The following is a 56163-nucleotide window of genomic DNA, read 5'->3' on the forward strand; positions in this document are numbered from 1 at the left end:
GGGCTGGTGGCGGGTCCACCGCCACCAGCCCGGCCGCCACGACCATGAGCTCCGCCCACCAGACGAACGGAACCTCGCCCGGGTCCCACTCCCCCACGACCAGCCGCCGCAGCCTTCCTGATCACCGGATGCGGATCGGGAGCGTGCGCGGGCCGCGGACCTGGCCCGTGGCCCAGGTGACCCGCGCCGGGTCGTCGAGGCCGAAGGCCGGGATGCGCTCCAGCCACACCTCAAGGGCCACCCGCAGCTCCATGCGGGCCAGGTGCGAGCCCACGCAGCGGTGGATGCCCAGGCCGAAGGCGGCGTGCCGGTTGACCTCGCGGTCGATGACGACCTCGCCGGCCCGGTCGAACAGCTCCGGGTCGCGGTTGGCCGCCGGGAACGACAGCAGTACCCAGTCGTCGGCCTTCATGTCGACGCCGTTCCAGCGCATGTCCTCCTTGACCAGCCGCGCCATGGTGACCGGCGCGTAGGCCCGCAGGAGTTCCTCCATCGCGGTCGGCAGCAGCTCGGGCTCGGCCACCAGCCGCTCGCGGTCGCGCGGCGTCTTGGCCAGATGCCACAGCGAGGCCCCGATCGCGCTCCACGTGGTGTCGATCCCGGCGATCAGCAGCAGCGCCATCGTCCCCGCCACGTGCGAGGACTCAAGCTTGCGCCCGTACAGCTCGGCGTTGACGAGGTAGGTCGTCAGGTCGTCGCGCGGGTGGTCCACGTGGTCGCGGATCTGGACGAGCAGGTAGTCGAACAGCTGCTCCATCCGCTCCATGCGCTCCTCCGGCGGCCGGTTCACGCCTTCGAGCACATTCTCGATGAACTCGCGGAAGCGGGGCCCGTCCTCGGGCGGGAGGCCGAGCATGTCGGCGATGACCCGCATCGGGATGTGCTGGGCGTAGTCGCGGGCCGCGTCCACGACGTCCTGGCCGGCTAACCCGTCGATGAGCTCATGGCAGAGCGCCCGCGTCGACGCCTCCCGCCTGGCCACGGCGGTCTTGGTGAACGCCGGCAGCAGCAGCCTGCGCGCGTCGTGGTGGAACGGCGGGTCGGAGGAGATCGGCGGCGAGCCGCCGATCGGCGCGGCCTCGCGGGGCGGCCGGAAGTTGCTCATGATGATCGAGCGCGAGGAGAAGCGCTCGGTGTCGTACGCGATGGCCGCCACGTCCTCGTGCCGCGTCGGCAGCCAGCCGCCGCCGAAGCGGTCGGTGTGCGCGATCGGGCACCGCTGCCGCAGCTCGTCCTGGATCGGGTACGGGTCCGCGGCCCACTCGGGCTCCAGGTGGGAGAAGTCGGTCGCCCAGTCGGACACCGGGCCGGTGACGATCTCGCTGCGCGTGCCGAGGGGCCGGTCGTCTCCCGTGTCCCGGAAGTCCTGGCTGAAACGGTCGTCAACGGTCATCTCACGCCTCCTCCACGAGGTCGATCGCCCGCTCGGGGCAGTTGGCCAGGGCCAGGCGCGCCGCCGGCTCCTCGCCCGGCGGCACTACGCCGTCGCCGACGACCTGCCCGTAGCCCTCGCCGTCCTCGCCGAACAGGCCCGGGGCCAGGTCGTAGCAGCGGCCGTGTCCCTGGCAGCGCCCGGGATCGATCTGTACTTTCACTGCGGGTTCTCCGCTCTGTCCGGTGGGGCGACGGCGGCCACGACGCGGGTCAGCAGCGCCGACCACTCGGCGTCGTCGACGGCGTGCAGGTCCGGCGTGATGAGCGCGCTGCCCATCGCCAGCAGCAGGCAGAAGTGGGCCAGCGCGTCCGGCGACAACCCGGGGTCGAGCTCCCCGTCACCCTGGCCCGCGCGTACCAGCTCGGCGATCCAGCCGGCCCGCTCGCCCACGTAGTCGCGCATCGGCCGGGCGACGTCCTCGTCCCGCCTGGCCGCGACCAGCGCCTCGACGACGAGGTAACCGGCCGCCTCGCGGGGGCGCGGCAGCCGCCGTCCCAGAACCAGGAGCAGCTCCGCGGCCGACCTGTGGGGGTCGGCGGCGAACAGGTTGGCCAGGATCCGCCGCCCGTGGGCGCGCAGCGCGGCGACGAGCAGGTCCGCCTTGGAGCCGAAGTGCGCGTACAGCGCGCCGTTGCTCACCCCGGCGGCGGCGGCGATGTCGGCCACGCGCGTGCCGTCGTAACCGCGTGCGGCGAACACCTCGGCGGCCGCCTTCAGCAACCGCTCACGCGTCTCGGCGGCCGTGACGCCCGCGATGCGACCCATGAGTGAATTTAAAGATTGTTCATTTCATCCGTCAAGCACGTAGAGACGTGCAGGGCGATTGTCTGGCGGCCTTGAAGACGACAGTCCGTCACGGCAACTGGAATCGGACATGGAAGCGCGCAATCGAAGTTGGCAGTAGCGGCGTGTACGGCAGGAGGGTTCGGCTCTGGAGATGGCGGCGGTCTGGCCCCGTCGGCTGGCGTTGGTGGTGGCACCGGCGACCGGTGAGTCGTTCACGTCGTGGGTTGATCGGATGACCCTGCGGAACGGATGTGCGCCGTGGGCGATGGTCGAGGCGTTAGTGAGGTCCGTTCACTGGCGTACGGCATCGTCATGACGCCGGAGATGTTCAGGGCGATCGAGGCCGCCACAGGCCTGAGCTCCGAGGTCGTGTGTGGGATGCATGCACCTGGAGATGTTCGACGGCTCGGTCCCGGATCTGGCAGGCGTCCGCGTGGGCGACAAGGAGTCAGTCCGCCGTGCAGAGAGCCGTGAGTGGGCGCAGTTCTTCGGCAGCCGCGTATGCCCGAAGTGCCGGGCGGCTTTGATCGGCGAGCTGGACTGGTGACGCCGCCACCCCGACCTGGCTCCCGACCCCGGGGTGTCACCGGCCGACTTCCGCAGGGACTTCTCGGCGACCGGGTGCCGCCGACCGCGAGGGCGTCGCCGTCGATCTCGAGGCAGGCGGCTCAGAAGTGTTACTGGTCGGCCCGTGACCGTCCCTCGCCCCCGGCGTGGGCACCGCGCCATGATGCTGCCGGCGTCGCGGCGGACCAGATCCCCAGCGGAAGCGGAGATCACCACGCACCGTGTGGGCAGCGTCGGCTCGGGCGGCGCCCAGCCGGGTTAGAGCGCCTGGATCTGGGTTACGACCATGCCGATGGCGAAGAAGCCGTAGAAGGCGACCGCGATGATCAGGCCGATGAGCCGGATGCCACGGACACGGATGGCGGCGGGCAGATCCTTGGTGTTGAGTCGGATGAGCAGAATCGTGTACAGGAGGGTGACCACCGAGGCGGCGCAGGTGGAGACGATCAGCAGGGTGATCGGCTGGTCGAAGCCGGCCATCAGGATGATCGAGCCCAGGATGATCTCGCCCCACACGACGGTGAGGTAGAGACGGGATTCGGTCCAGCGGGTGGAATCGGTCAGATAGTTACGCTTGACGAAGTCGGCGGCGACCCGGCCGATGACGTCGAGCAGGCCCATGGCAGCGGCCCACAGGGAGACGGCGGCGATCGCGAAGAACAGCAGCTTGAGCCAGGGGCCGACTTCGCTGGCCAGGATATCGCCCTCAACCTTCAAGAAGGTGGGGTTGGACTTCAGGTCCGTGCGGCCGAACAAGGTCTCGTAGGCGAGCAGGCTCATGATGGTGATCGTCGCCAGGCAGACCAGGAAAAAGGAGAAGAAGTGCTCGATGTTGGCGCGTTTCCACCACATCTTCCAGCGGGTCAGGTTCTCCTCGTTCTGGGGGAAGCTGAAGCGGTCACCGCCGGAGGCCTCTTCCTGGCCGGTGATCGGGGAGATCAGACGCGGGATGTGTGCTCCCATGCCGTACCGCTTGTCACGGATCCAGTTGCTGAGGACGAGGTTGTGCACGCCGCCGGCGCCAGCCGCGCCGATGGCGCTGAGCAGCATGGTGAAGGTGACGCCGTCAGGGATCTGGCCGAACCCGAGGACGCTCTGCTTGGCGCCTTCGCCCCAGGTGGCCAGCGAGATGACGAAGACCACGGCGACGAGGAGGAAGAAGAGGGTGAGGGCCACCTTCACCACCTCGACGCGTTCCACGGTCTTGTAGATGACCTTGGACAGCGACAGGAGGACACCGATGGCGGCCAGGGCGATGACGGTGATCCAGACCGGATCGCCGGCGCCGATCAGGAAGGTGAAGACGGTCGAGCCGCTGGTGGCCCAGCCGGGCCAGACGTATTGAAAGGCGCCGGCCAGGCAGATGATGATGCCCCAGCCCTTCCACCAGCGTGACAGGCCGGCGACGACGGTCTGGCCGGTGGCCAGCGTGTAGCGTTCGATCTCCATGTTGATGATGATCTGGATGGCCAGGGTGACGATGGCCAGCCACAGCAGGCCGAGGCCGCCAATGGTGGTCAGGTAGGGCCACAGGATGATCTCGCCCGCTGCCAGTCCGATGCCGACGGCGACCACGCCGGGGCCGACCATGCGGCGCAGCGCCATCGGCTCGGGTAGGTCTTTGACGACAACGTCGGCCGGCGCTGATGTCCTGCGGCTGTCGGGGGATGTAGTCATGGGGTTTCTCCCGGGTGGTTCTGTCGGGGGGTGTGACCGGCCGTGGGGGGTGCGGCCAGCAGGTGGGCCACGTGCCGGATGGCCAGCTCGTAGCCGTGGACGCCGGCGCCCACGATGAGGGCGTCGGCTACCGCGGAGACGTAGGAGTGGTGGCGGAACGCCTCTCGCTTGTGCACGTTGGTGATGTGCACTTCGACGGTGGGCAGGCGTACGGCGGCGAGCGCGTCCCGCAGGGCGACCGAGGTGGAGGTGAACCCGGCCGGGTTGATGACGATGGCGCGGCAGTCGGTGCCGGCGGCGTGGATGGCGTCGATGAGGACGCCCTCGTGGTTGCTCTGCACGAAGCGGACGTTCAGTTCGTGCTGGGCCGCCTCTTTGCTGATCATGTCTTCGACGGTGGCGAGGGTGGTGGTGCCGTATTTTTCGGGTTCGCGGGTCCCCAGCAGGTTGAGGTTGGGGCCGTTGACGACTAGGACGGTGGGGGCATCGGGCACAGGAGACCTCCGGGTCAGCTGTTCTGGCTGGAGGTGGGCAGGTCGAGTAGCTGCCGTAGATGGGCGAGCATGCGCTCGGTGTCCGGCTGGCGACCGGTGAACAGCTCGAAGGCCCCTGCGGCCTGGAAGACGCACATGCCGGCCCCGCCGGTGGCCCGCAGGCCGCGCTCACGTGCCGCCGTGACCAGCGCGGTGGGCAGCGGCATGTAGATCACGTCGAAGACCCACAGGCCGGCTCGCAGTAGGTCGGCGGGCAGCGGGAGGCCGGGATGGGCGCGCATGCCCACGGGGCTGGCGTTGACGATGCCGTCGGCGGTCGCCACGGCGTCGGCCAGCCCGTCCGGCGGCGCGTGGGTGATGCGGTCCTGGCCGAATGAGGCAGCCAGGGCCGCGGCCAGGTCGGCTCGCCGCCGTTCGTCGGGCTCGATTATGGTCAGGTGGCCGACCCCGTCGGCTAGCTGGGCGTGGGCGCAGGCGGCTCCGGCTCCGCCGGCGCCGAGCTGCACCACCCGCTCGCGGCATTCGCCGGGCAGATCCCGCCGGAACGCCTCGGCGAAGCCGTACGCGTCGGTGTTATGTCCGATCCTGCGGCCGTCGTGGAACACCACGGTGTTGACCGCGCCGATGGCGCGGGCGTGAGGGGATAGTTCGTCGAGTTCGGCGAGGATGGCCTGCTTGTAGGGGTGGGTGATGTTGAGCCCGACATACCCCTCGTTCTGGGCACTGATCAGCAGGTCGGCCAGGGAGACCTCGGCGGCGATGGTGTCGACGTCGATCAGGGAGTAGGTCACCGCCAGGTTGTGGTGGCGGCCCTCGGCCTGATGCAGTGACGGGGATAGGGACATGGAGATCCCCGCGCCGATGAGCCCGCATCGAACCTCTTGCATTGAGCTGTCTCTCTCCCTCACGCTTGTGCGATGTGTCCCGCTGAACGGAACATTGTCGACTCGGCTGTCGCCCGAGTGTCGGCGGTGCTGAGCGCCTTCGACGCCCATCACCCGGAATTGCGGGTGCTGGAGATCAGCCGCCGGTCCGGGCTGCCGAAGGCGACGACCTCACGGCTGGTCAAGGAGCTGCTGGAGCACGGCTTCCTGGAGCGCGACGGGTCCCGCCTGCATATCGGGACCCGGCTGTTCGAGTTCGGCGAGCTCGCCTCCCGGCACCGCAACCTGCGGTCGGTCGCGCTGCCGTACATGGCCGACCTGCGCGAGGCGACGCGCCAGAGGGTCCACCTGGCGGTCCTGGACGGCCATGACGTCGTCTATGTGGAGATCCTGCGATCCAAGGACGCGCCCCGGATGGCATCGGAGGTGGGCGGGCGGCTGCTCGCCCATGCCTCGGGCGTGGGCAAGGCCCTGCTGGCCTTCGCCGACCCGGTGCTGGTCGAGACGCTCTGCGAGCGACCGCTGAAACCGGTGGGTCCGCGTACGATCACCTCTCCCGAACTCCTGCGCCGGGAGCTGGCACGGGTCAGAAACCTCGGGTTGGCCTTCGACCACGAAGAGTCCGGGCCGGGGGTTGCCTGCGTGGCCAGCCCGATCCTGCGCGCTGACGGCAGCGCCTCGGCCGCGGTGTCGGTCTCCGGCTGGAGCGGGCGTATGAACCTGCGCCGGATGGGCCCGGCCGTCCGCGCCGTCGCCTTGGCTCTGAGCCGTGAGCTGCACAAAAGCGGCTCCGCCGGCGCCGCGCTCTGACCGGACGACCTGCCGCCCGGCGGCTGCTTGTGCACCACGTCTCATAACGCTTCCTTGTTGCTGTGATGTTTGTGCTGCGTTACGTGCGAGGACTTTCCCCCTGCTTCCCGGCGTTCAGCAAGCCAGGCGATCCGCTGAGCGGATCACGCGCCAGAATCTTTACCTAACGGAAGTGATCCGCTCAGCGGATCACTATTGTTGCGATAGTGGGATAGTCGCCGAGAAGCTGCTGGTTGCACGCACGGCGCCGGACAGGAAGGCTCCGGGCAGGAAGGGGAGGCGATGGATGCCGACACGCACGCAGCGCTCACCAAGGAACTGAGACACGCTCAGCTCAGTCGGCAGCCGATCGAGCCGATCAGCGATTCGTATCCGAAACTGAGCGTGGACGACGCGTACGCGATCCAGTTGGCGCAGATCGACCAGCGGGTTGCGGAGGGCGACCCGGTCCAGGGGCATAAGGTGGGGCTCACCTCGGCCGCGATGCAGCGCCAGCTCGGCGTGGATCAGCCGGACTACGGGCATCTGCTGGCCGGCATGTTCCACCTCGAAGCGCTGCCGATCTGCCTGGAGCAGTTCATCAGCCCCCGGGTGGAGCCGGAGATCGCGTTCGTGCTGAAGCGGCCGCTCAAGGGGCCTGGTGTGAACGCCGCGCAGGCGCTGGCGGCCGTCGACTACGTCGTCCCGGCTCTGGAGATCATCGACTCGCGCATCCGCGACTGGAAGATCGGCCTCATCGACACTGTGGCCGACAATGCCTCTTCCGGCGGCGTCGTGCTCGGGTCGCGTCCCGTCAGGGTGGACGCGGTCGATCTGCGGCTGGCCGGGTGCGTACTCACGCACAACGGCACCGTGGCGGGCACCGGCGCCGGTGGCGCGGTGCTGGGCGCGCCGCTGAACGCGCTGGTCTGGCTGGCCAATACCGTGGGCGCGCGGGGCGTGACTTTGGAGGCCGGCCACGTCGTGCTGCCCGGCTCGGTCACCGCGGCCGTGCCGGTCACCGCGGGCGACAGCGTGAGCGCCAGGTTCGGCGGGCTCGGCACGGTGAGCGCCCGATTCACCGGAGGACAGGCATGACGGCCACCGCCGCCATCGTGGGTCCTGGCCACATTGGCACGGACCTGCTGGTCAAGCTGCTGCGCAACACCCACATCGAGCCGATCTACATGGTTGGCGTCGATCCTGCGTCCAGCGGGCTGGCCCGCGCCGAGCGGGAAGGGGTGCAGGCCAGTGCCGGCGGCGTCGACTGGCTGCTGGCCCAGTCCCGGCTGCCGGACTTGGTGTTCGAAGCCACCTCGGCCAAAGCTCACCACGCCAACGCCCCCCGCTACGCCGCGGCCGGCATCACCGCGATCGACCTCACCCCGGCGGCGGTCGGCCCGTACATCTGCCCGGTGGTCAATCTCAGCGCGGACGACGGCGTCCGCAACATCAACATGATCACCTGCGGCGGGCAGGCGACCATCCCCATCATCGCCGCGGTGTCGCGGGTCGTGCCGGTGAACTATGCCGAGATCGTCGCCTCGATCGCCTCCCGCTCGGCCGGTCCCGGGACCCGGGCCAACATTGACGAGTTCACCGAGACGACCGCGCGCGCCATCGAGAGCGTCGGCGGCGCCGTGCGCGGCAAGGCCATCATCATCCTGAACCCGGTCGACCCGCCGATGATCATGAGGGACACCGTGTACTGCTCGATCCCGGCCGACGCCGACCGCGACGCGATCATCGCGTCAGTGCGCCGGATGGTGGCCGACGTCCAGGCGTACGTCCCCGGCTACACGCTGAGGGCCGACCCGCAGTTCGACGACCCTCTGCCGCAATGGGGCGGTCACGCGCGGGTGACGGTGTTCCTGGAGGTACGCGGCAACGGCGACCACCTGCCGCCGTGGGCGGGCAACCTGGATATCATGACGGCCGCCGCCGTACGCGTCGGCGAGCTGCTCACTACGCGGGAAGGGGTGTCCAACTGATGGGCCCCCTGGACAACCACGTGATGGCCCCTGGAGCGGATGCCGTACGCATCACCGACACCACGCTTCGCGACGGCAGCCACGCGGTGGCCCACCAGTTCACCGCCGAGCAGGTGCGGGCCGTGACCCGGGCGCTCGACGACGCGGGCGTCACCGTCATCGAGGTCACCCACGGTGACGGGCTGGCCGGCTCCTCCTTCAACTACGGCTTCTCGGCCACCGATGAGATCGACCTCGTCAAGACAGCGGTGGCCGAGGCGCGCCGGGCCCGCGTCGCCGTCCTGCTGCTACCCGGGGTCGGCACCATCGAAGATCTGCGCCGCGCCCACGATGCCGGGGCGTCCGTCATGCGGGCGGCCACTCACTGCACCGAGGCCGACGTCGCGATCCAGCACTTCGGCGCGGCCCGCGAGCTCGGCATGGAGACGGTCGGCTTCCTGATGCTCGCCCATCGGGTGGACGCTGCCACACTGGCCGCCCAGGCCCGGATCATGGCGGACGCGGGCTGCCAGTGCGTGTACGTCGTCGACTCGGCGGGCTGGATGCTGCCCGACGACGTGACCGCGCGGGTCGAGGCGCTGGTGGCCGAGCTCGGGAGCGACGCCCAAGTCGGCTTTCACGGACATCAGAATCTGTCCGTCGGTGTGGCCAACTCCATCGCCGCCTATCGGGCCGGCGCCCGCCAGATCGACGGCAGCCTGTGCGCGCTCGGCGCGGGCGCGGGCAACTCGCCGACCGAGCTGCTCGCCGTCGTCTTCGACCGGCTCGGCATCCCCACCGGCCTGGACGTCGACGCTGTGCTCACCGCGGCGCACGAGGTGCTCACTCCGCTGGTGCCGCGGCTGCCGGTGGCCGACCGGCCGGCCATCGAGCAGGGCCGCTACGGCGTGTACTCCTCCTTCCTGTTGCACGCCCAGCGGGCGGCGAACCGCTACGGTGTGCCCGCGCACGCCATCCTGCGCAAAGTCGGAGAAGCCGGTTATGTCGGAGGACAAGAAGACATGATCATCGACGTGGCGATCACCCTGGCAGCGGAAAGGGGGCGGGCATGACCGGATGGACCAGCGAGCGAGTGGTGAGTGAGCTGCTCGACCGCGAAACAGAGCGCCGAGCCGGTGGTCGGATCACCGAGCAGTGGCCGGAGCTGGACCTGGCAACCGCCTATCAGGTGCAGGACGAACTGGTGCGCCGCAAGGTCGAGGCGGGCGAGCGGGTCGTCGGCGTCAAGCTGGGCCTCACCTCGCGGGCCAAGCAGCAGCGGATGGGCATCGACTCCCCGCTCACCGCCTGGCTGACCGACGCGATGATTCTGCCCGCCGGTGTGCCGGTTCCGCTGGACGCCCTTATCCGCCCTCGGGCGGAGCCGGAGATCGTCTTCTTCATGGGCGAGCGGCTGGCCGGCCCGGGAGTGTCCGCGGCGAGCGCGCTGGCGGCGGTGGAAAGCGTGCACGCCGGGTTCGAGGTGATCGACAGCCGGTACGAGGATTTCAGCTTCGCGCTGCCCGACGTGGTGGCCGACAACGCCTCCTCCTCGCGGTTCGTCGTGGGTGGCAAGGCCGTGTCGCCCGCCGAGCTTGACCTTGCCCTCGAAGGCTGCCTGCTCGGCATCGACGGCGCGATCGTCGACACCGCGACCGGCGCCGCCGTCCAGGGACACCCGGCCGAGGCGCTGGCCCTGGCCGCCAACGCCCTCGGCCGCCGCGGCCTGGCCATCGAGAAAGGCTGGATCGTCCTGACCGGCGGGCTCACCGACGCCGTGTTCGTCGAACGCGGCCGGACGATCTCCGCCGAGTTCACCCACCTGGGTTCCCTGACACTGATCGGAGCATGACCGTTGCCACTGGTCAACATCAGCATCGTGGCCGGACGCGGTCCGGACAAGATCCGCGCGCTCATCCGAAAGGTGCACACGGCGGTCCAGGAGTCCCTGGACGTTCCGCCCGAGACCATCCGCGTGATCGTCCACGAGGTACCGCCCGAGCACTGGGCGGTCGGCGGCGTCACCAAGGCGGAACAGCCATGAGCGAGCGACCTCACAGCATCGAAGACTTCCGGGCGACGTATCAGGAGATGCTGGGCTTCGTGCCGCCGCGCGTCCAGCAGCGCTTCGCCGCCTCCGCGGAGACCAACCCCGAGGTGCTGCTGGCGCAGGAACGGCTGCGCAACCTGATCATGTATCCCGAGGCGCTGGAGCAGAAGACCGTCCAGCTGGTCCTGTTCGGCATCCTGCACGCCAAGCTCAGCGACGCCGCCAAGCTGCACGGCCTGGCCGCGCTGCGCGCGGGAGCGAGCTGGGACGAACTGCGCGCCGTCGTCGACCTGGCCTTCCTGTTCACCGGCTACTCCGCGGCCAACCGCGGGCCGCAGGTTCTGGCCGAGATCGCAGAGCTGGAGAAGAAGAGTCATGACTGAGCCGCTGTACGAGCTGGCGCACCTGGGTCACGCCGAGTTGCTGACTCCCGTCTACGACCAAAGCCTCGCCTTCCTCATCGAGGTCTACGGGCTCACCCTGGTGACCGAATCCGGCGGCAGCGCCTACCTGCGTGGCTGGGGTGACCACGACCTGACCACGCTCAAACTCACCTCCGCAGACCACGCAGGGCTCGGCCACGTCGGCTGGCGCGCTGTCAGCCCGCAAGCCCTGGAGCGCCGGGTTGCCGCCTTGCAGGAACGCGGCGTGGCCGGCGACTGGATCGACGGCGATGTCGGCCACGGCAAGGCCTACACCTTCCGGGTGCCCAGCGGGCAGCGCATGGAGATCTACTACGAGAGCGAGAAGTACCAGGCGCCCGCCGGACAGCAGTCCTACCTGCCCAACCAGCCGCAGACCTCCGTCGGGCGTGGCGTCGGGGCCGCCCGCATCGACCACATCAACGTGCTGGCCCACGACGTCGTCTCGGTCCGCGGGTTCATGAGCGAAACCTTGGGCTTCAAGCTGCGCGAACATCTCGTCCCGCCGGGTCAGGACGAGGCTGGCGCGTGGATGAGCCTGATGAACAAGGCCCACGACCTGGCCATCACCCGTGAACCCACCACCACTGCTGGTCGCCTGCACCACCTGGCCTACGCCGTCGAGAACCGCGAGGACGTCCTGCGCGCTGCCGACGTCTTCTGCGAACTGGGCGCTTCCATCGAGTTCGGCCCGGCCAAGCACTCCCGCACCCAGGGCTTCTTCCTGTACGTCCTGGAACCCGGCGGCAACCGCATCGAGGTGTTCTCCGGAGGCATCCACATTTTCGCCCCCGACTGGGAACCGGTTCTGTGGACCACCGAAGGCCAGGGCCGCTCCACCGCCTGGGGCCTCGACGTGCCCGTCACCTTCCACTCCCACGCCACCCCGGTCGTGCCATGAACCCGGAACTGACGGCCAGCTTCGTCACGCTGTCCGGCGCCGGTTTCGCGCAACCGGCGCGCGTGCCGTTCGCGGAACGCTGCCGTGCCGCGGCAGCCGCCGGATTCACCGGCATTGGCCTGCACGCACAGGACTACCAGGCGACGCTCGCGCAGGGACATGATGACGCCTCCCTGCGCGCGGTACTGCACGAGCACGGGCTCGCGCTGCGGGAAACAGAGTTCCTCACCGGCTGGGCCATGGCCGACATCGACATCACCGTGTTCGAAGACCTGGCTGGCGCGTTCTCGCCACACCATGTGACCGCGGGTGAGCTCGGCGGCGGCGACCTCGACGTCGCCGCAGCCGGGGCACGCCTGCACGCCATCTGCACGACGCTTGCCCCGTACGGCATCCGAGTCGCGGTCGAGGCGTTCCCCTGGTCGCCGATCAAGGACGTAGCCACCGCCCGCGCGATCGTGGAGGCCTCGGGCTCGCCCAACGCCGGCCTGATGATCGACGTCTGGCACTTCTTCAACACCCGCTCCACCCTCGCCAACTTGGAAGGACTGACTCCCGAGCAGATCGTGGCGGTGCAGCTCAACGACGGCCGCATCGTTGACGACGACTTCCTGGCCGAAGCCCGCCGGGCTCGCCTGCTGCCTGGCGAAGGCGAGCTGAACATTGGGCACCTCCTGCAGGGTTTGTACGAGCTCGGCTTCCGCGGGCCGTATTGCGTGGAGGTCAACTACCCCGCCTTCCGCGAACTGCCCGTCGAGGAGATGGCCACCCGGGCGCACGCAACGGCCACCGAGATCTTGAAGCACCTCAGCTCTGGAGGCTGAAGCCGCTGACTTTGAGCAGCCGCCCCACCGTCATCCGCACCACGGGTTCCTCCAGGGACGACGGGGTCGCCGCGGTTCACCTGGAGACTGGATCCGGCCGCATCAAGCCGCGTCCCGGACGGATCGATCCTGAATGTGAGCTTTGTCGATAAGCGTCGCGCGGCTGAGTGCCTGAGTCACCCCTGCAACGCGCCTGACAGGCAGTGCCCCGGGCGGCAATCGCCGGAGCCGGCGATCGCCGCAGTCAGCGATCGCCGTGCGCGCCGACGAAGGTGGTGCCGATCTCCGCCATGCGCTCGGCCGCGTACCCGGGATCGATCAACGCCTCGGGGGTGTGGAGTCCGGGCGGCACGGGGGCGCCGCGCAGGCCGAGCAGTCGCTCGACGCCGAGGGCGACACCGAGCGCCGTCAGGGGGCGCTGCCCCTCCGGGTGGAAGAGGTGGCGGCTCGTCCTGAGCGGCGCGCCCGCGCGGTCCACGCCTTCGAGGTCGATCCTGACCTCCGCGGACGCGGGCCCGCCGCGCCGCCTGCCCGCCGACTCACCGACCGCGAACGCGAAGCGGACGTTGGGCGCGCCCGTCGCGAGGGCCAGGCTCGGCACGTCGAGGATGGGGACGATCTGGCCGGGCAGCACGGTGCCGTCGACGCCGGTGACCTCCACCTCCGCGTCGGGGCCGCTGACCCAGTGGAAGACGCCGTCGCGGCGGACGTGCCCCGCTGAGGTGGCGGCCAGCAGGCGTTCCATGTCCGCCATGGCCGCGGGCCCGCCGCCGTCCTGTTCGTCCAGCACGCCGCTGATCTCGATGGTGTCGAGCCGGTCGAACTCCCTGGCGAGGCCGAGCACCGCGAGGACGACGAGCCCCGCGTACCAGTGGCTGGCCAGCAGGATCGGCGTGGCGCCGGCTCGCAGGCCGGCGGCGACGACCTCCGGTCCGATGTCGACCAGGCCGCTGGAGATGCTGACGTACGGCAGGCCGCGGTCCTGTGCGAAACGCAGTCCGTTCAGGTGGCTGTCCCACACCGTTGCCACGACCGCCGAGTAGCCCCCGATCTCCTGGAGGCCGAGATCGCCTCGCCGCAGATCGATGGTCGCGGCTGCCGCGCCACCGAGCTCGTCGGCGACCCGCCGGGCGCGGCCGAGATCGCGGCCCGCGATCGTCAGCGGCAGCTCCGGGTACCACCGGCGCAGGAGGGTCGCGGTCCCCGCGCCCGCCTGGCCGGATCCACCCAAGATCAGTACGGAGTGCTCCACGGTGATGTCCTCTCACTAACCTACATTCTGTAACTTACATTTTGTAGCTTAAGCTGAGAGACGACGCAAGGGAGGACGATGGCCACGGGATCGACTCGCCTGTCCAAGCCGGCCAGGCGGGAGCAGTTGCTCGACACCGCCATGGCGATCGTGCGCGCCCACGGCACCGACAGCCTCACGCTGCTCAGCCTGGCGGAGGCCGCCGGAGTGAGCAGGCCAATCGTCTACGACCACTTCGGCACCCGCCCCGGCCTGCTGATCGCGCTCTACCGGCGGCTCGACGAGCGGCACCGGGCCGCCTCGGAGGAGGCCCTGCGTGACGCCCCGGCCGTCCCCCGCGAAATCGCCCGCGTCCTGAGCGCCGCCTACTTCGGCTGCGCCACCGACATGCCGGAGTGGACCGCCATCTCGGCCGCACTCAAGGGGAGCCAGGAGATGGAGGAGATCGAGCGCGAGCTGCTCGACGGCTACACGGACCTGATGGTCACCGCCCTGCGGCCGTACTCCGGGCTCACGCGGGAAGCCCTCCGACTCCGCTGCGTCGGCGTGCTGGGCGCGGCCGAGGCGATCGCCGCGGAGCTGAACCGGGGGCGTACCACCGTCGCCGCGGCCATCGCGGCGCTGACGGACCTGACCGTCGACGGCATTGACACCGGAGCTCAGGACTGACGCCGTCGCGGCCCGTCAGCCCTCGCTCAAGAGGAATCGATCTTCGATTGGATATTGCCAGCTTCGATCACGGGAGCGCCGATATCTCGGCACCCATCGAAGTGACAGCGCCCAGCTCGGGAGCGGGCTCCCCTGCCATCTTCGCTGCCTCCGAACAGCGATCGAGGCTGCCACGTGGGGTGCGGCTCCGATGTGTCACCAGACAGCGACAAAGGGCTTCGATCACCCTTGGTGGCAGCGTGAATACGCAACGATAGGAGCATGTCAAAACGTGCTGTGGCCTGGGTGGGCGGCGCCCTGGCTGTGATCGCCGCGATCGCCATGGGCGTCTACTTCGCCGCGGTCGGGCTGGAGGAGGCCGACAAGCTCGCCAGCTCGATCGGTGCGTTCTTCGGCCTGGCCGGGTTGGTCCTGGCCATCTACGGGACGGTCAACGCCCGACCTTCCGGCCCGCCACCACCGCGGCCCTCTGAGGCAGGGAACACGCCAGGGGCCGTGCACAACGAGATCAGCGGCGGCACCCATTCCGGCGTGTACATCCTCGGCCGTGACGTCACCTTCAGCTCTCCGCCCCCGCCTGTTCCCCCACCGAATGGTCCTGACGCCTCCGGGGTGAGCCGATAACGTGGCCGATCACACCTACAACAAGATCACGGGTGGATCCTTCCCGTTCGCCACGGTGATCATCGGTCGCGACCTCACCATCCAGCTCCCGCCGCAGGTGCAGACCGCGCTGAAGGGACCGCCCAGGCGATCGCGGGCGTTCACCGGCCGCGACCGTGAGCTGGCCGAGTTGACGGCACTGCTCGACCCGGCCGGCCCACAGGGCGAGGTGGCTCAAGTAGCGGTGTTGGCCGGGACGGGTGGGATAGGCAAAACCGAACTGGCGGTGCAGGCCGCCCACGCCGCGTGGGCGAAAGGCTGGTTCCCGGGCGGCGTGCTGTTCGTCGACCTGCTCGGCTACGACCCGCAGCGGAGGCGTGAGCCTTCCGCAGTACTGGATGGCATGCTGCGGGCAGCGGGTGTCCCGGGCGAGCACATCCCCGCGGAAGAGGAAGACCGCTCCCGGCTGTTCGCATCGGTCATGGCCGCCTACGCCGAAGCCGGCCGGCACGTGCTGGTAGTGATCGACAACGCCGCCTCTTCCGCCCAGGCCCGGCCTTTGCTCCCTTGGGTGGGAAAGGCAGTGGTCACCTCCCGCCACACTCTGGCCGACCTGGACGCGCGCATCCTCGAACTCGACGTCCTCACTCCGGCCGCATCGGTCGACCTGCTGGCCAGGCAGATCCGTCTCACCTGCGGCCCCACCGACACACGAGTCACCGACGACCCCGGCAGCGCCCAAGCCATCGCCCGGCTCTGTGCCGGTTTTCCGCTGGCACTGCACATTGTGGCCGCCAACCTCGCCACCCCCCACCGCTCTCTGGCACAGATGGCCGTCAACCTGGAAGGCGAACGCACCCGGCTCGACAGGCTCCGGTATGCGGCAGGGAGTCCGGACGACAACGCCGTACGGGCCGCGTTCAACCTGTCCTACCAGCAGCTGCCCCCGGCGGATGCCCGGCTGTTCCGCCTGCTCACCGTCAATCCGGGCCCCGACATCTCCGCTCAAGCCGCCACCGTCGTCAGCGACATGGACGGGCCGGAAGCCGACACCGCGCTGCACGAACTCGCGCGCGCTCACCTGATCGAACCCGGCCACCTCGACGGCAGATGGCGGATGCACGACCTGGTCCGCCTGTTCGCCACCGACCTCGCCGACACCCATGCCCGCGACGACGACCGGCCCGGCGCGCTGACCGCGCTCTTGGCGTACTACCTGGCCACCGCGCAGGCCGCCGGCGAGCATCTGGACCTGACGGACACCGGCGAAGAGGCAGAGGAGTTCGGTGGCCATGGCAGGGGGCTTGCCTGGCTGGATGCCGAATATGCCAATCTGGTCGCAGTCGTCGAGACGACCGCGCGCGGCAGTGCCCACCACCACATAGTCCGCGATCTCCCCCTCGCTCTGGACGGTTTCCTTGACAGGCGGCGGCGCCTCGATGACTGGGTCACCTTGACCACTCACGCGCTGGCCGCCGCCCGTCACCTCGGCGACCGGTACCACGAAGGCTCAGCTCTGAGCAATCTTGCGACCGCCCAGTCCGAGCAGCGAAGATTCGTCGACGCCCTCGCCAACTACCAGCAGGCGGTCGACATCTTCCGCGAGATCGGTGACCTGGACGGCGAAGGCACGGCCCTGGGCAACGCCGGCACCGTCCTGACCGACCTGCGGCGCTACCACGAGGCCGTCACCGTTCATCGGCGAAGTCTGCGCATCTTCCGGCGGATGGGCAACAAGTACCGTGAGGGCGGCGCGCTCACCAACCTCGGGATGGCGTTGACACATGTGCAGCAGTTCAGCGAGGCCATCACCGCCTACCAGCAGGCCGCCGACATCTTCCGCCAGATCGACGACCGGCACGGTGAAGGCCTGGCCGTGGCCAACCTCGCGGCAGCCTTGGCCCGGACGGGTCGATTCAGCGAGGCCACCGCCCTCAACCGGCAGGCCGCCGGCATCTTCCACGAGGTTGACGATCGGTATCACGAATGTCGTGTACTGGAGCAGTTGGGCGAGGTGCACGCCCAGCTGGAAAGGTTCGACGAGGCCATCTCCGTCTACCGGCGTGCCGCCGACGACTTCCGCGAACTCGGCAGCCACCACAACGCTGGCCAGGTCCTCGCCAGGCACGGCGGCGTCCTGACCACGATGGGACAGTTCGGCGAGGCCGCCGATGTCTACCAGCAGGCCGCGGACGCCTTTCGCGAGGCCGGCGACCATGCCAACGAGCTCACAGCACTGATCCACCGAGACTCGGCCCGCAGGGCACTGGCCCGCCGCCCCATCAAGGCGGCCCTGGCCCGACTGCGCGGCAGCCGGCGCAGCACTCAGAAGAAGGACGACCTGACCTGAACGGGCTCGCTCAGCAAGGCGATTGATGACGCGGGCCCTGCTCTTCCGACGACGAGCATGTGCCAAGCACGACAGTCGTCCCTGCGTGTCAACGCCCGTCTCGGGGAGCGACCGCTTCGGCGCGGGACAGAACCTGCTCCAGCTGTGCCGGATCGGCCGCGCCGCCCGCCGACAGGACGGTGCCGGTGCGGTCGATCACCACCACGTACGGCGGCCACGGGATGTCGTTGCGGTCGAAGACCTCCGGGTCCACGACCACGGGCAGCCCGGCGCCACCGTATCCCTCCACCGCGCTGACCAGCGCGACATCCAGGTGCTCGGCTGTCGCGACGAACTCCGGCAGCATCGCCTTGCACAGCCCGCACTCCGGCGAGACCAACGCGTACATCGTCCGGTCGCCGGCCGGCTCCGGCTTGCCGTTGAGAGCGAAGCGCGTGCCGGGACGCGGCCCGTACGAGACCCTCTCCGCGCGTAGCAGCCGCGCGGGCAGGAAGGCCAGCCCGAGCAGGACCGCCGCCACCGGAAGCTGGACGGGCGCGAACGCGACCGGCCCGGTCAGAGCCGCCGTCACCGCGAGCACCAGCAGCAGCCCGGTACGCAGCAGCGTGCCGGGCCCGACGAGGTCACGGCCGCCGAAGCACCCGCAGTCCACGGCCATCCGGCGCCACATCACGGAGGCCATGGCCGCCAGGAAGGCGGCGAACAGGACCGCCGCCGCCACGGCGCCCCACCGCCGGCCGCCCGGAGCGAGCAGCAGCCCGCCGGCGGCCGGCTCGGCCACGAGCACGCCCACCGCGGCCGGACCGGCCAGGCTTCCCGGCAGCACCTGGTAGCCCGCCACCGACCGGGCGAAGCCGGGCACGTCCCGCAGCTTGACCAGCGCCGCGATCAGCAGCGCCGCGGTCACGGCGAGGTACGCCGACTCGGCGACGATCATGGCACCGTCTGGTGGTAGGCCGAGGCCTGCAGCTCGTACAGGCCGGCGTACAGGCCGTCGCGTTCCATCAGCTCGGCGTGCGTGCCGTGTTCAGCGATCGCGCCGCCGTCCAGCACGTAGATGCGGTCGGCGTAGCGGACGCTGGCCAGCCGGTGGGTGATGAGCACGATGGTGCGACCGGCGGCGTGGCCGCGGATCCGCTCGAACAGGGCGTGCTCGGCACGGGCGTCCAGGGCCGAGGTCGGCTCGTCGAAGATGACCAGCGCGGCATCGTCGCGGTAGAAGCCGCGTGCCACGGCGATGCGCTGCCACTGGCCGCCCGACAGGTCGTGGCCGCCGCGGAAGCGGCGGTCGAGCAGCGCGTCGTAGCCGTCGGGCAGCCGTGCCACCACCTCGTCGGCGCCCGCCGCGGCGCAGGCGGCGGCAAGCCGGTCCTCTTCCAGGGGGCGCCCCATGACGATGTTCTCACGGACGGTGAGCGGCCAGCGCGTGTGATCCTGGGCGATCACGGAGATCCGCCGCCGCAGCGCGTCACCGTCGAACGCGTCGAGGTCCACGCCGTCCCAGCGGATCGTGCCCTCCTGCGGCTGGTACAGCCCGGCCAGCAGCTTGGCCAGGGTCGTCTTGCCCGAGCCGTTCTCGCCGACCAGGGCGATGACCTCGCCCTGGCCGACCGTCACGCTGACGCCCGAGAGTGCGGGCCGGTCGGCTCCGGGGTAGGTGAACGTGACGTTCTCGGCCGTCAGCAGGCGGAACGGCGCCGGCCCGGCAGGGGTTGCCGGCGGCGGGGGGACGCGCTCCCGGGCGGACTCGCAGAAGGCCAGGTAGTCGCCGAAGTAGAGGCCTGCCTCGTAGAGCCGGTTCATGGTCTGGATCAGGGCGGTGAGCGACATCTGCCCGGTCCTGATCGCCAGCACGGCCGCGCCGGCCACGGACAGCGGGATCACGCCGACGGCCAGCAGCACGCCGAGCACCACGTACACGCCGGCCGTGGCCAGGCCGGTCAGCAGGTCGCCGCCCGCCTTGGTCGCGGCCCGCCGCCGTGCCACGTCGAGCTGGACGTCCTGTTCCAGGTCGGCGACCTTGGCGTACTGGCCGAGCAGGAAGTCCCGGAGCGTGAACGCCCGCACTTCGGCGGCGGGCTGCCGTTCGGCCATCAGGTCCGACAGCATGAACTTGCGCCGCCGCGCGGCGGACAGCCGGTAGAACGCCTGATAACCCAGCCGCGCCATGCGTACGGCGGCCCATCCCGCCGGCACGGCGGCGACCAGCAGTAACGGCATGAGGATCGGGTGCAGCAGGCCGAGCGCCACGGCCGAGGCCAGCACTCCGACCGCGCCGGTGACCGCGGCGATCGTCGTCTCCACCACGGTGGCGGTGTCGGGCACGCCGCTGTCGCGGGCCCGGCGCATCGCGTTGTGGAAGTCGTGGTCGTCGAACGCGGCCAGCTCCACCCGGGTGGTCAGCTCGAACAGGCGGGTCTCGGCCAGCCGTTCGACCAGCGGTTTGAGCCGGGCCTGCGCCCATCCGGCGCCGGCCAGCAGCGCTCCGCGCAACCCGGTGGCGGCGGCCACGAGCAGCAGCGAGGGCAGCGCGGTCCATACCCGATCGAGTGTGGGGCCGGCGGCCAGCAGCGAGGCCAGCACGTCGGAGGTGGCCACCAGGCCGAAGACCGTGAAGACGCCGGCCGCGAGGTTGCCCGCCAGGGCCACGGCCGTGTCGCGAGGACTGGCCTGCCACGCCATCCGCAGCGCGGCGGCCACCAAGGACGGCAGCCTGCGGGCGATCGTACCGAGGGTGGCGGTCAGCAGGTGCTCGTCGTGACTCTCCCAGTACTGGGCCACGAGCCCCGACCGGTCGTCCGGGACGCTCTTCCTGCGTCCGCGCCGCCAGAGCCTCACGCGCGGGCGCCGTTCCGAGACCGGCACGCCGGAGATCCCCCCATCACGAACGTCAATCTAGAAGATCGAACTCTCGCTGTAAAGGTGCATGTAAACACATTTTTGGCTGTTACGGCTACCTCTGGACAGGCTTCCGGATATATGCACATAATGCCTCCGTTTGCTCGCGACGGGGGAACATCGAGCTGGTTCCCGGTCACGGGCAGGGCACGGGAAAGGTGCCTACCGGCGCCATCCCGAGGCTCGGATCCCTACGCCGGCCGCCCATAGGTGGCCAAGGAAGGAGCCCTTATGTCGGTCCTCGCACTGGAGCCCCGCGACGCCGGAGTCCTGGAGTACGAAGATCTCGCCGTCGACTTCGAAGGCGAGCTCAACAAGCTGCTCCACGGCCCGCAGGCCTGCGTCAACACCTGCAAGCGTACGGTCTGCAGCAGCTTCCCCTGCTGCCCGTCCATTGTGTGAAGCGCCTGATCCCACGCGGTGAAGCGTGGTGACGAGATGCGCTGGGGAAAGGCCGTCGGCGATGCTCTGATGGCCTTTTCTCATATCAGGACGATGCGCTCTGTTATCGAGGGATGACCGTGGACTTTAATGTGCTCGACCGCCTTACCCAATTTGCAGATTCGAACGGTAGGGAAATATACGAGGACGACACGTGGATCAGCGTTCACGATCCTCACCACGACATTCCGTTGCAGGGCTGGAAAATCCACATTTCCGCACGTCCCGGCACCCTCAACGACACCCTTGACCGCGCGCTGCCGATCCTGGCCGGCACCGGCTGCGCCTTCAAGGTCGCCCGCTCGACCCACCGGCTCATGGAGCTCAACTCCGGCGACGTCGACCCGGGAGCCGTGGGCAAGGCCATGACGGTCTACCCGGAGCAGGACGCGGTGGTCGAACTGGGCCACGCCCTCGCCGACGCCCTGTCCGGGCTGTCGGCCCCGCGCGTCGTCAGCGATCGGCGGGTCCGCCCCGATGCTCCGGTGTACTACAGGTATGCCCCGTTCGCCCCGCAGTACCGCGTGGACGAGAACGGCGACTTCGAGCTGATCGTGATCGGGCCGGACGGCGAGCAGCTGCCGGGCGCGGCCGGCCCCGAGTTCACCTGCCCGCCCTGGGCCACCGACCCGTTCCGCCCCACGGAGCCGGCCGGGCCGTCGCAGCCTGATGAACGGCCGTCACCGGGAACGCCGCCGGCAACGCCGCTGGGAACGCCGCTGGGAACACTGCCGCCCGCCCAGACCACCGGGCAGGCCGCCGACGGCGGCAGCGGGCGGCTCATCGGCGGCCGGTACCGCGTGACCTCCGGCGTCGTGCGCGGCCCGCGCGGAAACGTCTACCGCGCCACCGACGCCGCCGGACGGCGGGTCGTGGTCAAGGAGGCCCGCGCGTACGTCGGGGAGAACGTCGAGGGCTGGGACCTGCGGATGTACCTCCGCAACGAGCTGCGCGTCCTGCAGGCGCTCGCGGGCGTGGCAGGCGTACCGGAGCCGATCGACCACTTCCGGCACGGCGAGGACGAGTTCCTCGTCATGACCGACGCGGGCAGCCGCGACCTCAACCGTTTCGTCGCGGAGAACGGCCTGTTCACCGAGGAGCCCGGCACCGGCGAGCGCGACCTCGGCACGCTCGCCGTCCGGCTGCTGGAGGTGATCGACGCGGTGCACGCGCACGGCGTCGTCATCCGCGACCTGTCGCCCAAGAACGTCGTGCTCGGCGAGGACGGCCGCTGCACCCTGATCGACTTCGGCAACAGCAGGTACGACGGGCTGCAGCTGCCCGGCTGGAGCCGCGGCTACAGCGTGCCCGACCAGCACACCGACCGTGACTCCGTGCCCGCTGACGACTACTTCTCGCTGGGCGCCACCCTGTTCTTCGCGGCGACCGGGATGAACCCGATCATGATCGGCCCGGACCCGGTCCGCAACGTCGAGCGCACGCTCATGTGCCTGGCGGGGATGTTCCCGGACGTCACGGCGGGCGTCCTCGGCCTGCTGCCCGGCCTGCTGAGCCTCGACCCCGCCGACCGCACCGCCGCCGCCGCCGAGCTCAGATCCGCCCACGAACCGGATCCCGCCGCCGAGCTCAGACCCGCCCACGAACCGGGTCCCACCGCCGATCGGCCGCAGGTGAGGCGGTGGAAGCTGCCCTCCCCGCCCAGGCTCACCGGGGAACTGCTGTCCAAGGCGCTCGACCACACCGTGCGCGAGTGCGCGGCCTTCGCCGAGCAGCTGATGGCCGCGCCCGAGGACGCCCGCCGGGAGAGCCCGCCGGTGACCAACGTCTACGGCGGCAGTGCCGGAGTCGGCATGGAACTGCTGCACCACCCGGAGGCCAAGGCCGTGGCCGCCGACCTGGCCCGGTGGACGGCCCGCGTGATGCCGCCCGCCAAGCTCCCGCCCTCGCTGTACTTCGGCCGTACCGGCACCGCGCTGTTCCTGACCGCGGCCCGGCTGAGCGCCGCGCCGGAACTGGCGGCGCCGGCCCCCGTCACCATCGACGGCCCGCAGCGGGCCGACCAGGCACACGGCGTGGCAGGCATCGGCTCGGGCCATCTGGCCCTGGCCGCCCTCGACCCCGGCGATGCCCGGCATCTGCGGATCGCCGCCGAGTGCGCCCGGCTGCTGATCGCCGGTGAGGTCACGCGGTCGCAGGACGCCGTGGCGCCCGCCCAGCCCGGCTCCGGCGTGTCGGTCGACACGGCGTACGCCCACGGCGACGCGGGGTGCGCGGACTTCCTGCTTTCCTACCACGAGGCCACCGGCGACCGAGCGGCGGGCGAGGCGGCCCGGGAGCGGCTGGCGGCGCTGGCCGTCCAGGCCGAGGCGCTGATCGGCGAGTTGCACGGCCCTGATGCCCGGGCCATGGGGGCCTCCTGGTGCCAGGGCATGTCGGGCATCACCGGCACGCTGGCCCGCGCGGCCCGCGCGTACGGCGAGGACCGCTACCTGGAGCTGGCCGAGCGGGGCGCGCGGGCGTGCCTGGTCGTCGCCCCGCAAGCCTGGGTGGTCTCCCAGTGCTGCGGCCTGGCGGGCATCGGCGAAGCGCTGATCGACCTGGCGATCGTCACGGGCCATGACGACTACTGGCGCCACGCCGAGGACATCGCCGAGCGCATGCTGGTACGGGCCGGCGGCGAGCCGGCGCAGCCGGTCTTCCCCGGCAACGACCTCGACAAGGCGGCCTACACCTGGAGCACCGGCACCGCTGGCGTCCTGTCGTTCCTGCGCCGCCTCGACCGCCGCTCGGGCACCCGGCTGTGGACGGCCGACTGGCGGCTGCCCGAATCGGAGCGGGCAGCGCACTCGGCGGTTGGATCAGCGGCGAGCGGGTGAGGGAGCTGGAGGCGGCGCCATGCCCCGGCCAAGGGGGCCGACCCTGCCCACCGGCGGCTTTCAGGAGTGCCCGATGATCCGATGCGGTCGATAGGGGGCCTCCAGGCGGGCCACCTCCTCTTCGCTCAGGGACACCTCGACCGCCGCGATCGCGTCGTCGAGGTGACCCACCTTGCTCGCCCCGACGATCGGCGCGCTCACGCCAGGTCTCCCGAGCAGCCATGCGAGCGCGAGCTGCGCCGGGGGCAAGCCTCGTTCGCCCGCCACCGCGCGCACCACGTCGACGACGTCGAAGTCCGCGTCCTCGTACATGCTGTCGGCCAGCGGGTCCCTGCCGGATCGGACCGTGCGCGGCCGGCCGTCGCGGTGGCGGCTCCCGGTGAGCAGTCCGCGTGCCAGCGGGCTCCACGGGATGACACCTACCCCCTGGTCCAGGCAGAGCGGGATCATCTCTCGCTCCTCCTCCCTGTACACCAGGTTGTAGTGGTTCTGCATCGACACGAACCTGGTCCAGCCGGCTGTCTGAGCAGTGTGCTGCGCTTTGGCGAACTGCCAGGCGTACATGCTGGAGGCCCCGATGTAGCGTGCCTTGCCGGCCCGCACCACGTCGTGCAGGGCCTCCATGGTCTCCTCGACAGGCGTCTCGTAGTCCCAGCGGTGGATCTGGTACAGATCGACATAGTCCGTTCCGAGCCTCGTCAGCGAGGCGTCGATGGCGGCCAGCACGTGCTTGCGGGACAGCCCTCGGTCGTTCGGGCCCGGCCCCATCGGGAAGTAGACCTTAGTGGCGAGAACGTAGTCGTCGCGGCGCGCGAAGAGCTTGCCGAGCAGCCGCCCGGTGATCTCCTCGCTCGCGCCGCCGGAGTACATGTCGGCGGTGTCGAAGAACGTCACACCGGCCTCGACCGCGCGCCGTACGATCGGCTCGGCCGCGTCCTCGCGCAGGATCCAGTCCCGGGATTCCGGATCGCCGTACGTCATCATGCCCAGGCAGATCCGCGAGACCCGCAGTCCCGACGAGCCCAGCTTCATGTATCGCACTTCGTCTTACCTTCCTGTGAGAGCGTGGCCTTCACCGCGGTTGGAGGGGGCCGAAGTTCCCGATGGAGCGCGACCGAGAGCACCACGAGCCCGACCCCGGCCAGCTCGGCAGGTGACGGGAGTTGCCGGAGCACCACGACCCCGATCACCGTTGCGGTGGCCGGAAGCAGCGCCACCAGCAGCGCGTACGTGGAGCGGGCCATGCGTGCCATGGCGAGCTGATCGCACACGTACGGGATCACCGACGAACAGATCCCCACCCCGATCCCGGCGGCGAGTGTGACCGGGTCGATCATCGCGGGAGCGGCCTGCCAAACGGCCACCGGCGCGACGAACACGCTGGCGATCAGCATGGCGGCGGCCAGTCCGTCGATGCCGCTGACGCCGCGCAGCCGCCGAGCCGTACCGTGAGCCAGCACGATGTAGGCGGCGAACAGCGCCGCGTTGGCGAGGGCGAACACCAACCCCAGCGGTTCCCCGGCCAGCCGGATGCCGGTCAGCACGTATACACCGCCGACGGCCGCCACGAGTGCCGCGAGATTACGTGCCGTACGGGCACCGAGCGCGGCCAGCACGATGACCGGCAGAAACTCGATCGCGGCGACGGTCCCCAGAGGCACGCGGGCGATCGCCAGGTAGAAACAGACGTTCATGGCCGCGAGCACCGCACCCCAGGCGATGATCGTACGACGACCCTCCGCGTCGAGCCGGGCGAGGGTCCGCCAGGGACGACGCCAGAGCGCGAAAACGAGTGCCGCGCTCCAGATCCTCAGCGCCGCGACCCCGAGCGGGGCGAGCGTGGCGAACAGGAGCACGGCGAAGGCCGGGCCGAGGTAGTGGAAGACGGCGCTCCCGATGAAGTAGGTCCATGGGGGCGCCGCGGAGAGGACGGCGCGGGGGCCGGTGAGCGGCATGACGCCATCGTCGGCCAACCCGTAATTTAGGAGAATGGCGAATCGAAAGATCAGACCCGAGCGGGCATACGAACCGAAGGGAATGGACGCCCTCGACCTTCGTATTCTCGCCGAGCTGCAGGTCGACGCCAGAGTGAGCTTCGCCGAGCTGGGCCGCCGGGTCGCCCTGTCGGCCCCCGCGGTGGCCGACCGGGTGCAGCGGCTGGAGGAGTCCGGAGTGATCATCGGTTATCGCGCCGAGGTCGACCCGCGGGCGCTGGGTTTTCCGGTCACGGTGATGGTCCGGATCCGTCCGGCGATCCGAGAACTGCAGCGCATCTCCAAGATCGCCCAAGAGGTTCCCCAGATCGTCGAGTGCTACAGGATGACCGGGGATGACTGCTTCTATTTCACGATGCACCTGCGGGCGGTCGACGAGCTCGAACCGATCCTCGACCTGTTCACCCCGTACGGTCAGACGACCACGTCTCTCATCCATACCGCGCCCGTGCCACGCCGCCCCCTGCCCCTGGAGTAAGACCCGGGCCGCCTTCCGATTCGCCCTACGGTCCTCGAGCGCGGTCTCCCTGCGGTCCGACGGGCGCGAACCGGTTCCGGCCGCATGGGGGGATCGCTCGTCCGAGGTCTCCTGAGACAACAGAGGAATGCGCTCGAACCTGGAAGTCGCCGCCACTTTCTCCGTACGAGATATAGTGTAGCTCGTACGGAGTTAAAGGGGCGTGATGGAGCCAGAGCAGAAGCTGCCGACGGTGATCGCACAGATGTGGGGGCGGGAACCCGGGTCGCGCCGCGGCCCCCGCCCCGGCCTCACGCTGGGCCGGATCACCGACGCGGCGATCGAGATCGCGGACGCCGAGGGCCTGACCGGCGTGCGGATGAGCAGCGTGGCCGCCCGGCTGGGCGTGTCCACGATGGCGCTGTACGGCTATGTCCCGAGCAAGGATGATCTGCTCACCGCGATGGTGGACGCGGCGGCCCCCGACCCGCCCGAGCCCGGCACGCTCACCTGGCGGGACTATCTGACCGCCTGGACCCGCGCCTACCGCGACTTCCTGGCCGGCCACCCGTGGCTGCTGGAGGTCGCCCCCCTCACCCCGCCCACAGGGCCGCGTGCCCTGCGCTGGCTGGACCGGGCACTGACCGTGCTGACCGGCGCCGGGCTGGCGGCGGTGGAGGCCGTCAACATCACCACCACCCTGTCCGCGTACGCCGCCAGCTCCGCCACCCTCCTCACCGCCATGAGCGGCACGGTGGACGAGGCGGGACCAGAGGGGCCGGCGGGCTACACCGCGCTGCTCACCCGGCTCGTCGACGCCGACAGCTACGCCGGGCTGGCGGCGGCTCTCGAAGCCGGAGCCTTCGGCGCCGCGCGGGACTGGGTCGAGGACGCCGACTTCACCTTCAGCCTCACCCTGCTCCTCGACGGCATCGAGGCACTCATCGCCAGACGAAAGGGGACCGAAGCGTGATCGAGGTCAAGCGTGCCGTCGACCTGGGCGAGAGCCACCGTGGAGCGATCGCCAGGATCTTCGTCGACGGGTTCGGGGCCGACCTGTCCTTCTTCTCCAAGGACCCCGACGAGCTCGCCGGCGCCCTGGCGCACATGCTGGTGCTCGACGTCTTCCACGTCGGCCTGATCCACGGGGAGCCGGCCGGCATCGTCGCGTGCACCGACGGGCGGCAGCGGGCCGTCCGGCACGACGCGCGAGAGCTGCGCAGGCACCTCGGCGTCCTCAAGGGGACGATCGCTCACCTCTCGTTCAGCCGCGAGTTCGAGCGGCCCCTGCCGTACTTCAGGGAGAGGATGGCCTCGCTGGAGTTCGTCGCGACCGGATCGAGGTTCCGCGGGCGGGGGGTGGCCACGGCCATCATCAAGCACCTCCTCGACCTGCCGCAGTACGACGAGTACGTGCTGGACACCATCGCCGACGTCAACACCCCGGCTCTGCGCCTGTACGAGAAGCTCGGCTTCACCGAGTTCAAGCGGACCAAGGTGCACCACGCGAAGATCACCGGGATCGGCGCCTACGTCGGCATGCGCCTGATCCAGAGAGAACCGACCTCCCGCACGATCTGAGCAGGATCCTGGCACGCGGCCTGCGCAGCCGTACCCTCTTCCAGGACCCCGCCCAAGAGCCCCACGCCCGCGACCCGCACGCCCTGGGCCGTCCTCACGGAAACGGCGAGGAAACAGCCGCTGCTCTACTACTGGTCCGCATGACGTACCGAACTTCACTGACGGCACTGGCCCTGGCGCTGGCGGGGGTGGTGGCGCATCCCGCCGCGGCGAGCGCCACCGCGGGCCCCAGCTCGACCTCCGGGGTGTCCTCCGTGCAGTGGAAATCCTGCCCGGCCTACTCCGATGAGGTGATCCGCAGCCTGGGCGTGGCGGAGGAGAAGGTCGCGGCCTTCCGCTCCTTGATGAAGCGCCTGGAGTGCGGGACGGTCAGCGTCCCGTTGAACCACCGTGAGCCCGGCGGGCGGGAGATCGACATCGCGGTGACCCGGCTGGCCGCCACGGACGCGGCCCACCGGCTCGGCGCCGTCGCCGTCCTGCCGGGCGGGCCGGGCAACAGCGGATACCTGGACCCGGTCCTGCGGACCGCGCTCAGGAACGAGGAGATGGCGGGGCTCAACGAGCGGTACGACATCATCGGCTTCGACCCGCGCGGGGTCGGGTACAGCACCAAGGTCGCCTGCCCCCTCTCGCCCCATGGCCCGCAGGAGCCCGGCACGCTGACCGAGGAGGCGGCCAGGAAGATCTACGACGCCCAGGTCGCCGCCAACCAGAAGTGCGGCCGCTCCGACCCCGCCTTCCTCGGGCAGCTCACCACCGAGAACGTGGCCAAGGACCTGGACCTGGTACGGTCCGCGCTGGGCGAGCGCAGCCTCAACCTGCTCGGCTTCTCCTGGGGCACCTATCTGGGCATGGTGTACCGCAGCCTGTTCCCCGGACACACCGGACGGGCCTTCCTGGACAGCGTGGCGCCGCCCTGGACCCGTGTCGACGAGCACGCCAAGGGCTCCGCGGAGGCGGCCGAGCGTAACTTCGGGCGCATGGCCGCCTGGCTGGCCCGCCGCGACGGGGCCTACGGTCTCGGTGCCACCGCCCGGCAGGTGCGCGAGGAGGTGACGAAGCTGGTCCGCGCGTACGACAAGAGCCCCAAGATCTACACCGACCTGCAGCGGCCCATCGACGGCTCGGCCGTCGCCGACCTGGCCAGGCGCAACTCGACCGAGTGGACGCGCGCGGGCAAGGCGCTGGCCGAACTGCGGACGGCGGCGGGCACCACCGCCCCGCCCGCCGTCAAGGAGTTGCTCGGCGCGCCGATGATGGGGACGCCCGCTCCCGGCGCGCCCGAACCCCTGAACATGACCATGAACCTGGCCGTCGCGTGCAACGAGGACAGCAGCCGGGCCGGTTTCGACACCGCCTGGCGTGACTACCAGCAGCTCCTGAAGCGCCATCCGGCGACCGGCCGGTCCTGGGGACTGCCCGTCATGTGTCCGGGCTGGCCGCTGCCGGTGCAGCAGGCCACGTTGAAGCGGGGCAGCGGGTCACTGGTGCTGGCGGGGCATCTGCACGAGTTCATGTCCGTCTACGACTGGACGCTGCAGACGCGGCGCGCCATCGGCGGCACCGTCTACACGGTCGCCGACGACGTGCACGTGTCCACCACCCGGGTGCCCAAGTGCGCCGCCGACGTGGTGCGCTACTTCGAGACGGGCCGGATCGGCAGAGGGTGCGAAGGCAGCCCGATCCCGAGCTGACCACCGGTTTCGGGCCCGGGGCGACCCGCCACGGTCGCTGCTGGTGACGGCGGTGGTCAGAAGGACGGCTGCACCCCGATGGCGCGCAGTTCGTTGATCGTCTCCTGCTCCCGGCCAGGCAGCAGACGCAGCGTGCAGGCACGCTCGAATCGCGAGTCGATCGACGTCCATCGTTCGACCGCCTCCGCCAGCGCGTCGTGATCGCCGTGCAGGATCCCGCGGGCACGGGCCAGGCAGGCGGCCGCCCAGTCGTTCTGCTCGGCGTACGGCATGGCGGCGGCGACGCGTTCGGCCGCCTCGGGCAGGCCGGCCACGACCGCCAGCTCGGCTCCGGCGGCGCGCGCGTAGGCCTCGTACCAGCGCACGGTGAAGGGAGCGAAGGCGCGCTCGACCAGCGTGGCGGCCTGATGGTGGTCGCGGGTGCGGACGGCGATCCTGGCGTCGACGAAGGCGGCGAAGGGCGCCAGCACCGGCGAGGAGGCCGCGTCCTCCATCCTGGCCATCTCCAGCGCGCGCGAACGCCAGAGGTCGAACTCGCCGGTGCCGGCCAGCCCGTGAGCGAGCGCCGCGGCGTAGACCGCGGTCGCCATCCAGGCGCTGCGCGGGCTGCCTGCCTGGTGCCAGGCCTCCCACATGGCGGGCGCCTGCTCGAAGACCTCCGTGAAGCGGCCGCTCAGGGCGAGCGGTCTGATGGTCTTGGGGATGGACAGGTAGGGATGTTCGCCGATGGGGTCTTCGCGCTGCGCGCGGTCGGCGACGGCGAGCGCGGCCGGCAGATCGCCGACGCACAGCTCCGCACGCGCCGCGGAGTGGAAGGTGTCGACGATCTCGGCCGCGGCGGACGGCTCATGTGCCGGCAGCTGCTCGATGAGCGTGAGCCGCTCCCGACAGATCCGCTGGACGGCGCGCATCCGGCCGGCCCGCGAGTACGCGCGCGTGAGCACGTCCAGCGCGCCCAGGAGGACGATGGCGTCACCGCATTCACGGGCGGTGTCGACGGCGGAGCAGGCGAGTTCGAGGCCGCCCTGATCCCAGGCCCGCGCGATCGCCACCAGCGCCGCGGTGCGCGCATCGGCGGGGGCGGCGCCGGCGCTCGCCTGGTCGATCAGCGCCGGTAGGCGTTCGGACATCGGGTCGCGATCGTGCGCGCCTCTGTATCGGTGGGTGACCACGAGGGCGGCGGCGAGCGCGGCCGCGCGCAGGCCGGCGTGTTCGGCTTGGTCGGCAGCCCGCACCAGCAGGCGGAAGGCCAGGGAGCCGTCGGCGATCGAGACGGCCGTGGCGGCCGCGCGCAGGAGGTCCTGGTGACCGTCCGCGGCGTCGCGGGCCCGGTCGGCGGCGGCCAGGTAGTGGCCGATCGCCTCCCGATGGAAGCGCCGCGCGAACGTGAGGTGCGCCAGCGACCTGGCCAGCCGATGGGCCTGCCGATCCGGTACGGCGGGCGTGTCGGCGAGCTTGTCGGCGGGCATGTCGGCGGGCATGTCGGCGGGCATGTCGGCGGGCATGTCGGCGGACGTGTCGGCGGACGTGTCGGGGGGCATGTCGGCGGGTGTGTCGGCGAGCGTGGCCCGCAGATCGTCGGCCACCAGGTCGAACTGCGGTGTCCAGGTGCCGTCGAGCCGTGATTCCAGCGTCTCGGCCGTGCCCGCGGCCCAGCGCAGACGGAGCCGGCGCGTCTCCTCGGTCTCACCGCTGTCCGCGAGCCGGTCGGCGGCGAAGGCTCTGATGGTCTCCAGCAGCCGCCACCGGCCCCCGCCCACCACCCCGATCAGGCTCTTGTCGGCCAGCCGGCCGATGACGTCGGCTGTCGCGCTGGGCGGCGTGGCCGGCATGAGCGCCGTGGCCGCCGCCAGGTCGAACCCGCCGGTGAACACCGACAGGCGACGCAGCAGCGCGCGTTCCTCCTCTTCCAGCAGGTCGTAGCTCCAGCCGATGACCGCACGCAACGAGCGGTGCCGGGGCGGCCTGCCGCGCGCGCCCGACAGCAGCCGAAGCCGGTCCTGCAGCCCCACCCGCAGGGCGTCGATGCCCAGCACGGCGACCCGCGAGGCGGCCAGCTCGATCGCCAGCGGCAGCCCGTCGAGCCGGGCGCACACCTCGGCGATGACCGCGGGCTCCGCGGCGAATCCTGGATCGATCGCGCGTGCCCGATCCAGGAACAGCGTCTCTGCCTCCCCGGCCAGCGGCGGCACCGTGATGACCCGCTCGCCGGGCAGGCCCGGCCGCTCCCTGCTCGCGAGCAGGATCCCCGCTTGGGGGCAGTCCGAGCGCAGGCTCTCCACCAGATCGCCGACCTCGTCCAGCAGGTGCTCGCAATTGTCGAGGACCAGCAGCGACCGACCCAGCGCGAGCCGCTCGGCGACCACCCGCTCCAGCGGCTGGGGCGGACGCTCGGCCAGGCCCAGCGCGTCGGCCACGGTTCGCAGGACGAACCCCTCGCCGACCGGGGTCAGATCGATGAACGCCCCGCCGGCGGGGAACTCCGTCGCGGCCGCCTGCGCCACCACGGCGGCCAGCCGGGTCTTGCCGACGCCGCCGGGCCCCACCAGGCAGACCGGCGCGGCGTGGGTCAGCGCCGCCAGTGCCTCCTGCCGCTCCTGCCTGCGGCCGACGAAGGACGTGTGGCTGACCGGGATTCCCTCAACGTGCCCCGGCCTGGTCGAAGGGGATGCCCGGTGCCCGCTCATGGCCACCAGGGCCGCCCTGTTGGCCACGCCGTACTTGCGCAGCAGCGAGGAGACGTGACTTTCCACGGTACGGATCGAGAGCTGCAGCCGGTGGGCGATCTGCGCGTTCGTCAGGTGCTCGGCTACTCCCGCCAGCACTTCGGCCTCGCGGGGCGAGACCTCCCGCGGCTCGCCAGGAACCATACGGCCATTGTGGCGTACGTGCTCCTCAGCGGCGAATCAGTGACGGCTGCGTAGTAGTCGGGTGATCTTCACGGATGCCCTGGTACGGCCGGGCGGGCCAAAGTAGCCGGCAGCAGATCGAGGCGCACCTGGCCGCCGCGGACACCATGCTGCTCGGGCGGCGCACGTACGAGGAACACGCCGGCTACTGGCCGACGGCGACCGGCGGGCTCGCGGACCGGATGAACGACCTCCGCAAGGTCGTCTTCTCCGCCACGCTGCCCGCGGTCGAGTGGCGCAACTCCACGCTGGTCAGCGGCGACGCCATCGAGGAGGTCACGCGGCTCAAGCGGGAGCCCGGCAAGGACATCGTGGTCACCGGCGGCGTCACCCCGGTCCAGGATCTGCTGCGTGCCTGCCTGCTCGACGAGCTGCGGCTGCTCATCGACCCGGTCGTCGTCCGCAAGGGCAGGAAGTTGTTCGAGTACGACGGCGGCCGGCTGACCTGCAAGCTCCTGGCCTCGCGCCGCTACAGGACCGGCACCGTCTCGGCCACGTACGCGGTGGCTGATTGACTCGCCGTCCCCTCAGTGCGGGTCACTCCACTTTCCGGCCGCCGGGCGCGATCCCGGACGCCTTGGGGCGCGTGAGGAGCAGCACCAGGACCAGTACGGCCAGGCCGACGAGGCCGACGACGTTGTAGGCGTCGGTGAACGCCGCCCGCACGCCCTGCAGCAGCCGCAGGTCGCCGCGGGCGGTGGCCTCCCCGATGCCGTCGACGACGCTGACGGCGGCCGGCGAGTGCGGCAGGTCCAGGCGGGCACGGTAGACCACGGTGCCCAGCGATCCCAGGACGGTCAGGCCGACCGCGATGCCGAGCTCGTTGCTCACCTGGGCCAGTGCCGCGCCGGCACCGGCGCGCTCGGGCGGGGTGGCGCTGATGACGCGGTCCATGAGCAGCGGGAACGCCGCTCCGATGCCGAACGCGGCCAGGCCGGCCCCGGTCGCCGCCAGCGGGCGGCCGATCCAGGTGACGGGCAGGACGGCGTACAGGGTGAATCCGAGCATCATGATCAGCAGCATCGACACCACGATCGTGCGATGGGCGAGCCGGCGGTTGAGCCACGGTCCCAGGTTGGAGGCGGCGATCATGAGGGCGATCTGGGGCAGGGTCCACCATGCGGCGCCGAGCGGGGTCAGTCCTTGCACGTCCTGCAGGTAGAGGTTGAAGAACAGGGAGCTGCCGCCCATGATCAGCGAGGTGAGGAACAGGGCGGCCAGCGTCCGCGCCGCTGCCGGGTTGCGGACCAGGTCCAGGTCGAGCAGCGGGTTGTCCAGCCGCCGCTGCCGCCGGAGGAACTGGCCGCCGAGGATGATCCCGGCCGTCAGGGCGAGCCAGGCCGAGACGTCCGCGCCGTCGTTCACCCAGGCCTTGAGCGCGTACACGATCGCGAGGATCGCGGCCAGGCTCTGCAGGGTGCTCACCAGGTCGATGCGGGGTGCCTGGCCGGAGCGCGTCTCCGGCAGGAGCCGCGGCGCGATGGCCATGGTGACCGCCATGACCGGAACGCTGATCAGGAACACCGACCCCCACCAGAAGTGGGCGAGCAGCAGCCCGCCGACGAACGGGGCCACCGCCATGCCGGCGAGGAACACCGTCATGTACGCGCCCATCGCCTGCACCCGCGCCTTGGCGTCGGTGAACAGCACCCCGATCAGCGACATCGACGCGGGCATGATGGCCGACCCCGCCACGCCCATGACGGCCCGGGCGAGGATCACCAGCAAGGGGGTCGTGGCGAAGGCGCCGACCGCCGACGCCACCGCGAAGATCGCCGCGCAGATCAGGATCATCCGCCGGCGGCCGATCCGGTCGCCGGCGGCGCCCATGGCGAGCATGGATCCGGCGACCAGGAAGTTGTAGCTGTCGGTGATCCACAGCAGTTCGGAGGCGCTGGGTCGCAGGTCGCGAGCGATGGACGGCAGGGCGGCGCCCATGACGGAGATGTCGATGGCGACCAGCAGGGTGGGCAGGGCGAGGGCGGCGAGCGCCATCAGCCGGCGCCTGTCACCCCGGTTCCGGTCGATCGCGGGAGTCATTGCGTTCAGGGTCATTTCGGATCCTTACTGTTGCGGGCACGTGGGACGAGGGTGACGGCGAGCGCCATCAGGGCCGCGGTGATCAGCAGCGCCGGCGGGTAGCCGGTCAGGGGTGCCAGGAGACCGACCGCGAACGCGCCGGCGGCCATGCCGCTGTCGTAGGCGGCGTTCCACAGGGCGCTGACGGTGCTGAACATCTCCGGACGGACGCGCCCGTACATGACGGTCATGGTGGCGTTCTGCAGGACGCCGAACCCGGCGCCGAAGACGGCGGCGCCGGCGACGACGCTCACGCTCCAGTGCGTCAGCGACACGGCGGCCATGCCGGCCGCGGACAGGACGAGGCCGGGAAGCAGGAGGCCGTCGTGCCCCCTTCGGTCGCCGGCGCGGCCGGCGACCCATTTGGCGAGCGTCGCGGTGGCCGACTGGGCCAGCAGCGCGGCCGGCGCGACCCAGTCGGGTCCGCCGCGCACCGCGAGCGGCACGAAGGTGCACAGGATCCCGGTCCCGGCGGCCGACGCGGCGAACACCGCGGCCGGCCACATCAGGTACGGCGAGCGCAGGCCGGCCGGCACCCCCGCGGCCCGCCCCGCGACCGCCGGACGGCCCGGCAGGAACGGGACGGACAGGATGGACAGGACGGGGACGGCGGCGGTGGCGACGAAGACGGCGTCATAGCCCGCGACCTGCGCGAGCCAGCTGCCGGCGGGCAGCGCCAGGAGCGCGCTGACCCCGCTGACCAGGCCCACCAGCGCGAGCCCCTCGCCGCGCCGCTCGGCCGGCACGAGTTCGGCGGTGAGCGCGCCGCCGGCCACGACCGTGACCGCGAAGCCGGCGCCGCGCAGGGCGCTGACGGAGATGACGGCCGTGGCGTCCGCGGACGACAGCAGCACGAGGGCGGGCCCGCCGAGGGCGAGCAGGCCCAGGCCGAGCGCCCACCGGTAGCCGAGCCTGGCCACCAGGGCCGGCGCGGCCAGTTCGACGGCCACGGTGGTCACCAGCAGAGCGGCGTTCGCGGCGCCGGCGACGGTGGGGCCCGCCGACCGCTCGGCGTACTCGGGAACCACGGCGAACGGCAGGAAGAACCCGATCGACGAGGCCACCACGGTGGCCATCCGCAGCAGGAGCGCCCCGGTGACGATCGGCGGACGCGCCGGCGTACGAGTGACGGCGATCATGGTTGCGCACCGGCTTCGTGGATCACCGGCCGGACCTCGATGGCGGTGTGCCGGGCGTCCGGGATCAGGGCGGCCAGCTCGACCGCGCGCTCCTCGCCGGCGACGTCGACGACGTAGTAGCCGCACAGGAAGGCTTCTGACTCGGCGAAGGGGCCGGCGTCGGTCCGCGTGGCGCCGTCACGAACCCGTACGGTCCTGGTGCTGTCCGGGGCGGCCAGCGCCTTGGTCTCCACCATCTCCCCGGACTCGGAGATCAGCTTCTGGAAACACTCGTGGCCCTGGAAGACGTCGTTGTGCTCGTCTTCGGTCAGGGACTGCCAGAGGACGGGGTTCATGTGCATGATCAGCAGGTACTTCATCTCAATTCCCTCTCGTGGGGCGGTTGGGGGGCCTGCCTTTCGGGCCGCGCAGCTCCGCGTCCAGGGACTTCAGCGCGTTTCGCATGTGCTGTTCGAACCGGGAGGTGTTCTCGGCGGTGAGGAAGGCGACCTGCTCGGTGTGGACGAGCCTGGTGCTCGATCCGTGCCGGACGAACTCGATCGTGGCCAGTGACACCAGGATGCGCACCTGGTCGAGCAGCACGTCGTAGCTGTAGACGATGCGCTTGCTGGGCACGATGTCGAGATAGCGGGCCTGCACCGTGTGCGCCGGACCACCCACCTGGTTGCCGTGGTACCGCTCCAGTCCGCCGACCCGGAAGTCCAGGTCGAGCCGCGGGTTCCGGCCGACCGGACCGCTGGACCAGCGGGCCTTGACGGCCGGGTCGGCCCAGGCGGAGAAGACCTCGACCGGTGGCGTGTCGTAGACGTGCTCGGCCACGAAGGTAACGTGGTTGATCATGAGAGCCTCTCGGGGGAGGGCGCTTCCATCTGTTACCGGCGACTTTGGCCTGCCACGGCGTACCAGGACATCCGTGCGGACCACCTGACCACTACGGGGTCTCCACTGACGTGCCACGGAAGGGACACGGGGGCCGCTGAAGGGCACGGGGGCCGAAGGGCACGGGGGCCGAAGGGCACGGGGGCCGCTGAAGGTTCGGCTGCCTCGTCCCGGCCTGGCTGACGCGTGAAACGACGAAGCCCGGCCGGCGACGATCAGTGTCGTCGCCGGCCGGGCGCGTGGAAGAGGTGTTGTGAAGCTTTACTGCGGGGCGTCGAAGGTCCACTCGGCGCGGGCGCCCGGACCCACGACGAGGGTCGAACGTCCGATCCGCTCCTCGTGCCGGGTCTCCACGGAGCGGTTGAGCGACATGGTGACCTGCTTCAGGCCCGCCTGCTCACGCGCGACGGAGTCGAGCTGGATGACGGTGCCGCCGCCGGTCGCGATCGCACCGCCCCCGACGACCGCGACGTCGAAGCCGCCGGCTCGCAGCAGCGGCAGCGTGTTGGCCAGGTCCCGCGCGGTGACACCGATGCGGATGTAGCCGATGTCCCGCATCAGGTGGTCCTGGTAGGCGTCGGGCAGGTAGCGTTCCCGGCTGACGTCACCGGGGTAGCTCTCCGGCTCGGTCTGGCTGCGCGGGTCGGCGAAGTATTCGGGGAAGTACTCCATCGCCCACGGGTCGAAGGCTTCGTACTGGGCGGAGGTGGTGCGGATGGTGTCGAACCACGGGATCGGGACACCATCGCCGAAGTCACGTGTCTGGCGGTATTCGGCGGGGTCGGAGATGCCCTGGGCCTTCAGCTGCGCGGTCACCTTGTCCAGGTCGCCGGCGCGCTCGGCCGAGACGGCCAGCCCGGCGGAGCCGAAGAGGGCGTCCTGGCCGGGCAGGTCGTTCTCACCGAACAGCTCGATGTAGGTCTCGCGGCCCTTGAGGTAGCGGCCCTTCCAGGTCAGGCCGCCACCGGTCGTGGTGCGGACCTCGAAGTTGGCGAACTCGCGCAGGTAGGCCGAGTTCTCGACGGCGTCCGCTGTCTCGCGGTCCACCACGCTGTAGGCGTGGTTGTAGAACAGCAACTGCTTCTGGGACGACACGTGGGACTCTTCGGCCTGGGCCGTCCCCGCACCCCCAGCGATCGCGACGGTGCAGGTCGCGGCCAGAGCAGTGATCATCCGTAATGTCCGGCGAATCAGCATGAAGTGATCTTAAAGCGAGGGCGATCGCCTTCACTGTCGTTTTGACAAGACCCAAACAGCAATTGTGGCGATCTTATAGCGGCTCTGTAGTGGGCCGTCCCGGCGTCCGCGCACCTGCGCGCACGTGCCGCCCGCGCAGGTGCACGCCGCCGATCCCTACCCGGCGCTTCAGAAGTCGATGAATCCGTACAGCGCGAGATGGTTCGACTTCGTGCTGCTCACGGTGTGGTCGATGCTCGACGGCCGCACGGTGCCCTTGACGAACAGGTAGTCGATCTTCCTGGAACCGGAGGTCGCCCTCGCGCCGTAGCCGTTCATGCCGAAGCCGCCGAGTGTCGAGGCGGCGATGTTCGTACGATTCGCGTCGATCCCGATCACGCGGATCGTCGACGCGTTCATGAGGCTCGTGGCGTCCGCGCCGACATGGATGCCGGAGTTCGCGATGCCCGTGTAGCCCGCGCCCGCGCAGGCGTTGGCGCCGTTCTGTTCCGGGAGGTGCATGGTCGCGGCGAAGACCGTCGTCCCGGTCTCCTTGATGGTGAACCTCGCCGCGATGGCGCTCGTGCGCTTCCATTTGTATTGGTTGGTGGTGCCGTCGTCGCTGTCCGGCGGCTTGTACAGCGTGCACCCGGCCCCGCCGTTGTACGAGGTCCCGGGCTTCAACCAGCCCGCGCTCCAGTACTTCGAGATGTCACCCGCCGCGAGACTCAGCGTCCGGGTGTTGTAGATGATCCCGTTGGTCTGCCTCTTCTTCAGGTCGCCGAGCGACTGCTGGCTGCACTTGTGTGTGCTGCCCCACTCCTCGGGGTTGTCCCAGGCCACGATCGCCTTGTACGTGCCCGCCGGATGACCGAACATGGCCGAGAGCTGGTCGGCGTAGGCCGTGGCCTGCCCGGTGCCGCGCACCTGTTGCACGATCAGGAGGTCGGGAGCCAGCACCCCGGAGGTGCCTGTCTTGCCGTCGTCGTCGACCAGCATCGACGCGAGGCGGTCCGGGCCGGAGATCCGGGTGCAGGTGCCGTCGGCGTTGTTCCTGACCAGGTTCTCGATGTTGTTGTTGTAGACCCGTAAGACTCGCCCCTCGGCGGCCGCGGGCGCCGCCTGCGCCTGTGCGATCGGCGTGGTGGCGAGTGCGGCCACCGCCGCGAGTGCCAACGCGCCAGGCGCTCGATAATGGGATGACATTGTCGCAGATTAGCGATCTTCCCGGATCCTGCCCAGGCCGGCGATTCCCCCTGCCGACGCCGTTCAGACGTTCAGCTCACGTAACAGGCGCGAGCGCCCGGGCTTTGCGTCCAGGTGATCAGTACTGGCCGTTGTCGGTGGCGTCGGGCAGGATCGGCACACCGGATCACGGCGCGAAGGAGAGCAGGGTGCCCCCCACCGACCAGCAGGCAGCCGGCCACCCTTTCCTCAAGGGCATGTACGAGGACGCCTACTACCCTCGCCGGCTCGTCGACCAGGGCAGGGAGATCCTGCTGCGCCTGTGCGAGCGGATCGAGGCCGAGCGGCCGTCGGAGCTGGCGGCGCTGTACGTCCTCACGCAGGCGGCGACGGACGAGTTCAACGAGCTTGCGGTCGAGTTCCTGGCGGCCGGCAGCCAGATGGAGACCGTGGCGCGCGAGGTGATCGCCGAGGACTTCTGGTTCGTGGCGACGGCCTACGGGTTCGCGGACGCGGACATGGAGGAGCTGATCGCGACCCGCGACTGGTGACGGACCCCGAAGGCGCGGGCTCGCCGCCGCGAGTGGAGGCGCGGGCTCGCCATGTTCCCCTCGCCGCCGTGGGTGGAGGCGCAGGGCCCGCGCCAAGTCATCGCCAAGGGAGGTCTAAGTGCGGGGGCGCACTCTGGTGGCATCCCCGATCCAAGGAGCACCCGATGGCCCCCAACATGCTCGGATTCCGCATCACGCACCGTGCCATGCGCGGCGACGCCCGCCGCCTGGCCACGTTGATGAGCGGGCTCGCCGCCGGTGAGGAGCGGGCGGACCCGGCCCGGCTCGCCGCGATCGCCACGTTCGCCACCAAGCTGTGCGCCGGCATCCACCATCACCACCAGGCCGAGGACAACGTGCTCTGGCCCGTCATCGTGCGCTCGGCCGGCGCCGAGGTGGACCTGAGCGACCTGAGCGACGACCACGCCGAGCTCGACCCGCTGCTGGCGGAGATCACCGCCGCCGCCGCCCGGCTCGCCAAGGATCAGGCGGCGGCCGGCCGGATGGCCAAGGCCCTGACCACGCTCGCCGCCCTCCTCGACGAGCACATCGAGGAGGAGGAGCGGCTGCTCTTCCCCGTCATCGCGAAATACGTGTCGGAGGCCGACTGGCAGACGGTCGAGGACGAGGTGCGCAAGGGCGGTGACATCGGCTTCGACCTGCCGCGGATCGGCCAGTACGCGCGGCCGGAGGAGCTGGCCGAGCTGCGCAAACTGGCGGGGCCGGTGCTCGCGCTCCTGCTCAGGCTGCTGAACCGCGGTCACCGGCGCCGCCAGGCGCTGATCTTCGGCTACGGCAGGTGACCGCGCCTCTCACGGGCCGCCCGGGCCCAGTGGGGTGAGCCGACCAGCTTCGCGATCTCCTCGGCCCGCGCGTAGTGCTGGTCCGGATCCTGGCCCATCAGGCGCGCGAGGTCTCCGAGCAGCAGCGCGACGGGCCCGAGCGTGACGGATCCGCTGTGCATCCCGGCCAGCTCCCCGTCCCACTGCCGCAGGTTGTGGTAGCAGCGGACGGCCACCTCGACGTCCCCCAGCGCGACGGCGGTCTGCGCGCGCAGCCCCTCCCACAGCAGCCAGTAGTAGTCGAGCGAATGGGCCGAAGCGGGCCGCCAGATCCGCCTGGCGGCCTCCAGCTCGCCCGCCGCGGCCAGCGCCGCCGCGTACAGCTCGGCCGTGCCGTCGTTGGGCACGTGCTCCCAGAGAAAGGCGAGCTCGTCCAGCGAGTCGCGTACGTTGCCGCGGGCCAGCCGCACCACGAACCTGCCCAGCATGCCCATCGCCTCGGCGTTCGCGCCGCCGCGCTCGGCCATCTGCCGGGTGACGCCGTTGTAGACGGCCTCCGCGGCGTCGAAGTCGCCCTCGACCAGCTTGCGCTGCGCGCCGAAGAGCGTCAGGATCACCAGCGACAGGCCGAGCTGGCCGCTGGTGGAGACCGCCACGCCGCGGTCGGCGTGGCGCGCCGCGGCCGCCACGTCGTTGCGGCCCAACGCGGCCATGAGCAGCGCGCTGTGGCCCAGGGTGAGGTAGGCGACCAGCCGGTGCGTGCTCCCCAGCTCCAGCAGCTCACCGCCGACGGCTTCGAGCTCGTCGCGCCGGGCGGGTGAGAGCACGGCGAAGTAGCGAGCGTTGAGTGCCAGGCAGAGCAGCTCGGGGCGGCCGAGCCGGCGCGCGAGCGCCACCGCCTCGGCCCCGGCGGCGTCCACCCGGACGTCGTCGTGCCCTTCCAGCGCGAAGACGAGCGCCGCCAGCAGCCGGCAGCGCGTCTCGTCGTCGGGTCCCGCGGCCAGCTCCGACTGCACCGCCGCGACGAAGTCCTCGTCGTGGCGGGCGTCCTGCTGGATCGTCCAGATCACGGGCGCGTCGTACGAGGTCAGCGCCCTGGCGACGGGTCTGCCTGCGACGCGCCCCGCGAGCGAGCGGGCCGTCTCGACGGCGGTGGTGCGGGCGGCCACGGCGCCGATGACGTCGCCCGCGTGCCCGAGCGCCGACACCAGCCCGCACAGCAGCTCCAGTCTGGTCTCGTCGTCCTCGGCGAACTCCAGCGCCGCCCGCCACAGCGCCGCCGCCTCCCGGTGCGCGTGCAGGCCCGACGCCTGGACGGCCGCCGCCCGCGCGTACCGCACCGCGCTCGGCGCCGCCGCCTCCAGCGCGTGGTGGGCCAGCGCCGCCACGTCCGCCGGGCGGATCCGCTCCAGCGCCGCCACCACCCGCCCGTGCAGCCGGGTGCGGCGGATCCGGGCGGTGTCCTCGTACAGCACCTGCCTGACCAGGACGTGCGTGAACCGCAGCCGGCCGGGCCCCGGCTCGGCCAGCAGCCCCGTCAGGACCCCCGCCTCCACCCCGTCGAAGACCGTGTCCTCGTCCCCGTCGTGCAGCGCGATCAGGACGTCCACGTCCGCGTCCCTGCCGATCACGGCGGCGTTGCGCAGCACGGTCTGGGCGCTGGCGGGCAGGCGGCTGATCCTGCGCCGGATGAGGTCGCGCACCCCCGGCGGCAGCGCCTCGGCGGCCGCGGCCCCCTCGGAGGCGAGCAGCCGGGCGATCTCGCAGACGAACAGGGGGTTGCCGAGCGTGCGTTCGGCGATCGTGCGCACGGTCGCCGGCTCCAGCTCGCGCTCGCAGTGCCGGGCGAGCAGCGCGGCGACGTCGGGCTCGCCGAGTCCGGACAGCTCCAGGTGCCTGCTTCCGGCGGCGAGGGCGGCCAGCGTGGCGGCCAGGTCCTCGGTCGCCTCGGCGGGCCGGTGGGTGGCGAGGACCAGCAGCTTGGCCGTGGGCGTGAGGTGGCGAAGGAGGTGCAGGGTCTCGCCGTCGGCGCGGTGCACGTCCTCCAGCACGACGACCAGCGGCGCGTTGGCCGCCAGGTAGTCGGCCACCGACCGGGCCAGCCGGAACTGGTTCTGGATCGCGACGCCGTCGTGCAGCAGGGGCGCCAGCCCGGCGGGGTCGTCCGGCGGGCAGGCTGCGGCCAGCCGGCGGACGACCTCGCTCCACGCCCACGCGGGCGGCGCGTCGCCGTCGATCTCCGGGCAGCGGCCGATGGCCACCCGCCACCCGCGCTCCCCCAGCTCCGCCGCGAACGCCTCGGCCAGCGCGCTCTTCCCCGCGCCCGGCTCGCCGCCCAGCCAGACCGTGCGCTGGGCGGGGTGCGCGGCCTCCTCCCGGAGGACGGCCAGCTCGCGCTCCCTGCCGACGAGCGCGGGCCCGGGAACGGGCATCGGGCTCTGAGCGCGTGCGGGCTCCGGGCCGGGTTCTGGGTGCGGGCCGGGGGCGGGGTGCGCGTTCAGGGAGTCCGACTGGCGGAGGATGTCCTGTTCGAGGGCGCGTAACACCGGGCCGGGATCGACCCCCAGCTCCTCGGCCAGCTGCTCCCTGGCCCGGCGCAGCACCGAGAGCGCCTCCGCCTGGCCGCCGGACCGGTAGTGGGCCAGGGCCAGCAGGCGGACGGCGTTCTCGCGCAGCGGGTGCCGGTCGACGTGCCGGCGCAGCTCCGGGGCCGCCTCGGCGTGGCGCCCGAGCATGAGCGCGGCCTCGGCGCGGTACTCGACGGCGATCAGCCGCAGCTCGGCCAGCCTGGTCGCCTCCGGCATCGCCCACTCCTCGGGGAACTCCCCGTACGCGGACCCCGACCAGAGTCCCAGCGCCTCGTCGAGCAGGTCGTGCGCGGCCGCCGCCGCGCCCTGCTGCAGCGCCTTCCCGGCGGCGTCGACCAGGCCGGGCAGCCGCCACGCGTCCACGTTCTCCTCGGCCAGGCGGAGCCGGTACCCGGGCGGGGCGCTCACGATCACCGTGGCCGGGGCGCGCGGCGGGCGGTCGGGCTCCAGCGCGCGGCGCAGGTTCGAGACATAGACCTGGAGGGCGGCCAGCGCCTTGGGCGGCGGCTGCCCCTGCCAGAGGTCGTCGATGAACCGGTCCGCCGACACGACCTGGCCGCCCGCCGCCACCAGGCGCGCGAGCACGGCCCGCTGCCTGGCCGGACCGAGGTCCACGTCGCGGCCGTGCAGACTGGCCTGGAGCGGTCCGAGGACCTGGACATGGAGCATGGCATCCCCTGATCTACGAGCCCCCCGACCCGATCCCACACACGACCGTGCGGAACGGTCCACAGCCGCCAATCATGAGCCATCCACACATATTTGGGCAATCACCAACACTCTGACAGCCGCCTGCTGGCCGGCATGGACCCCGGCCGCATCGCCTAGGCCCAGCGCCGCTTCGCCCGCTACGACTCCGTCGGCCAGCACCGCATGGTGGACCTGCACGCCGGCACCATCCGCGACCTGGAGGAGGCGTACCGGGTCGGCGAGTACGTGCTCCCCCGCCTGCTGAATCTAGGGCGTTTCCAAGGTTCGCCGACGGCCGGATGAAGGTGGGCCCGGTTGGCTGGCGGCAGCCACCGGGCCGGAGGGGCCGGCCGGTCGGAAGAAGGAGACGCGACATGGACCGACGCAAGGCCGGCCTGGCCGCCGGCATGGTTCTGGTGCTGATGATGGGCGGTTCGGGGGCGCTGGCGGCCTCGTCCCGGCGGGACCCGGCCGGGGATCCCTGCGCCAAGGCGGCGGCATGCACGCCTGACGACCTCGCCAAGGCAAAGGCGGCCAAGGCCGCCGAACTCGACGGGAAGTGCTCGCCCGGCGTGAAGGGGAAGGAGCAGCCCAAGCCCGTCGAGTCAGGGGCGCTGGCCAAGGCGCTGGCCGCGTCGCTGGGCGTCGGGCTCGACCGCGCGAAGGCCGCCGAGGAGGAGCTGAACCTGCTCAGCCAGAAGGGCGGGATAAATCCGAAATCACCGGAGTTCGCCGCGATAGCCGAGCGCCTGGGCGTGTCGGCCGAGCGGCTGATCCAGGCGCTGGAAGACTTCAAGCGGTCCTTCGTACGGGAGCAGGACGCCGTCGAGAAGAAGCCTGGATCCTGAGGCGCCCGGCCTCCTCCGGCAGAGCGCTCGGGGGTGGGCGGCGGCGGGCACGGCGAGGAGAGTGGCATCATGCACGTCCTTGTGGCCGACGACGACGAGGCGGTGCGCCGTTCGCTGACGCGTGCGCTCGCCCGCGAGGGTTATCACGTGAGCACCGCCGCCGACGGCCTGCGCGCGCTGGAGGCGGCCGGCGGCGGGCGGCAGGACGCGGTGGTGCTGGACATCATGATGCCCGGCCTGGACGGGCTGGAGGTGTGCCGCCGCCTGCGCGCCGGCGGCGACCGCACGCCGATCCTGATGCTCACCGCCCGCGACCTGGTCGCCGACCGGGTCGCCGGGCTGGACGCCGGGGCCGACGACTACCTGGTCAAGCCGTTCGCGCTGGAGGAGCTGCGGGCCCGCCTGCGCGCGCTGCTGCGGCGCAGCGGGGCGGCCGAGGAGGTGCTGCGCTTCGCCGACCTGGAGCTGGACACCGCCGCCTGCCGGGCCGCCCGCGGCGCGCGGGCGCTCGACCTGACCAGGACCGAGTACACGCTGCTGAAGGTGTTCCTGCGCAACCCGGGCCGGGTGCTGAGCCGGGGCGTGATCTTCGACGCGGTCTGGGGGTACGACTTCGGCCCGTCGTCCAACGCGCTGTGGGTCTACATCAGCTACCTGCGGGCCAAGCTGGAGGCCGGGGGCGAGCCGCGGCTGATCCAGACGGTGCGCGGCCTGGGGTACGTGCTGCGGGAGGAGCCGTGACGCTGCGGACCAGGGTCGCCCTGGCCGGGGCGGCCGTGGTGGCGGCGGCCCTGCTGATCGCCTCGCTGGTGGTCTATCCGTCGATGGCGGGCGGGCTGAGCGGCCAGCACGACGGCGAGCTGGTGCTGGCCGCCGGGCAGGCGCCCCAGCTGCTGGCCTCGTTCAAGATCACCCGTGCGCCCCTGCCGACCTATCCGGTCTCCGTGGGCAACACGCTGCTGCAGTTCTTCCCGCCTCCCGTGGACACCGGGCCGACCACCGGGTTCGTCCCGCTCTCCGACAGGGACGCCGGGGTCGCGTGGGGCAAGCTCCCCCCGTACTTCCAGGAGGTGACCTACGGCGGGGCGCGCTACCGCGTCTACACGGCTCCGCTGGGCCAGGTCGACCAGGGGCTGGTACGCACCGCGTTCCCGCTCGACCGGGACGACGAGACGTTGACCAACCTGAGGCTCCTGCTGGGCGCGCTGATCCTGGGTGGCGCGCTGATCGCCGGGATGGGGGCGCGGCTGCTCGCCGGGCGGGTGCTGCGCCCCATCGGCCGCCTGACCGAGGTGGTCGAGCACGTCACCGCCACCCGTACGCTCACCGCGGGCGGGCTCGACGGCAGCGGGCGCGACGAGGTCGCCCGGCTGGCCCGCTCGTTCACCACGATGACCGGCGCGCTGAGCGAGTCCCTGCTGGCCCAGCGCCGCCTGGTCGCCGACGCCTCGCACGAGCTGCGCACCCCGCTGACCAGCCTCATCACCAACCTCGAACTGCTGGGCGAAGGGCGCGGCACCGCCGACCCGCAGGCCCCGGCCCTGGTCCACGACGCCCGCGCGCAGGCCGGGGAGCTGCGGGTGCTGGTCAACGACCTGGTGGAGCTGGCCAGGTACGGCGACGTCCAGATCCACACCGAGGACGTCCGCCTCGACCTGGTCGCGGAGCGCGTGATCGCCAGGGCGCGGGGGCGGGCGCCGCACGTGCGGCTGCGGGACGAGCTGGCCGAGTGCCTGATCCACGCCGATCCCGACGCCGTCGAGCGCGCCGCCGCCAACCTGGTCGACAACGCGATCAAGTGGAGCCCGCCGGGCGGGGAGGTGCTGGTCGAGGTGAGCGCGACCGGCACGCTGTCGGTCGCCGACCAGGGGCCCGGCATCGCCCCCGAGGACCTGCCGTTCGTCTTCGACCGCTTCTACCGGGCCGAGGCGGCCCGGTCGCTGCCCGGCTCGGGGCTGGGGCTGGCCATCGTGCGCCAGATCGCCGAGGCACACGGCGGCACGGTCCGCGCCGAGCCCCTCGCCCAGGGCGTCCGCCTCGTCCTGTCACTCCCCCTCGCCACCTGATCACCCGCCCGACCTGACGAAATGCCCGGCCATGAGCTCTAACCGGGCGGCACCAGGTCGCCGAGGGAGAGGGCCAGCCAGAGCTGGAGCCGGTGCCCTGGGTCGGCGAGGGGACGGCCCGAGACGCGTTCGGCGACGGCCAGGCGGCGGCGCAGGGTGTTGCGGTGCACGCCCAGCCGCCGCGCGGCCGTCTCCAGGTTCGAGCCCGCCTCCAGGTACGCGCGGAGCGAGTCGATCAGGTCGCCGCCGTGCCGCGCCTCGTACTCGCGCAGCGGGCGGAGCGCGGCGGCGGCGAAGCGGTGCGCGGCGGCGGGCACGATGGCGTCCCTGAGCAGCGCGGACGTCTCGAGGTCGTCGACATGGAGATAGCCGTCGCCCCGGCCGGCCAGGGTGGCGGCGTGCCGTACCGCCGAGGGGAGCTCGTCCAGGCCGGGCGCCCGGCAGCCCCCGCCCGGCACGCCCAGCCGCGCGCACAGCTCCGTTCCCCACCAGGGCCTTCGTTCCGGCAGCACGAACACCGCGCCCTCCGGCCGGGCGCACACGAGCGCCAGCTCCTCGGCGTCCGCCGCCACCTCCTCCAGCGCCTCGACCGCCGCCTCCGGCGGGACCGGCGCCGTCACGACCACCTCGTACGGCGGCGCCGCGACCGGGCACAGCTCGCCGAGCCGGCGCGGCGACAGCCCGCCGTCGAGCACGGCGGCCAGCAGCGCCCCCCGCTGGGCGTGCGCCTTGGCCCGGCCGGCCCGCACGCCGAGCAGCTCCATGGCGAGCAGGCAGGCGGCCTGGTTGGCCAGCATCCTGGCGTGCCACTCCAGCGGCGAGGCCGTGCACATGGCCAGCCAGCCGGTCGGCGGCCCGGAGAAGCCGAGGCTCTGCACCTGGACGGCCTGGATGCCGTCGTCCAGCACGCCCGCGCTCAGCCGGGCCGCGCCCTCCGCCATCTCCAGGGCCCTGGCGTGCCAGGGCCGCTCCCCCGCCGGCGTGGCCGCCCTGGGCTTGCCCTGCGGGTCGAGCAGCAGGGACTCGCCGCCGGTGTGCTCGGCCAGGGCCCGCAGGATGCCCGAGGTGCCCGACAGCAGCGCGGCCCGCGCCATGGCCTCCTGGGCGGCGACGACCCGCCGCTCCCCGCGTACGCGCTCGTCGGCGTGCCACCGGGCGACGGCCTCGGTCACCGCGATGAACGAGGTCAGGATCTCCAGCACCGGCAGCCCCTGAAGGTCGGCGGCGGCCAGCACCTCCTCCGGGACCGCCGTCACGGCCTCGCCGAGCGCGAAGGCGAGCGCGGCGCAGCCGGCGCCCGACAACCGCTCGACGTACGCCTGCCGCCCGGCGGGGTCGCCGGGCAGGCCGAGGCCGATGGTCATCACCAGCTCGCCCCCGCGCAGCCACGGCACAGGGTCGGCCAGCTCCGACACGTGCGCCCAGCGCACCACCCGCGACAGCCCGGCGCGTCCGGCCAGCAGCCGCATGCGCATGCCGGGCAGGGTCATGGCCTGGGCGACGGTCAACGCCATGGGCGTTCCTCAGGGCTGTGCATACCGCACTCTAATTCACCGCCGGTGGTGCGATTCGTCCCGGCCCCCGTCCGGCTGACCTGCGCTTATCGTCGTCGCACCCCCTGAGACCCGGAGGATCCATGAATCGCGCCACCCGGGCGGCCGGCGCCGCCTTCGTCGGGACCACGATCGAGTGGTACGACTTCTACGTCTACGCCACCGCCGCCGCGCTGCTCTTCGACGACCTGTTCTTCCCCAACGCCTCCAGCCCCACGGTGGCGCTCATGGCGTCCTTCGCCACGTACGCGGTCGGCTTCTTCGCCAGGCCGCTCGGCGGCATCGTGTTCGGACACTTCGGCGACCGGGTCGGCCGGAAGTCGGCGCTCGTGGTCACGCTGCTCATGATGGGCGGCGCGACGTTCGCCGTGGGCCTGCTGCCCACGTACGCGTCGATCGGCACGCTCGCCCCCGTGCTCCTGGTGCTGCTCCGCTTCGTGCAGGGCCTGGCGGTCGGCGGCGAGTGGGGCGGGGCCGCGCTGATGGCGGTCGAGCACGCGCCCCCGGGCAAGAAGACGTTCTACGGCGGTTTCGCCCAGCTCGGCAACCCGGCGGGCGCGCTGCTGGCCACGGGCGCGTTCAGCCTGATGACCCTGTTCGGCGACGACGTGCTGCACTCGTGGGGCTGGCGGGCGCCGTTCATCGTCTCGGCCGTGCTGGTGCTGGTCGGCCTGTTCATCCGGCTGCGCGTCGAGGAGTCGCCCGTCTTCGAGGAGACCGACAAGACCGGGGTGCCGATCAAGGAGGTCTTCCGCACGTCGTGGCGGTCGGTCCTGTTCGGCATCGGGACGCTGCCGGTGGCCATCGGCGGCTACTACATCCTCACCACGTTCCTGCTGTCGTACGCCACGGGCCCGTCGGTCGGGGAGACCGAGCAGCTCATCCTGAACGGCCTGAGCCTCGCCGCGTTCGTGGAGCTGGTCGCCACGCTCGGCATCGCCTGGATGGGCGACAGGTTCGGCGGGCGCAAGGTCGCCATCTGGTTCCTGATCATCACGGCGGTGCTGGCGGTGCCGCAGTTCGCGGTGCTCGGCACGCACAGCACGTTCCTGATCTTCCTGATGCTCGGCCTGATGCGGCTGGCCACCTCGGGCACGTACGGGCCGATGGCCGCGATCCTGGCCGAGATGTTCCCGCCGCAGGTCCGCTACACCGGGATCTCGCTCGCCTACCAGGGCGCCGGCGCGATCTTCGGCGGCCTGTCGCCGCTGGCCGCCACCGCCCTCGTCGGCGCGTACGGCGGCGCCGCGTGGCCGGCCGTGGCGCTGCTGGTCGCCATGTGCGCGCTCAGCGTGCTCTGCCTGGTCGTGGCGCCCCGTCACCGCGACCGCGTGCCGGCCGCTCCGATCACCACCGAATAGGAGAGTGCATTGTCCACCACCGTCATCACCGGCGGGAACGTCATCACGATGGACCCCTCGAACCCGTACGCGCGGGCCGTGGCCGTACGCGACGGCCGCGTCCTGGCCGTGGGGCGCGAGGAGGACGTCCTCGCCCAGGCGGGCCCGGGGGCGGAGCTCGTGCAGGCGGGCGGGCGGAGCGTGCTGCCCGGCTTCATCGACCCGCACAACCACCTGCTGTCCACCGCCGAGACGCTGGTGGCGGTGGACGCGCGCTACCCGGCCGTGGGCAGCGCCGCCGACCTGGTCGCCGCCGTCGCCGCCGAGGCCGCCAGGACCCCGGCGGGCCAGTGGATCAGGGCGTACGGGATGGACGACGCCAAATATCCCGGCGGGCGGCCGACCCGGCGGCAGCTCGACGAGGCCACCACCGAGCACCCGGTGATCGTCTACCACGTGTCCGGGCACCAGGCGGTGGTCAACTCGGCCGCGCTGTCCTGGCGCGGCATCGGCGACGACGTGGCCGACCCGGCGGGCGGCGCGTTCGTGCGCGACGAGGGCGGGCGGCTGACCGGCATGGTGCTGGACTCGGCGATGGAGCTGATCCTGCCCGTGGCCGTGGACATCGGCTGCCACGGCCCGAACTTCCACGTCGACCTGCCCCTGGAGCAGCTGCGCTCGTGGCTGGAGCTGGCCGGGGAGACGTACCTGCGGGCCGGGGTGACGACCGTGTGCGACCCGCAGGTCTCGCGCCGCGAGCTGCTGGTCTACCGCTCCGCCTGGGAGGCGGGCACGCTGCCGGTGCGCACGGCGGTCATGCCGCTGTCGCACATGCTGGACGAGCTGTCCTCGATCGGCCTGGCGGGCCCGTTCGGCGACGACCGGCTGCGGTTCGGCGCGATGAAGTTCTACTGCGACGGCACGCTGCTGGGCGGCACGGCGATGTTCGACGAGCCGTACGGCGAGGGCTTCACCGGCTCGCTCTACCACCAGCCCGAGCAGCTCGTCGACCTCGTACGGCGGGCCGCGACGGCGGGCTGGCAGATCGGCATCCACACCCAGGGCGACCGGGCCATGGGCTACTCCCTCGAAGCGATCAAGGCCGCGGTGGCGGTGTCGGGCGACGACGCCCGGCCCAGGATCGAGCACTGCGGCCACCCGACGCCCGCCCAGGTCAGGGAGTTCGCCGCGCTCGGCGTGATCCCGGTCAACCAGCCCAACTTCCTCCACGACAGCGGCACCGACTTCGTGCGCCGGCTCGGCGAGCGGCGGGCGCACCGGTTGCAGCCGATCCGCGAGGAGCTGGACGCGGGGCTGCGCCCGGTGCTGTCCAGCGACTCGTTCGTCTCCTCGCTGCGGCCCATGGAGACGATCTCGAACGCGGTGCGCCGCCGCACCAGGGAGGGCGGCCCGATCGGGGCGGAGCAGGCGATCACCCTGGAGGAGGCGCTGCGCGCGCACACGGTCGACGCGGCGTACGCGCTGCGCATGGAGGACCGGATCGGTTCGCTCACGCCCGGCAAGCTCGCGGACGTGGTGGTCCTGGACGGCGACGTCCGGAGCATGCCCGCGGACGCGCTGTCCGGCGTGGACGCGTGGCTGACCATGCTCGACGGGCACATCGCCTACCGCGCGGGGTAGCCCTCTCGGACGCGTGTCCCACGCCGGGAGGCCGGCCGGCGTGGGGCGGCTGCCGTGCCCGACCCGAGGTCAGGCCAGCTTCTCGGCTCCGGCGAAAGGCATGTGCTCGCCCTCCACGTACGCCGGGAACGGCTGGTAGACGTTCACCCCCGGATCCCCGCGGAACAGCAGGGCCGAGACGAACGGCTGCTCCTCGCTGGTGATCCGGGTCGAGGTCGGGATGTAGCGGATGGTCAGGCCGCAGCGGCGGCGCGGCGAGGTGTTGGCGTTGGAGGCGTGCAGGATGTTGGGGTGGTGGACCTCCACGTCGCCGGGCGCCAGGACGAGGTCCACGGCCTGCGACTCGTCCACCGTCACCGCGCTCTCCGAGCCGAGCACGTTGTCGATGTCGTCGCGCTGCCGCAGCTCGTGCAGCTCCTGCCGGTGCGAGCCGGGGATCACGCGCAGGCAGCCGTTCTCCGTCGTTGCCTCGTCCACGGCCAGCCAGAGCGTGACGACGCGCATCGGCTCCAGCGGCCAGTACGCGCCGTCCTGGTGCCACAGGACCGGTTTGCCGGAGAAGGGCGGCTTGCTGATGTAGTGCGAGGCGAAGAGTGCGATGTCGGAGCCGACGAAGAGCTCGGCGATGTCCAGCAGCCGGTCGTCGCCGACCAGCCGCACCCAGAAGGGGTCGCGGGCGACCAGCTCGGTGCCCAGGTCCTCGCCGTGCAGGTCGGGGTGCTTGGCCTGGAGCCAGGCGACGTGCTCGCTCGCCTCGGCGATCAGGTCGCGGTCGAGGACGTCACGGAAGATCGTGTAGCCGTCGCGGTCGTAGTCCTGAAGGGTCCGGTCGACTCTCACCATGCGCTCCTTGTGAGGGTGTGGCGTCACTCGGATTCTTCGGTCTTCACGGGACGGGTTACTAGTAATCACCGCTCCACAAGTATTAATTTCCTGACATGCCGACCGTCCTGCGCTGGGTCGAGTTCGCGGCCGGCCTGCCGTACCACGCGGCCCTGGTGCCGGTGAAGGGCGGCCGCAGGGACCGGCCGGAGCCGCACTCCCACGCCGACTTCCACGAGCTGGTCTTCGTGACCGCGGGGGCGGGCGTGCAGCGCGTCGGCGAGGCGGAGCAGCCGCTGCGCGCCGGGGACGTGGTGCTGGTACGGCCGCACGACCGGCACGAGTTCGCCTCGGCCGACGGCATGCGCTTCGTCAACATCGCCTTCCCGAGCGAGCGCTGGCGGGCCTTCGCGGACGTGGCGGGGCTGGCGGGACCGGCGGACTGGGACCGCCGGGAGCTCCCGCTGTCGGCCCGCGCCGACCTGGACGGGCCGGTGGCGGCGGAGTTCGCCCGCGTGCTGGCCGCCTACTCCGGCGCGCCCCGCGTGCTCGACCTGGTCGGGCTGCTGACGGCGGTCGTCCCGCTGCTGGAGGGCGCCGACGGGACGGCCGTGGACCGGCGGCCCGGCTGGCTGGTGTCGGCCTGCGTCGCGATGCGGCGCGAGGAGAACCTGCGCGAGGGCCTGCCCCGGCTGCAGGCCCTGGCCGCCGTCAGCCCCGGGCATCTGGCCCGCTCGATGCGCAGGCACTACGGGTGCACGCCGATCGGGTTCGTGGTCGGGCGCCGGCTGGAGCACGCCGCCCTGCTGCTGACCACGACGACGGAGGGCATCGGCCGGATCGCGCAGCGCTGCGGCTTCTCCGGCCAGTCGTATTTCGGCCGGCTCTTCCAGGAGCGGTACGGCATGGCCCCGCGATGTTACCGGGGGGTTACGCGGCGAGCCGTCGTCCCTCTGGACAGCCAAGATATCAAGTGATTAGATGACTTAATCCCCCCAAGATCGAAGGAGGCCGGGCATGATCCGGTCACTTGGTGTCGCCGCCGTCATCTGCCTCGCTCTCACCGCCTGCTCCTCCGGCGCATCCGCACCCGAGCAGGCCGCCGGCAAGACGGAGCTGAAGCTCTACAACGACAAGGGCGCCTGGAGCAAATACTTCGAAGAGATGGGCAGCCTGTCCAAGCAGCAGATCGGCCTGTCCATGAAGCCGGTCGGCTACACCGACGAGCCGACGTACCAGGCGTTCATCAAGGCGTCGTTCCGCACGGACGTCAAGCCCGACCTGTTCACCTGGACGACGGGCGGGCGGCTGGCGGAGATCGTCGCGCAGAAGCAGGTCTCCGACACGACCGCCATCTGGCAGGAGGCGATCAAGAACGGCGACCTGTCCGCCGACCTGGCCAAGTACTACACGGTGGGCGGCAAGCAGTACTGCGTGCCGCTGAACGCGGCGTACTGGGGCATGTTCTACAACAAGAGCGTCTTCGACAAGTACCAGCTCAAGCCGCCGACGACGTGGGACGAGCTGATCAAGGTCGCCGACACCCTGAAGAAGAACGGCGTGACCGCCTTCTACCACACGTCGGTGCTGTTCTCCTTCGTCTGGTTCGAGCAGCTCCTGGCCGGCACCGACCCCGACCTCTACGACCGCCTCTCTGCGGGTCAGGCGAAGTACACCGACCCCGGCGTGGTCGACGTGATGAAGCGGTGGAAGTCCATGATCGACGCGGGGTACTTCAACAACCCCGGCGACAAGACCGACCCGGGCGACGTGCTCAAGACCGGCAAGGCCGCGATGGTGTCGTTCGGCACGTGGTTCAACACGAGCATGACGCAGCGCGACATGAAGGCGGGCACCGACTACGGCTTCTTCGTCATCCCGAACGTCAACCCCACGCTGCCCAAGACGTCGATGATCTTCGAGAGCGGCCCGCTCTGCTCGCTAGCCAAGGCGCCCGACCCCGACGCGAGCACGAAGTACCTCAAGTGGTGGGTGGGCTCGTCCGCCCAGGAGAAGTGGGCCACGGCCAGGGGCGACGTCTCGGCCAACCCCAAGGTCGCCATCGCCGACCAGGCCATCGCCGAGGTCAGCAAGGCGGCGGGCAGCGGCGATTATCGCCTGGTCAACCGCTACTTCGAGGCCACGCCGCCCCCGGTGCTCACCGCCGCGCTGGACGGCTTCGGCGCCTTCGTCGTCAAGCCGGACACCTACCAGAAGGTCCTGACGGACATCCAGGCGGCCGCCGACGAGTACTGGAGCGCCCACCCCCCGGGCAACTGAGCGCGGGTCAGGGCAGGAAACCGCGGTGGCGGGCGGCGATCACCGTCTCCATCCGGGTGTGCGTCCCCAGCTTGCGCATCGCGTTGCGCAGGTAGCTCTTGACCGTCTCGGGCCGGATCCCGAGCCTCTCCCCGGTCTCCGCGTTGCCGCAGCCCACGGCGACCAGGGCGAGGACGTCGAGCTCGCGCGGCGACAGCGGGCTCGGCCGCTCCGGGGTCCGGCCGTCCGGGCGGGCCAGCCGGTCGCACACGTCCTGGAGCCGGGCCCGGATCCCGGCGTCGGCGACGTCCTGGGTGATGGCCCTGAGCTGGGCGTGCGCCTGGCGGACCGCCTCCCACTCCCCGGCGGTCGGCGACTCGCGGGCGGCCCGGGTGATCGCCGCCGTCTCCATCTCGGCCAGCCGCCGCTCCACCTCCCGCCTGACGGTCAGCTCGAAGCTCACCCGCGCGGCGACCTGGGTCATGGCGTCCACCACGCGGTCGCTGATCGACAGGGGCTCGCGGATGCCGCCGTACAGGACGCCGGACACGCCGCCGTCCACCGTGACCGGCACGGCCGCGATGGCCCGCAGCCCCTCGGCGATCACCGGTTTGTCGTACTCGTGGCTGATGCGCGGGTCGGCGGCGTAGTCGTCGACCGTGCCGGGGCGCGCGGTGGTGATCACCCGGCCGCCGAGCCCGTTGCCCGCGCTGACGACCAGGCCGCGCAGCGCGCCGGTCAGGGTGCCGCTGAACTCCGTCAGCGTCACACCGAGGGAGCGGGACCCCACCCCGCCGCCGAACACCACCGGCAGGCCCGTCGCCCGGCGCAGCCGGCCGACGGCGGTCTGGAACGCCTCACGGTCGGTGGGCGCGTACGGTGCGGCCATGGGACCAGCATGACCGAGGCCCCCGGCCGACAGCCACCCCCGAAAGGGGGTGGTGCCGGGCCGGGTACGGGGGAATTCTCCGTTCATGGCTGATGCACTGCTCTCCTACGCCTCGGGCGTGTCCGAGGTCCCCCTGCTGGGCGAGACGATCGGGGAGAACTTCGAGCGCGCCGTGGCCCGGTTCGGCGAGCGCGAGGCGCTGGTGGACGTGGCGGCCGGGCGCCGCTGGACCTACGCGCAGCTCGACGCCGCCGTGAACGAGGTGGCGCTCGGCCTGCTGGCCCGCGGCATCGCCAAGGGCGACCGGGTCGGCATCTGGGCGCCCAACTGCGCCGAGTGGGTGCTCGTCCAGTACGCCACCGCCAAGATCGGCGCGATCCTGGTGAACGTCAATCCCGCCTACCGGGCCCACGAGCTGGCCTACGTCGTGAAGCAGTCGGGCCTGCGGCTGCTCGTCAGCGCGGTCACGCACAAGAGCAGCGACTACCGGGCGATGATCGGCGAGATCGGCTTCGGGGACGCGGTGTTCATCGGCGAGCCCGGCTGGGACGAGCTGGTCGAGAGCGGCCGGCGCGCCGACCCGGCCCTGCTGGCGGAGCGGGCGGCGCGGCTGACGTTCGACGACCCGATCAACATCCAGTACACCTCGGGCACGACCGGCTTCCCCAAGGGCGCCACGCTGTCCCACCACAACATCCTCAACAACGGCTACTTCGTCGGCGAGCTGCTCGGCTACACCGAGGCCGACCGGGTGTGCCTGCCGGTGCCGCTGTACCACTGCTTCGGGATGGTCATGGGCAATCTCGGCGCGACCTCGCACGGCTCGTGCGTCGTGCTGCCCTCGCCGGGGTTCGACCCGGAGGCGACGCTGCGCGCCGTGCAGGCCGAGGGGTGCACGTCCCTGTACGGGGTGCCGACGATGTTCATCGCCGAGCTGGCCCTGCTCGGGTCCGGAAATTTCGATCTTTCGACCCTCAGAACGGGCATCATGGCGGGCTCCCCGTGCCCCGTCGAGGTCATGAAACGCGTCGTCAGCGAGATGAACATGACCGAGGTCGCCATCTGCTACGGCATGACCGAGACCTCGCCTGTGTCCACGATGACCCGCCGGGACGACGGCCTGGCCCGCCGCACCGAGACCGTCGGCCGCGTCATGCCGCACATCGAGGTCAAGGTCGTCGACCCGGAGACC

Annotated in this window: 52 protein-coding genes (1 of these 52 only partly in view); 30 read left to right on the forward strand and 22 right to left on the reverse strand. The window is 71.3% G+C overall.

Translation table 11 applies throughout. The features are described 5' to 3' along the window. Positions 1-121: 121 nt before the first annotated feature. Genes ACFKCF_RS39390 through ACFKCF_RS39400 form a run of 3 tightly spaced genes read right to left on the reverse strand, consistent with a single transcriptional unit; the run spans position 122 to position 2200 of the window. The gene (locus tag ACFKCF_RS39390; protein WP_394500408.1) at positions 122-1393 is read right to left on the reverse strand and encodes a cytochrome P450; all 1272 of its coding nucleotides are present in this window, start codon (positions 1391-1393) and stop codon (positions 122-124) included. A gap of 1 nt (position 1394) precedes the next feature. Then, positions 1395-1595, reverse strand: coding sequence for a ferredoxin (locus ACFKCF_RS39395; protein WP_394500409.1), 201 nt, complete (start codon positions 1593-1595; stop codon positions 1395-1397). Beyond that, a complete protein-coding gene (locus tag ACFKCF_RS39400) occupies positions 1592-2200 on the reverse strand; it encodes a TetR family transcriptional regulator (RefSeq protein WP_394500410.1) in 609 nt (202 codons plus the stop codon). The genes ACFKCF_RS39395 and ACFKCF_RS39400 overlap by 4 nt, the downstream gene beginning before the upstream one ends. 403 nt (positions 2201-2603) lie before the next feature. Between ACFKCF_RS39400 and ACFKCF_RS39405 the strand changes: the two genes are divergently transcribed. Continuing rightward, positions 2604-2768, forward strand: a complete 165-nt coding sequence (locus ACFKCF_RS39405) for a hypothetical protein (protein WP_394500411.1) — start codon at positions 2604-2606, stop codon at positions 2766-2768. 278 nt (positions 2769-3046) lie between these two features. Here the strand turns inward: ACFKCF_RS39405 and ACFKCF_RS39410 are convergent, their stop codons facing one another. From ACFKCF_RS39410 to ACFKCF_RS39420, 3 genes are read right to left on the reverse strand one after another with little or no spacing between them, the layout of a single operon-like run. Beyond that, entirely contained in the window at positions 3047-4465 is a 1419-nt protein-coding gene (locus ACFKCF_RS39410; RefSeq protein ID WP_394500412.1) for an Nramp family divalent metal transporter, read from the reverse strand. Continuing rightward, the gene (gene aroQ / locus ACFKCF_RS39415) at positions 4462-4959 is read right to left on the reverse strand and encodes a type II 3-dehydroquinate dehydratase (protein ID WP_394500413.1); all 498 of its coding nucleotides are present in this window, start codon (positions 4957-4959) and stop codon (positions 4462-4464) included. Before aroQ ends, ACFKCF_RS39410 begins: the two co-directional genes overlap by 4 nt. A 14-nt stretch (positions 4960-4973) precedes the next feature. Continuing rightward, positions 4974-5846, reverse strand: a complete 873-nt coding sequence (locus ACFKCF_RS39420; protein WP_394500415.1) for a shikimate dehydrogenase — start codon at positions 5844-5846, stop codon at positions 4974-4976. Positions 5847-5876: 30 nt separating this feature from the next. Between ACFKCF_RS39420 and ACFKCF_RS39425 the strand changes: the two genes are divergently transcribed. The 9 genes from ACFKCF_RS39425 (at position 5877) to ACFKCF_RS39465 (ending at position 12799) form a co-directional block, all read left to right on the forward strand. Further along, complete coding sequence (locus ACFKCF_RS39425) at positions 5877-6653, forward strand: IclR family transcriptional regulator (RefSeq protein WP_394500416.1); 777 nt, start codon at positions 5877-5879, stop codon at positions 6651-6653. Between the two features lie 282 nt (positions 6654-6935). Further along, positions 6936-7730 carry a 2-keto-4-pentenoate hydratase gene (locus tag ACFKCF_RS39430; protein ID WP_394500418.1) on the forward strand — a complete coding sequence of 265 codons (795 nt, stop codon included), beginning with the start codon at positions 6936-6938 and terminating at the stop codon, positions 7728-7730. Further along, positions 7727-8623 carry an acetaldehyde dehydrogenase (acetylating) gene (locus ACFKCF_RS39435; protein WP_394500419.1) on the forward strand — a complete coding sequence of 299 codons (897 nt, stop codon included), beginning with the start codon at positions 7727-7729 and terminating at the stop codon, positions 8621-8623. The genes ACFKCF_RS39430 and ACFKCF_RS39435 overlap by 4 nt, the downstream gene beginning before the upstream one ends. Then, entirely contained in the window at positions 8623-9675 is a 1053-nt protein-coding gene (gene dmpG, locus ACFKCF_RS39440; RefSeq protein ID WP_394500420.1) for a 4-hydroxy-2-oxovalerate aldolase, read from the forward strand. Before ACFKCF_RS39435 ends, dmpG begins: the two co-directional genes overlap by 1 nt. Beyond that, positions 9672-10454 (forward strand): 2-keto-4-pentenoate hydratase, encoded by a 783-nt coding sequence (locus ACFKCF_RS39445; RefSeq protein WP_394500421.1) that lies wholly within the window; start codon positions 9672-9674, stop codon positions 10452-10454. The genes dmpG and ACFKCF_RS39445 overlap by 4 nt, the downstream gene beginning before the upstream one ends. 3 nt (positions 10455-10457) lie before the next feature. Further along, positions 10458-10646, forward strand: coding sequence for a 2-hydroxymuconate tautomerase (locus ACFKCF_RS39450; protein WP_394500422.1), 189 nt, complete (start codon positions 10458-10460; stop codon positions 10644-10646). Continuing rightward, complete coding sequence (locus tag ACFKCF_RS39455; RefSeq protein WP_394500423.1) at positions 10643-11035, forward strand: carboxymuconolactone decarboxylase family protein; 393 nt, start codon at positions 10643-10645, stop codon at positions 11033-11035. Before ACFKCF_RS39450 ends, ACFKCF_RS39455 begins: the two co-directional genes overlap by 4 nt. Then, positions 11028-11975, forward strand: coding sequence for a VOC family protein (locus tag ACFKCF_RS39460; protein WP_394500424.1), 948 nt, complete (start codon positions 11028-11030; stop codon positions 11973-11975). The genes ACFKCF_RS39455 and ACFKCF_RS39460 overlap by 8 nt, the downstream gene beginning before the upstream one ends. Next, the gene (locus ACFKCF_RS39465) at positions 11972-12799 is read left to right on the forward strand and encodes a sugar phosphate isomerase/epimerase family protein (RefSeq protein WP_394500425.1); all 828 of its coding nucleotides are present in this window, start codon (positions 11972-11974) and stop codon (positions 12797-12799) included. The genes ACFKCF_RS39460 and ACFKCF_RS39465 overlap by 4 nt, the downstream gene beginning before the upstream one ends. Positions 12800-13043: 244 nt before the next feature. Here ACFKCF_RS39465 and ACFKCF_RS39470 read toward each other — a convergent pair whose 3' ends face one another. After that, positions 13044-14051 (reverse strand): hypothetical protein, encoded by a 1008-nt coding sequence (locus tag ACFKCF_RS39470; protein ID WP_394500426.1) that lies wholly within the window; start codon positions 14049-14051, stop codon positions 13044-13046. A gap of 78 nt (positions 14052-14129) precedes the next feature. Between ACFKCF_RS39470 and ACFKCF_RS39475 the strand changes: the two genes are divergently transcribed. From ACFKCF_RS39475 to ACFKCF_RS39485, 3 genes are all read left to right on the forward strand, one after another. Beyond that, entirely contained in the window at positions 14130-14720 is a 591-nt protein-coding gene (locus tag ACFKCF_RS39475; RefSeq protein WP_394500427.1) for a TetR/AcrR family transcriptional regulator, read from the forward strand. A gap of 261 nt (positions 14721-14981) precedes the next feature. Beyond that, entirely contained in the window at positions 14982-15344 is a 363-nt protein-coding gene (locus ACFKCF_RS39480) for a hypothetical protein (protein ID WP_394500428.1), read from the forward strand. A gap of 97 nt (positions 15345-15441) precedes the next feature. Beyond that, positions 15442-17673, forward strand: a complete 2232-nt coding sequence (locus ACFKCF_RS39485) for a tetratricopeptide repeat protein (protein WP_394500429.1) — start codon at positions 15442-15444, stop codon at positions 17671-17673. An 88-nt stretch (positions 17674-17761) separates the two neighbouring features. On the opposite strand, the gene ACFKCF_RS39490 is transcribed toward ACFKCF_RS39485, so the two are convergent. Both ACFKCF_RS39490 and ACFKCF_RS39495 read right to left on the reverse strand, forming a co-directional pair. Continuing rightward, positions 17762-18610, reverse strand: a complete 849-nt coding sequence (locus ACFKCF_RS39490; protein WP_394500430.1) for a TlpA family protein disulfide reductase — start codon at positions 18608-18610, stop codon at positions 17762-17764. Then, positions 18607-20511 (reverse strand): ABC transporter ATP-binding protein, encoded by a 1905-nt coding sequence (locus tag ACFKCF_RS39495; RefSeq protein WP_394500431.1) that lies wholly within the window; start codon positions 20509-20511, stop codon positions 18607-18609. The genes ACFKCF_RS39490 and ACFKCF_RS39495 overlap by 4 nt, the downstream gene beginning before the upstream one ends. A gap of 291 nt (positions 20512-20802) precedes the next feature. On the opposite strand from ACFKCF_RS39495, the gene ACFKCF_RS39500 reads away from it, so the two are divergent. Continuing rightward, positions 20803-20973 (forward strand): SflA family class IV lanthipeptide, encoded by a 171-nt coding sequence (locus ACFKCF_RS39500; RefSeq protein WP_165974944.1) that lies wholly within the window; start codon positions 20803-20805, stop codon positions 20971-20973. Positions 20974-21086: 113 nt separating this feature from the next. Further along, positions 21087-23849, forward strand: a complete 2763-nt coding sequence (lanL, locus tag ACFKCF_RS39505) for a class IV lanthionine synthetase LanL (RefSeq protein ID WP_394500432.1) — start codon at positions 21087-21089, stop codon at positions 23847-23849. A gap of 60 nt (positions 23850-23909) precedes the next feature. Here lanL and ACFKCF_RS39510 read toward each other — a convergent pair whose 3' ends face one another. Next, complete coding sequence (locus tag ACFKCF_RS39510) at positions 23910-24890, reverse strand: aldo/keto reductase (protein ID WP_394500433.1); 981 nt, start codon at positions 24888-24890, stop codon at positions 23910-23912. After that, positions 24878-25804 (reverse strand): EamA family transporter, encoded by a 927-nt coding sequence (locus ACFKCF_RS39515; protein WP_394500434.1) that lies wholly within the window; start codon positions 25802-25804, stop codon positions 24878-24880. Before ACFKCF_RS39515 ends, ACFKCF_RS39510 begins: the two co-directional genes overlap by 13 nt. Positions 25805-25838: 34 nt before the next feature. On the opposite strand from ACFKCF_RS39515, the gene ACFKCF_RS39520 reads away from it, so the two are divergent. From ACFKCF_RS39520 to ACFKCF_RS39535, 4 genes are all read left to right on the forward strand, one after another. After that, positions 25839-26321 (forward strand): Lrp/AsnC family transcriptional regulator, encoded by a 483-nt coding sequence (locus ACFKCF_RS39520; protein ID WP_394500435.1) that lies wholly within the window; start codon positions 25839-25841, stop codon positions 26319-26321. 205 nt (positions 26322-26526) lie between these two features. Further along, the gene (locus ACFKCF_RS39525; RefSeq protein WP_394500436.1) at positions 26527-27273 is read left to right on the forward strand and encodes a TetR/AcrR family transcriptional regulator; all 747 of its coding nucleotides are present in this window, start codon (positions 26527-26529) and stop codon (positions 27271-27273) included. Further along, positions 27270-27881, forward strand: coding sequence for a GNAT family N-acetyltransferase (locus ACFKCF_RS39530; RefSeq protein ID WP_394500437.1), 612 nt, complete (start codon positions 27270-27272; stop codon positions 27879-27881). Before ACFKCF_RS39525 ends, ACFKCF_RS39530 begins: the two co-directional genes overlap by 4 nt. 140 nt (positions 27882-28021) lie before the next feature. Continuing rightward, on the forward strand, positions 28022-29575 hold the full coding sequence (locus ACFKCF_RS39535; RefSeq protein ID WP_394500438.1) for an alpha/beta fold hydrolase: 1554 nt from the start codon (positions 28022-28024) through the stop codon (positions 29573-29575). A gap of 56 nt (positions 29576-29631) precedes the next feature. Here the strand turns inward: ACFKCF_RS39535 and ACFKCF_RS39540 are convergent, their stop codons facing one another. After that, positions 29632-32445: an ATP-binding protein gene (locus ACFKCF_RS39540; protein ID WP_394500439.1), complete on the reverse strand. Its 2814-nt coding sequence runs from the start codon at positions 32443-32445 to the stop codon at positions 29632-29634. Between the two features lie 74 nt (positions 32446-32519). Between ACFKCF_RS39540 and ACFKCF_RS39545 the strand changes: the two genes are divergently transcribed. Then, positions 32520-32999: a dihydrofolate reductase family protein gene (locus ACFKCF_RS39545; protein ID WP_394500440.1), complete on the forward strand. Its 480-nt coding sequence runs from the start codon at positions 32520-32522 to the stop codon at positions 32997-32999. Positions 33000-33021: 22 nt separating this feature from the next. Here ACFKCF_RS39545 and ACFKCF_RS39550 read toward each other — a convergent pair whose 3' ends face one another. The 6 genes from ACFKCF_RS39550 to ACFKCF_RS39575 all read right to left on the reverse strand — a co-directional run bounded on the left by ACFKCF_RS39550 (position 33022) and on the right by ACFKCF_RS39575 (position 38963). Then, positions 33022-34539, reverse strand: a complete 1518-nt coding sequence (locus ACFKCF_RS39550) for an MFS transporter (RefSeq protein ID WP_394500441.1) — start codon at positions 34537-34539, stop codon at positions 33022-33024. Beyond that, positions 34536-35702, reverse strand: coding sequence for an MFS transporter (locus tag ACFKCF_RS39555; protein WP_394500442.1), 1167 nt, complete (start codon positions 35700-35702; stop codon positions 34536-34538). The genes ACFKCF_RS39550 and ACFKCF_RS39555 overlap by 4 nt, the downstream gene beginning before the upstream one ends. Beyond that, a complete protein-coding gene (locus ACFKCF_RS39560; protein WP_394500443.1) occupies positions 35699-36061 on the reverse strand; it encodes a YciI family protein in 363 nt (120 codons plus the stop codon). Before ACFKCF_RS39560 ends, ACFKCF_RS39555 begins: the two co-directional genes overlap by 4 nt. A 1-nt stretch (position 36062) precedes the next feature. After that, positions 36063-36542: an SRPBCC domain-containing protein gene (locus ACFKCF_RS39565; protein ID WP_394500444.1), complete on the reverse strand. Its 480-nt coding sequence runs from the start codon at positions 36540-36542 to the stop codon at positions 36063-36065. Between the two features lie 300 nt (positions 36543-36842). Continuing rightward, entirely contained in the window at positions 36843-37778 is a 936-nt protein-coding gene (locus ACFKCF_RS39570) for a DUF5829 family protein (protein WP_394500445.1), read from the reverse strand. Between the two features lie 168 nt (positions 37779-37946). Then, entirely contained in the window at positions 37947-38963 is a 1017-nt protein-coding gene (locus tag ACFKCF_RS39575) for a hypothetical protein (RefSeq protein ID WP_394500446.1), read from the reverse strand. 188 nt (positions 38964-39151) lie between these two features. On the opposite strand from ACFKCF_RS39575, the gene ACFKCF_RS39580 reads away from it, so the two are divergent. After that, complete coding sequence (locus tag ACFKCF_RS39580) at positions 39152-39493, forward strand: DUF5713 family protein (protein WP_394500447.1); 342 nt, start codon at positions 39152-39154, stop codon at positions 39491-39493. Positions 39494-39657: 164 nt separating this feature from the next. After that, on the forward strand, positions 39658-40296 hold the full coding sequence (locus ACFKCF_RS39585; RefSeq protein ID WP_394500448.1) for a hemerythrin domain-containing protein: 639 nt from the start codon (positions 39658-39660) through the stop codon (positions 40294-40296). Here the strand turns inward: ACFKCF_RS39585 and ACFKCF_RS39590 are convergent. Beyond that, complete coding sequence (locus tag ACFKCF_RS39590; RefSeq protein ID WP_394500449.1) at positions 40284-43532, reverse strand: BTAD domain-containing putative transcriptional regulator; 3249 nt, start codon at positions 43530-43532, stop codon at positions 40284-40286. The two genes, ACFKCF_RS39585 and ACFKCF_RS39590, sit on opposite strands and share 13 nt — an antisense overlap. 395 nt (positions 43533-43927) lie before the next feature. On the opposite strand from ACFKCF_RS39590, the gene ACFKCF_RS39595 reads away from it, so the two are divergent. The 3 genes from ACFKCF_RS39595 to ACFKCF_RS39605 all read left to right on the forward strand — a co-directional run bounded on the left by ACFKCF_RS39595 (position 43928) and on the right by ACFKCF_RS39605 (position 46467). Beyond that, positions 43928-44401 carry a hypothetical protein gene (locus tag ACFKCF_RS39595; RefSeq protein ID WP_394500450.1) on the forward strand — a complete coding sequence of 158 codons (474 nt, stop codon included), beginning with the start codon at positions 43928-43930 and terminating at the stop codon, positions 44399-44401. A gap of 69 nt (positions 44402-44470) precedes the next feature. Next, on the forward strand, positions 44471-45142 hold the full coding sequence (locus ACFKCF_RS39600; RefSeq protein ID WP_394500451.1) for a response regulator transcription factor: 672 nt from the start codon (positions 44471-44473) through the stop codon (positions 45140-45142). Continuing rightward, positions 45139-46467, forward strand: coding sequence for a sensor histidine kinase (locus ACFKCF_RS39605; RefSeq protein ID WP_394500452.1), 1329 nt, complete (start codon positions 45139-45141; stop codon positions 46465-46467). The genes ACFKCF_RS39600 and ACFKCF_RS39605 overlap by 4 nt, the downstream gene beginning before the upstream one ends. A 38-nt stretch (positions 46468-46505) precedes the next feature. Here ACFKCF_RS39605 and ACFKCF_RS39610 read toward each other — a convergent pair whose 3' ends face one another. Continuing rightward, positions 46506-47981, reverse strand: a complete 1476-nt coding sequence (locus tag ACFKCF_RS39610; RefSeq protein ID WP_394500453.1) for a PucR family transcriptional regulator — start codon at positions 47979-47981, stop codon at positions 46506-46508. A gap of 122 nt (positions 47982-48103) precedes the next feature. Between ACFKCF_RS39610 and ACFKCF_RS39615 the strand changes: the two genes are divergently transcribed. Both ACFKCF_RS39615 and ACFKCF_RS39620 read left to right on the forward strand, forming a co-directional pair. Next, complete coding sequence (locus ACFKCF_RS39615) at positions 48104-49381, forward strand: MFS transporter (protein ID WP_394500454.1); 1278 nt, start codon at positions 48104-48106, stop codon at positions 49379-49381. A 48-nt stretch (positions 49382-49429) separates the two neighbouring features. Beyond that, positions 49430-51001 carry an amidohydrolase gene (locus ACFKCF_RS39620; RefSeq protein WP_394500473.1) on the forward strand — a complete coding sequence of 524 codons (1572 nt, stop codon included), beginning with the start codon at positions 49430-49432 and terminating at the stop codon, positions 50999-51001. A gap of 69 nt (positions 51002-51070) precedes the next feature. Here ACFKCF_RS39620 and ACFKCF_RS39625 read toward each other — a convergent pair whose 3' ends face one another. After that, positions 51071-51844 (reverse strand): phytanoyl-CoA dioxygenase family protein, encoded by a 774-nt coding sequence (locus ACFKCF_RS39625; protein ID WP_394500455.1) that lies wholly within the window; start codon positions 51842-51844, stop codon positions 51071-51073. Between the two features lie 95 nt (positions 51845-51939). On the opposite strand from ACFKCF_RS39625, the gene ACFKCF_RS39630 reads away from it, so the two are divergent. After that, entirely contained in the window at positions 51940-52800 is an 861-nt protein-coding gene (locus ACFKCF_RS39630; protein WP_394500456.1) for an AraC family transcriptional regulator, read from the forward strand. A 40-nt stretch (positions 52801-52840) separates the two neighbouring features. Beyond that, positions 52841-54103, forward strand: coding sequence for an ABC transporter substrate-binding protein (locus ACFKCF_RS39635; protein WP_394500457.1), 1263 nt, complete (start codon positions 52841-52843; stop codon positions 54101-54103). A gap of 7 nt (positions 54104-54110) precedes the next feature. On the opposite strand, the gene ACFKCF_RS39640 is transcribed toward ACFKCF_RS39635, so the two are convergent. Beyond that, entirely contained in the window at positions 54111-54971 is an 861-nt protein-coding gene (locus ACFKCF_RS39640; protein WP_394500458.1) for a LuxR C-terminal-related transcriptional regulator, read from the reverse strand. Positions 54972-55056: 85 nt separating this feature from the next. Between ACFKCF_RS39640 and ACFKCF_RS39645 the strand changes: the two genes are divergently transcribed. Beyond that, positions 55057-56163, forward strand: the 5' portion of a protein-coding gene (locus ACFKCF_RS39645) for an AMP-binding protein (protein WP_394500459.1). Its footprint extends 507 nt past the window's final position; the window shows 1107 of its 1614 coding nt (coding positions 1-1107); it begins with the start codon at positions 55057-55059; its stop codon lies beyond the right edge, outside the window.

This window comes from Nonomuraea sp. JJY05 (genome assembly GCF_043496855.1).
Classification (GTDB): Bacteria; Actinomycetota; Actinomycetes; order Streptosporangiales; family Streptosporangiaceae; genus Nonomuraea.

Excerpts from the sequence above, each read along its gene's own strand:
- ACFKCF_RS39420 (WP_394500415.1), bottom strand. The coding sequence starts at position 5,846 with ATGCAAGAGGTTCGATGCGGGCTCATCGGCGCGGGGATCTCCATGTCC.
- ACFKCF_RS39640 (WP_394500458.1), bottom strand. The coding sequence starts at position 54,971 with ATGGCCGCACCGTACGCGCCCACCGACCGTGAGGCGTTCCAGACCGCC.
- ACFKCF_RS39480 (WP_394500428.1), top strand. The coding sequence starts at position 14,982 with ATGTCAAAACGTGCTGTGGCCTGGGTGGGCGGCGCCCTGGCTGTGATC.
- ACFKCF_RS39475 (WP_394500427.1), top strand. The coding sequence starts at position 14,130 with ATGGCCACGGGATCGACTCGCCTGTCCAAGCCGGCCAGGCGGGAGCAG.
- ACFKCF_RS39615 (WP_394500454.1), top strand. The coding sequence starts at position 48,104 with ATGAATCGCGCCACCCGGGCGGCCGGCGCCGCCTTCGTCGGGACCACG.
- ACFKCF_RS39630 (WP_394500456.1), top strand. The coding sequence starts at position 51,940 with ATGCCGACCGTCCTGCGCTGGGTCGAGTTCGCGGCCGGCCTGCCGTAC.
- ACFKCF_RS39570 (WP_394500445.1), bottom strand. The coding sequence starts at position 37,778 with ATGCTGATTCGCCGGACATTACGGATGATCACTGCTCTGGCCGCGACC.
- ACFKCF_RS39400 (WP_394500410.1), bottom strand. The coding sequence starts at position 2,200 with ATGGGTCGCATCGCGGGCGTCACGGCCGCCGAGACGCGTGAGCGGTTG.
- ACFKCF_RS39465 (WP_394500425.1), top strand. The coding sequence starts at position 11,972 with ATGAACCCGGAACTGACGGCCAGCTTCGTCACGCTGTCCGGCGCCGGT.
- ACFKCF_RS39555 (WP_394500442.1), bottom strand. The coding sequence starts at position 35,702 with ATGATCGCCGTCACTCGTACGCCGGCGCGTCCGCCGATCGTCACCGGG.
- ACFKCF_RS39610 (WP_394500453.1), bottom strand. The coding sequence starts at position 47,981 with ATGGCGTTGACCGTCGCCCAGGCCATGACCCTGCCCGGCATGCGCATG.
- ACFKCF_RS39560 (WP_394500443.1), bottom strand. The coding sequence starts at position 36,061 with ATGAAGTACCTGCTGATCATGCACATGAACCCCGTCCTCTGGCAGTCC.
- ACFKCF_RS39435 (WP_394500419.1), top strand. The coding sequence starts at position 7,727 with ATGACGGCCACCGCCGCCATCGTGGGTCCTGGCCACATTGGCACGGAC.
- ACFKCF_RS39525 (WP_394500436.1), top strand. The coding sequence starts at position 26,527 with ATGGAGCCAGAGCAGAAGCTGCCGACGGTGATCGCACAGATGTGGGGG.
- ACFKCF_RS39565 (WP_394500444.1), bottom strand. The coding sequence starts at position 36,542 with ATGATCAACCACGTTACCTTCGTGGCCGAGCACGTCTACGACACGCCA.
- ACFKCF_RS39405 (WP_394500411.1), top strand. The coding sequence starts at position 2,604 with ATGCACCTGGAGATGTTCGACGGCTCGGTCCCGGATCTGGCAGGCGTC.
- ACFKCF_RS39600 (WP_394500451.1), top strand. The coding sequence starts at position 44,471 with ATGCACGTCCTTGTGGCCGACGACGACGAGGCGGTGCGCCGTTCGCTG.
- ACFKCF_RS39585 (WP_394500448.1), top strand. The coding sequence starts at position 39,658 with ATGGCCCCCAACATGCTCGGATTCCGCATCACGCACCGTGCCATGCGC.
- ACFKCF_RS39540 (WP_394500439.1), bottom strand. The coding sequence starts at position 32,445 with ATGGTTCCTGGCGAGCCGCGGGAGGTCTCGCCCCGCGAGGCCGAAGTG.
- ACFKCF_RS39425 (WP_394500416.1), top strand. The coding sequence starts at position 5,877 with ATGTGTCCCGCTGAACGGAACATTGTCGACTCGGCTGTCGCCCGAGTG.
- ACFKCF_RS39390 (WP_394500408.1), bottom strand. The coding sequence starts at position 1,393 with ATGACCGTTGACGACCGTTTCAGCCAGGACTTCCGGGACACGGGAGAC.
- ACFKCF_RS39515 (WP_394500434.1), bottom strand. The coding sequence starts at position 25,804 with ATGCCGCTCACCGGCCCCCGCGCCGTCCTCTCCGCGGCGCCCCCATGG.
- ACFKCF_RS39545 (WP_394500440.1), top strand. The coding sequence starts at position 32,520 with ATGCCCTGGTACGGCCGGGCGGGCCAAAGTAGCCGGCAGCAGATCGAG.
- ACFKCF_RS39460 (WP_394500424.1), top strand. The coding sequence starts at position 11,028 with ATGACTGAGCCGCTGTACGAGCTGGCGCACCTGGGTCACGCCGAGTTG.
- ACFKCF_RS39535 (WP_394500438.1), top strand. The coding sequence starts at position 28,022 with ATGACGTACCGAACTTCACTGACGGCACTGGCCCTGGCGCTGGCGGGG.
- dmpG (WP_394500420.1), top strand. The coding sequence starts at position 8,623 with ATGGGCCCCCTGGACAACCACGTGATGGCCCCTGGAGCGGATGCCGTA.
- ACFKCF_RS39590 (WP_394500449.1), bottom strand. The coding sequence starts at position 43,532 with ATGCTCCATGTCCAGGTCCTCGGACCGCTCCAGGCCAGTCTGCACGGC.
- ACFKCF_RS39445 (WP_394500421.1), top strand. The coding sequence starts at position 9,672 with ATGACCGGATGGACCAGCGAGCGAGTGGTGAGTGAGCTGCTCGACCGC.
- ACFKCF_RS39550 (WP_394500441.1), bottom strand. The coding sequence starts at position 34,539 with ATGACCCTGAACGCAATGACTCCCGCGATCGACCGGAACCGGGGTGAC.
- ACFKCF_RS39455 (WP_394500423.1), top strand. The coding sequence starts at position 10,643 with ATGAGCGAGCGACCTCACAGCATCGAAGACTTCCGGGCGACGTATCAG.
- ACFKCF_RS39430 (WP_394500418.1), top strand. The coding sequence starts at position 6,936 with ATGGATGCCGACACGCACGCAGCGCTCACCAAGGAACTGAGACACGCT.
- ACFKCF_RS39595 (WP_394500450.1), top strand. The coding sequence starts at position 43,928 with ATGGACCGACGCAAGGCCGGCCTGGCCGCCGGCATGGTTCTGGTGCTG.
- ACFKCF_RS39490 (WP_394500430.1), bottom strand. The coding sequence starts at position 18,610 with ATGATCGTCGCCGAGTCGGCGTACCTCGCCGTGACCGCGGCGCTGCTG.
- ACFKCF_RS39575 (WP_394500446.1), bottom strand. The coding sequence starts at position 38,963 with ATGTCATCCCATTATCGAGCGCCTGGCGCGTTGGCACTCGCGGCGGTG.
- ACFKCF_RS39520 (WP_394500435.1), top strand. The coding sequence starts at position 25,839 with ATGGCGAATCGAAAGATCAGACCCGAGCGGGCATACGAACCGAAGGGA.
- ACFKCF_RS39500 (WP_165974944.1), top strand. The coding sequence starts at position 20,803 with ATGTCGGTCCTCGCACTGGAGCCCCGCGACGCCGGAGTCCTGGAGTAC.
- lanL (WP_394500432.1), top strand. The coding sequence starts at position 21,087 with ATGACCGTGGACTTTAATGTGCTCGACCGCCTTACCCAATTTGCAGAT.
- ACFKCF_RS39625 (WP_394500455.1), bottom strand. The coding sequence starts at position 51,844 with ATGGTGAGAGTCGACCGGACCCTTCAGGACTACGACCGCGACGGCTAC.
- ACFKCF_RS39410 (WP_394500412.1), bottom strand. The coding sequence starts at position 4,465 with ATGACTACATCCCCCGACAGCCGCAGGACATCAGCGCCGGCCGACGTT.
- ACFKCF_RS39620 (WP_394500473.1), top strand. The coding sequence starts at position 49,430 with ATGGACCCCTCGAACCCGTACGCGCGGGCCGTGGCCGTACGCGACGGC.
- ACFKCF_RS39635 (WP_394500457.1), top strand. The coding sequence starts at position 52,841 with ATGATCCGGTCACTTGGTGTCGCCGCCGTCATCTGCCTCGCTCTCACC.